At 37.2% G+C, this 57,671-nt stretch carries 50 protein-coding genes (2 of these 50 running past the window's edge); 25 read left to right on the top strand and 25 right to left on the bottom strand.

What is annotated here, in order from left to right; translation table 11 throughout:
* The 3 genes from P176_RS0108755 to P176_RS0108745 form a co-directional block, all read left to right on the top strand.
* Positions 1-209, top strand: partial view of a DUF1761 domain-containing protein gene (locus P176_RS0108755; RefSeq protein WP_026754356.1) — the 3' portion only. 274 nt of this gene lie to the left of the window's left edge; the window shows 209 of its 483 coding nt (coding positions 275-483); its start codon lies off the left edge, out of view; its stop codon occupies positions 207-209.
* A gap of 74 nt (positions 210-283) precedes the next feature.
* The gene (locus P176_RS0108750; RefSeq protein WP_026754355.1) at positions 284-1,435 is read left to right on the top strand and encodes a GNAT family N-acetyltransferase; all 1,152 of its coding nucleotides are present in this window, start codon (positions 284-286) and stop codon (positions 1,433-1,435) included.
* 87 nt (positions 1,436-1,522) lie between these two features.
* Positions 1,523-1,738, top strand: coding sequence for a hypothetical protein (locus P176_RS0108745; protein ID WP_026754354.1), 216 nt, complete (start codon positions 1,523-1,525; stop codon positions 1,736-1,738).
* Positions 1,739-1,790: 52 nt separating this feature from the next.
* On the opposite strand, the gene P176_RS0108740 is transcribed toward P176_RS0108745, so the two are convergent.
* Together P176_RS0108740 and gltX are read right to left on the bottom strand one after the other, a co-directional pair.
* Positions 1,791-2,714, bottom strand: a complete 924-nt coding sequence (locus tag P176_RS0108740; protein WP_026754353.1) for an SPFH domain-containing protein — start codon at positions 2,712-2,714, stop codon at positions 1,791-1,793.
* 66 nt (positions 2,715-2,780) lie between these two features.
* Positions 2,781-4,313 carry a glutamate--tRNA ligase gene (gene gltX, locus P176_RS0108735; RefSeq protein WP_026754352.1) on the bottom strand — a complete coding sequence of 511 codons (1,533 nt, stop codon included), beginning with the start codon at positions 4,311-4,313 and terminating at the stop codon, positions 2,781-2,783.
* A gap of 24 nt (positions 4,314-4,337) precedes the next feature.
* Here gltX and P176_RS20380 point away from each other — a divergent pair, with 24 nt between their 5' ends.
* The 6 genes from P176_RS20380 to P176_RS0108705 all read left to right on the top strand — a co-directional run bounded on the left by P176_RS20380 (position 4,338) and on the right by P176_RS0108705 (position 12,084).
* Entirely contained in the window at positions 4,338-4,493 is a 156-nt protein-coding gene (locus P176_RS20380) for a hypothetical protein (protein WP_156033002.1), read from the top strand.
* A 69-nt stretch (positions 4,494-4,562) separates the two neighbouring features.
* Positions 4,563-8,057, top strand: a complete 3,495-nt coding sequence (locus P176_RS0108725; protein WP_026754351.1) for a DUF4175 family protein — start codon at positions 4,563-4,565, stop codon at positions 8,055-8,057.
* Entirely contained in the window at positions 8,050-8,460 is a 411-nt protein-coding gene (gene ybeY / locus P176_RS0108720; protein WP_026754350.1) for an rRNA maturation RNase YbeY, read from the top strand. Before P176_RS0108725 ends, ybeY begins: the two co-directional genes overlap by 8 nt.
* An 86-nt stretch (positions 8,461-8,546) precedes the next feature.
* Positions 8,547-10,418, top strand: coding sequence for a tRNA uridine-5-carboxymethylaminomethyl(34) synthesis enzyme MnmG (gene mnmG, locus P176_RS0108715; RefSeq protein ID WP_026754349.1), 1,872 nt, complete (start codon positions 8,547-8,549; stop codon positions 10,416-10,418).
* A 65-nt stretch (positions 10,419-10,483) separates the two neighbouring features.
* A complete protein-coding gene (locus tag P176_RS0108710; protein ID WP_026754348.1) occupies positions 10,484-11,356 on the top strand; it encodes a bifunctional 2-polyprenyl-6-hydroxyphenol methylase/3-demethylubiquinol 3-O-methyltransferase UbiG in 873 nt (290 codons plus the stop codon).
* Positions 11,357-11,562: 206 nt separating this feature from the next.
* A complete protein-coding gene (locus tag P176_RS0108705; RefSeq protein WP_026754347.1) occupies positions 11,563-12,084 on the top strand; it encodes an OmpH family outer membrane protein in 522 nt (173 codons plus the stop codon).
* A 53-nt stretch (positions 12,085-12,137) separates the two neighbouring features.
* Here the strand turns inward: P176_RS0108705 and P176_RS0108700 are convergent, their stop codons facing one another.
* Positions 12,138-13,289 carry a DNA polymerase III subunit delta' gene (locus tag P176_RS0108700; RefSeq protein ID WP_026754346.1) on the bottom strand — a complete coding sequence of 384 codons (1,152 nt, stop codon included), beginning with the start codon at positions 13,287-13,289 and terminating at the stop codon, positions 12,138-12,140.
* A 174-nt stretch (positions 13,290-13,463) separates the two neighbouring features.
* Between P176_RS0108700 and pgk the strand changes: the two genes are divergently transcribed.
* The 13 genes from pgk to P176_RS19990 all read left to right on the top strand — a co-directional run bounded on the left by pgk (position 13,464) and on the right by P176_RS19990 (position 28,710).
* The gene (gene pgk, locus P176_RS0108695) at positions 13,464-14,651 is read left to right on the top strand and encodes a phosphoglycerate kinase (RefSeq protein WP_026754345.1); all 1,188 of its coding nucleotides are present in this window, start codon (positions 13,464-13,466) and stop codon (positions 14,649-14,651) included.
* 134 nt (positions 14,652-14,785) lie between these two features.
* A complete protein-coding gene (locus tag P176_RS0108685) occupies positions 14,786-16,384 on the top strand; it encodes a lytic transglycosylase domain-containing protein (RefSeq protein WP_051605589.1) in 1,599 nt (532 codons plus the stop codon).
* Positions 16,385-16,396: 12 nt separating this feature from the next.
* Positions 16,397-17,371, top strand: a complete 975-nt coding sequence (locus P176_RS0108680; protein WP_026754343.1) for a DUF4837 family protein — start codon at positions 16,397-16,399, stop codon at positions 17,369-17,371.
* Positions 17,372-17,480: 109 nt separating this feature from the next.
* On the top strand, positions 17,481-18,551 hold the full coding sequence (locus tag P176_RS0108675; protein ID WP_026754342.1) for a rhodanese-related sulfurtransferase: 1,071 nt from the start codon (positions 17,481-17,483) through the stop codon (positions 18,549-18,551).
* Positions 18,552-18,832: 281 nt separating this feature from the next.
* On the top strand, positions 18,833-20,005 hold the full coding sequence (locus tag P176_RS0108670) for a regulatory iron-sulfur-containing complex subunit RicT (protein WP_026754341.1): 1,173 nt from the start codon (positions 18,833-18,835) through the stop codon (positions 20,003-20,005).
* Positions 19,992-20,492: a gliding motility lipoprotein GldH gene (locus tag P176_RS0108665; protein WP_026754340.1), complete on the top strand. Its 501-nt coding sequence runs from the start codon at positions 19,992-19,994 to the stop codon at positions 20,490-20,492. Before P176_RS0108670 ends, P176_RS0108665 begins: the two co-directional genes overlap by 14 nt.
* A gap of 2 nt (positions 20,493-20,494) precedes the next feature.
* Complete coding sequence (locus tag P176_RS0108660; RefSeq protein WP_026754339.1) at positions 20,495-22,852, top strand: penicillin-binding protein 1A; 2,358 nt, start codon at positions 20,495-20,497, stop codon at positions 22,850-22,852.
* Positions 22,853-23,062: 210 nt separating this feature from the next.
* The gene (locus P176_RS0108655) at positions 23,063-23,764 is read left to right on the top strand and encodes a CoA transferase subunit A (protein ID WP_026754338.1); all 702 of its coding nucleotides are present in this window, start codon (positions 23,063-23,065) and stop codon (positions 23,762-23,764) included.
* A 54-nt stretch (positions 23,765-23,818) separates the two neighbouring features.
* A complete protein-coding gene (locus P176_RS0108650; protein WP_026754337.1) occupies positions 23,819-24,472 on the top strand; it encodes a CoA transferase subunit B in 654 nt (217 codons plus the stop codon).
* A gap of 393 nt (positions 24,473-24,865) precedes the next feature.
* Positions 24,866-25,870: a recombinase RecA gene (recA, locus tag P176_RS0108645; protein ID WP_026754336.1), complete on the top strand. Its 1,005-nt coding sequence runs from the start codon at positions 24,866-24,868 to the stop codon at positions 25,868-25,870.
* 126 nt (positions 25,871-25,996) lie between these two features.
* Positions 25,997-26,413: a hypothetical protein gene (locus tag P176_RS0108640; protein ID WP_026754335.1), complete on the top strand. Its 417-nt coding sequence runs from the start codon at positions 25,997-25,999 to the stop codon at positions 26,411-26,413.
* Between the two features lie 33 nt (positions 26,414-26,446).
* Positions 26,447-26,989, top strand: a complete 543-nt coding sequence (locus P176_RS0108635) for an RNA polymerase sigma factor (protein ID WP_026754334.1) — start codon at positions 26,447-26,449, stop codon at positions 26,987-26,989.
* Entirely contained in the window at positions 26,989-28,710 is a 1,722-nt protein-coding gene (locus P176_RS19990) for a hypothetical protein (RefSeq protein WP_051605436.1), read from the top strand. Before P176_RS0108635 ends, P176_RS19990 begins: the two co-directional genes overlap by 1 nt.
* Positions 28,711-28,881: 171 nt before the next feature.
* On the opposite strand, the gene P176_RS0108625 is transcribed toward P176_RS19990, so the two are convergent.
* The gene (locus P176_RS0108625) at positions 28,882-29,628 is read right to left on the bottom strand and encodes a 1-acyl-sn-glycerol-3-phosphate acyltransferase (RefSeq protein WP_026754333.1); all 747 of its coding nucleotides are present in this window, start codon (positions 29,626-29,628) and stop codon (positions 28,882-28,884) included.
* A gap of 110 nt (positions 29,629-29,738) precedes the next feature.
* Between P176_RS0108625 and trpS the strand changes: the two genes are divergently transcribed.
* Positions 29,739-30,707 carry a tryptophan--tRNA ligase gene (trpS, locus tag P176_RS0108620; protein ID WP_026754332.1) on the top strand — a complete coding sequence of 323 codons (969 nt, stop codon included), beginning with the start codon at positions 29,739-29,741 and terminating at the stop codon, positions 30,705-30,707.
* An 84-nt stretch (positions 30,708-30,791) separates the two neighbouring features.
* On the opposite strand, the gene P176_RS0108615 is transcribed toward trpS, so the two are convergent.
* From P176_RS0108615 to dprA, 3 genes are all read right to left on the bottom strand, one after another.
* Positions 30,792-34,103, bottom strand: coding sequence for a hypothetical protein (locus P176_RS0108615; RefSeq protein WP_026754331.1), 3,312 nt, complete (start codon positions 34,101-34,103; stop codon positions 30,792-30,794).
* Positions 34,104-34,400: 297 nt separating this feature from the next.
* Positions 34,401-37,775 carry a T9SS type A sorting domain-containing protein gene (locus P176_RS0108605; RefSeq protein ID WP_037348845.1) on the bottom strand — a complete coding sequence of 1,125 codons (3,375 nt, stop codon included), beginning with the start codon at positions 37,773-37,775 and terminating at the stop codon, positions 34,401-34,403.
* A gap of 322 nt (positions 37,776-38,097) precedes the next feature.
* A complete protein-coding gene (dprA, locus tag P176_RS0108600) occupies positions 38,098-39,201 on the bottom strand; it encodes a DNA-processing protein DprA (RefSeq protein ID WP_026754329.1) in 1,104 nt (367 codons plus the stop codon).
* A 103-nt stretch (positions 39,202-39,304) separates the two neighbouring features.
* On the opposite strand from dprA, the gene P176_RS0108595 reads away from it, so the two are divergent.
* Both P176_RS0108595 and P176_RS0108590 read left to right on the top strand, forming a co-directional pair.
* Positions 39,305-40,243, top strand: a complete 939-nt coding sequence (locus P176_RS0108595; protein ID WP_026754328.1) for an SPOR domain-containing protein — start codon at positions 39,305-39,307, stop codon at positions 40,241-40,243.
* A gap of 147 nt (positions 40,244-40,390) precedes the next feature.
* Positions 40,391-40,900, top strand: coding sequence for an acyl-CoA thioesterase (locus P176_RS0108590; protein ID WP_026754327.1), 510 nt, complete (start codon positions 40,391-40,393; stop codon positions 40,898-40,900).
* 42 nt (positions 40,901-40,942) lie between these two features.
* Here P176_RS0108590 and P176_RS0108585 read toward each other — a convergent pair whose 3' ends face one another.
* The 18 genes from P176_RS0108585 to P176_RS0108500 form a co-directional block, all read right to left on the bottom strand.
* A complete protein-coding gene (locus tag P176_RS0108585) occupies positions 40,943-42,166 on the bottom strand; it encodes a murein hydrolase activator EnvC (protein ID WP_231481221.1) in 1,224 nt (407 codons plus the stop codon).
* Complete coding sequence (locus P176_RS0108580) at positions 42,153-42,935, bottom strand: DUF4292 domain-containing protein (protein WP_026754325.1); 783 nt, start codon at positions 42,933-42,935, stop codon at positions 42,153-42,155. The genes P176_RS0108585 and P176_RS0108580 overlap by 14 nt, the downstream gene beginning before the upstream one ends.
* Before the next feature lie 4 nt (positions 42,936-42,939).
* Positions 42,940-44,301, bottom strand: coding sequence for a lipopolysaccharide assembly protein LapB (locus P176_RS0108575; RefSeq protein WP_026754324.1), 1,362 nt, complete (start codon positions 44,299-44,301; stop codon positions 42,940-42,942).
* 63 nt (positions 44,302-44,364) lie between these two features.
* A complete protein-coding gene (locus tag P176_RS0108570) occupies positions 44,365-45,384 on the bottom strand; it encodes a sugar phosphate nucleotidyltransferase (protein ID WP_026754323.1) in 1,020 nt (339 codons plus the stop codon).
* A gap of 113 nt (positions 45,385-45,497) precedes the next feature.
* Entirely contained in the window at positions 45,498-45,932 is a 435-nt protein-coding gene (gene dut, locus P176_RS0108565; RefSeq protein ID WP_026754322.1) for a dUTP diphosphatase, read from the bottom strand.
* A gap of 26 nt (positions 45,933-45,958) precedes the next feature.
* Complete coding sequence (locus P176_RS0108560) at positions 45,959-47,419, bottom strand: oligosaccharide flippase family protein (RefSeq protein ID WP_026754321.1); 1,461 nt, start codon at positions 47,417-47,419, stop codon at positions 45,959-45,961.
* A gap of 56 nt (positions 47,420-47,475) precedes the next feature.
* Positions 47,476-48,054, bottom strand: a complete 579-nt coding sequence (locus P176_RS0108555) for a hypothetical protein (RefSeq protein ID WP_026754320.1) — start codon at positions 48,052-48,054, stop codon at positions 47,476-47,478.
* A gap of 133 nt (positions 48,055-48,187) precedes the next feature.
* Entirely contained in the window at positions 48,188-48,709 is a 522-nt protein-coding gene (locus P176_RS0108550; RefSeq protein WP_026754319.1) for a hypothetical protein, read from the bottom strand.
* Between the two features lie 503 nt (positions 48,710-49,212).
* On the bottom strand, positions 49,213-50,073 hold the full coding sequence (gene atpG, locus P176_RS0108545; protein WP_026754318.1) for an ATP synthase F1 subunit gamma: 861 nt from the start codon (positions 50,071-50,073) through the stop codon (positions 49,213-49,215).
* 87 nt (positions 50,074-50,160) lie between these two features.
* Entirely contained in the window at positions 50,161-51,741 is a 1,581-nt protein-coding gene (atpA, locus tag P176_RS0108540) for a F0F1 ATP synthase subunit alpha (protein WP_026754317.1), read from the bottom strand.
* 46 nt (positions 51,742-51,787) lie between these two features.
* Positions 51,788-52,324, bottom strand: coding sequence for an ATP synthase F1 subunit delta (gene atpH / locus P176_RS0108535; RefSeq protein ID WP_026754316.1), 537 nt, complete (start codon positions 52,322-52,324; stop codon positions 51,788-51,790).
* Between the two features lie 33 nt (positions 52,325-52,357).
* Complete coding sequence (locus P176_RS0108530; protein ID WP_026754315.1) at positions 52,358-52,858, bottom strand: F0F1 ATP synthase subunit B; 501 nt, start codon at positions 52,856-52,858, stop codon at positions 52,358-52,360.
* A gap of 91 nt (positions 52,859-52,949) precedes the next feature.
* Positions 52,950-53,141: an ATP synthase F0 subunit C gene (gene atpE / locus P176_RS0108525; protein ID WP_026754314.1), complete on the bottom strand. Its 192-nt coding sequence runs from the start codon at positions 53,139-53,141 to the stop codon at positions 52,950-52,952.
* 36 nt (positions 53,142-53,177) lie between these two features.
* Positions 53,178-54,377 carry a F0F1 ATP synthase subunit A gene (atpB, locus tag P176_RS19165; RefSeq protein ID WP_081820694.1) on the bottom strand — a complete coding sequence of 400 codons (1,200 nt, stop codon included), beginning with the start codon at positions 54,375-54,377 and terminating at the stop codon, positions 53,178-53,180.
* An 80-nt stretch (positions 54,378-54,457) separates the two neighbouring features.
* Positions 54,458-54,859: a DUF6168 family protein gene (locus P176_RS0108515; protein WP_231481219.1), complete on the bottom strand. Its 402-nt coding sequence runs from the start codon at positions 54,857-54,859 to the stop codon at positions 54,458-54,460.
* Positions 54,852-55,109 carry an AtpZ/AtpI family protein gene (locus P176_RS0108510; protein WP_231481217.1) on the bottom strand — a complete coding sequence of 86 codons (258 nt, stop codon included), beginning with the start codon at positions 55,107-55,109 and terminating at the stop codon, positions 54,852-54,854. Before P176_RS0108510 ends, P176_RS0108515 begins: the two co-directional genes overlap by 8 nt.
* Positions 55,063-55,485, bottom strand: coding sequence for a polymer-forming cytoskeletal protein (locus P176_RS0108505; RefSeq protein ID WP_026754311.1), 423 nt, complete (start codon positions 55,483-55,485; stop codon positions 55,063-55,065). Before P176_RS0108505 ends, P176_RS0108510 begins: the two co-directional genes overlap by 47 nt.
* Before the next feature lie 11 nt (positions 55,486-55,496).
* Positions 55,497-57,671 carry the 3' portion of a tetratricopeptide repeat protein gene (locus P176_RS0108500; protein WP_026754310.1) on the bottom strand. It continues 381 nt past the right edge of the window, so 2,175 of the gene's 2,556 nt are visible here — the last part of the coding sequence; its start codon lies beyond the right edge, outside the window — the gene reads right to left on this strand; it ends in the stop codon at positions 55,497-55,499.

Genomic DNA, 57,671 nt, shown 5'->3' with positions numbered 1-57,671 from the left:
AAGCTTTTATGGAGGATTATGGTACAGCTTTTAGAACGTTTAAACACGGTGCTTTTCACGGTGTATTGTCTGCTCTATTTATGTTTTTTCCGGTGATTGCAATTACGGCTTTATTTGAAAGAAGAAGCTGGAAATATATTTTCATAAATACAGGTTTTTGGACGATTTGTCTTACCATTATGGGCGCCATTGTTTGTGGTTGGGTTTAATTGAAAACTCTTAAAGGCTTGATATATCGGTTTTGTATTTCGATTTTAATAATAATCCATGTGCTTTTATCTAATTGATACATTATAAATTATACAATTCTGTAAATCAGTTACCCTCAGCTTGGGATGAACTGCCCATTGCCGATTTGTTTTTGAAAACGCCATTTCTAAAGGCATTAGAACAGTCTAGCCCAAACAATATCAACTCCTATTTTGTAGGAGTTTTTTCTTCGGAAACTTTAGTTGGAATTGCCATTTTGCAAAGTGTAGAACTCGTTAGTGACGATATTTTTCGTAAAACATCCGACTCACGTATCAAACAAATAGGGAAGCAGTTGGTCTCTAATTTTTTAAAAGGAAATGCTATTGTTGTTGGTAACCTCATGCATACGGGGCAACATGGTCTTTTTTTTACTTCGGAAATTGAACAAGACCAGTTTTTAGAAATTGTTCTAAAGGCAGTTTCGGAGGTATCAGACCTAATTCAACAAAATTTCGGAAAGAAAGTAAGAATTATAGCTTTTAAAGACTTTTTTGAGACAGATACCATTCATTTAAGCGAGCCATTTTTCCGAAGACATCAATTTTTCAAAGCAAGGGTGCAGCCCAATATGATTTTGAACAAACGAGACTCATGGACCACTATGGCTAATTATGTCTCGGCATTTAATAAAAAGTATAGACGGAGGTACCGTACCGCCATCAAAAAGAAAGAACCTATTAGTTCTAGGGAATTGAGTTTAGAGGATTTAACGTTGTATAACGATCAATTGTATCAACTGTATGAAAACGTTTCTGATAATGCAGGAGTCAACTCCTTTAAGCTTCATAAAGATCATTTTTATCAATTGAAATCTCATTTAGGAGATCATTTTAAAGTGTTTGGTTATTTTTTAGATCAGGTTCTAGTAGGGGTTTACAGCTTGATCTATAATAACGACTGCTTAGAGACTTATTTTTTAGGATATGAACCCGAGTTGCAGCACCAGCACCAAATGTATTTAAACATGCTGTTTGATATGGCAGGATATGGCATCTCACAAAATTTCGAAAGTGTGATTTTTGCAAGAACCGCTATGGAAATAAAAAGTTCTATAGGCGCAAAACCTAATGAGATGAGTATTTATTTAAAACATACCAATACGTTGATTGCAAATAAAATTTTGCAATTAGTCGTCAAGTTTATGAATCCCGTAAAAGATTGGGAAGAGCGACATCCCTTTTGAAATTGTGAAAAAACCGTTAAAAATAAGCTTAGGTTTTGATTAGGTCTACAATATGCCTAACTTTTAAATTATTTTAAATTAATAACGATGGATACCAAAACACAACAAATACTTACAGAAATTTCAACAGTAACAAGGGATATTGAAGAAAACTATCCCGAGCTTCAAAAATATTTGGATGAAACTCGCAGTACCTTGCCCGAAGGTGGTAATACAGAGGCCAAGTTAGATCAAAAGGAACTCCAAGACTATCTTGATGGTTTAAAGGAAATGATTTCAAAATATAAAGAAGAGCATCAATAAAAAAAGCCTCCCAACTACTAACAATTGGGAGGCTTTTTTTATCAAAACAAATTTATTCCTCTTTATTACGAGCATTCTTCATGGCCTCTCCAATTTGATTACTAGCGGTAAAGCTTGCCACCATATCATTGAGCATTTGGCTGCCCGCTTGTGGAGAATTTGGCAATAAGATCAAGTTACTATTGGTCTCTTCTCCCAAAGATTGTAGCGTGTCATAATGTTGGGTGACTACAATAAGCGCAGAGGCTTCTTGAGAGTTAATACCAACACGGTTCAAAACCTCTACAGACTCTTCTAATCCTCTAGCAATCTCACGTCTTTGATCGGCAATACCTTGACCTTGTAAACGTTTGCTTTCTGCTTCTGCTTTTGCCTTTTCAACAATTAAAATACGTTGCGCATCTCCTTCATACTGTGCCGCCGTTTTTTCACGATCTGCAGCATTAATTCGGTTCATGGCCGCTTTTACTTGAGCGTCAGGATCAATATCTGTCACCAATGTTTTAATGATATCGAAGCCATATTCTAACATGGCATCATTCAGCTCGGCTTTAACGGCTAAGGCGATATCATCTTTTTTGACAAATACATCATCCAATTTCATTTTAGGAACTTCGGCTCTAACCACATCAAATACATAAGAGGTAATTTGATCATGTGGATAATCTAATTGGTAAAAGGCATCGTACACTTTGGCCCGAATTACACGATATTGAACAGAAACTTTTAAACGAACAAAGACATCATCCAAGGTTTTGGTCTCAATAATAACGTCCAACTGTTGAATTTTCAAACTGAGTTTCCCTGCAATTCTATCGACTAACGGAATTTTAAATTTTAGCCCGGATTGCCTTATACTATGAAATTTTCCGAAGCGTTCAATAATAGCTGCCGTCTGTTGCTTGACAATAAAAAATGAGGAAACCAGAATGATAACCGCAAAAATTAGAATTGGAACAAGAATGAAATTACCCATAATTTAAAATGTGGTTTTGTTACCTTAACAAGTTAAGCATAATTTTTACCGTATCAACCTTTACCTTTAGATCGTCTCAATAAATGTTTCAATGCGTTGGATGGTTTCTTTTTTTCCAATCATAAACATAATATCAAAAACATCTGGTCCTTTAAGATCACCAACTAAGGCTAATCGCAATGGCATCATCACTTTTCCGAAGCCAATCTCTTTAGAAGTAATCCATCCTTTAATTGCTGTTTTTAAGTGATCTACAGAATAGTCTTCAAGCCCATTAACTTCAGCTTTAACCGCATTTAGAAGTTCGGCGGTATCTTCTTTAACAGATTTTTTCAAAGCTTTCTCATCGTAAGTTGTTGGAGCAACAAAAAAGAAAGCACTTAGTTCCCAAAAATCTCCTACAAAAGTGGCGCGTTCTTTAATGAGCGATATCACCATTTCAATGTAATTGATATCGATGTTCTGGACATGTTCATTAACAATCGGCTGAAATGATGTTGCTAAATTAGTATCATTTTGTTCTTGCATGTAGTGGTGATTAAACCATTTGGTCTTATCAGGATCAAAACGAGCACCGGCTTTATGGATACGGTCTATTTCAAAGACATTGGTCAAAGTTTCTAGGTCGAAGATTTCTTGTTCAGTACCAGGATTCCAACCTAAGAAAGCTAAGAAGTTAATCACGGCTTCGGGAAAATATCCTTCTTCCTTATAGCCCATAGAAATAGCTTCGGTTTGAGGGTCTTTCCATTGCAACGGGAATACAGGAAAACCCATCTTGTCACCGTCACGCTTACTTAATTTGCCTTTTCCTGTTGGCTTTAAAATAAGCGGTAAATGAGCAAATTGAGGGACATCCCAACCAAAGGCATCATACAATTGATAGTGTAATGCCAAAGAAGGCAACCATTCTTCTCCACGAATAACGTGAGAAATCTGCATCAAATGGTCATCTACAATATTTGCCAAATGGTAGGTTGGCATGCCGTCACTTTTAAATAAAACTTTATCATCCAAGATGTTGGTGTCTATTTCTATGTCGCCACGAATCATATCTTTTAGATGAAGCGTTTCATCTTGAGGAGACTTAAATCGGATAACGTAATCATCGCCAGCTTCGATTTTAGCATCTACTTCGTCCTTAGAGAGGGAAATGGAATTGTTAAGTTTTTCTCTGTTGTGCCAATTATAAATAAAAGTTTTGCCTTTAGATTCATGATCTTTTCTGTGAGCATCTAAGGTTTCTGCGCTATCAAATGCATAATAGGCATGTCCTTTTTCGATAAGTTCATCGGCATAGGCTCTATAAAGGTGTTTGCGTTCACTTTGTCTATAAGGGCCATAATTGCCTTTGGCTTCAGTATTTTTAATTGGAGTGATGCCCTCATCAAAATGAATACCACACCAATTTAAGGCCTCAACAATATAGGCTTCGGAACCTTCTACGTATCGAATTTGATCGGTATCCTCAATTCTTAATATGAAGGTTCCGTTGTGTTTTTTGGCGAATAAATAGTTGTATAGGGCGGTTCGAACGCCTCCAATATGCAGTGGTCCAGTTGGGCTAGGTGCAAAACGCACTCTTACAGGTTTGGTCATGGTGTTTCTTTAAAATTTCGATTAATGCTTTACGCAAATACGTGTATACTCAAATATGACAACAAAGGTATGGGTTTAGAGAATGAACTTCAAGAGCCCATCAAAGTTATTGCACGAAGTAATTTGCTATTATTAGAGACCGATAAAGGCTTTTATGACCCGTTATACCTCTTAAATTAACAGAAACTTACCAGATTTAGTCAATTGAAGAACAAAATAAAATTGTAGTTTAGTGAGTTACTTTAGTATATGGCTTCAAATTTTAAAAACATACAGCATAAATTAGAACAGTTCATCAAACGCTATTACGTTAATGAGCTTCTAAAAGGAATCATCTTATTTTTCGCTATTGGATTTTTGTATTTGATGGCCACTTTATTTATTGAATATGTTTTATGGCTTAATCCAACGGCAAGGGCCATATTGTTTTGGGTATTTATTAGCGTCGAAATTGGACTGTTTGTTAAATTTATAGCGCTACCCTTAACCAAGCTTTTTAAATTACAAAAAGGGATTGATTACGAGGATGCTTCGAAAATCATTGGCCAACATTTCCCTGAGGTGAGTGATAAGTTGCTTAATGTATTGCAATTGAAGCAAAATACGCACCAATCAGAACTCCTCCTTGCAAGTATTGAACAGAAGTCAGAAGAACTAACGCCAATCCCCTTTAATTTTGCAATCAACTTTAAAAAGAATGCCAAGTATTTAAAATATGCCGCAATCCCAATTGTTATTTTATTATTATCCTATGCAACCGGTAAGATCAACTGGTTTAGTGAAAGCTATGAACGTGTTGTAAATTATAAGACAGCTTATGAGCCACCGGCCCCTTTTCAGTTTTTTGTTATTAACGATAATTTACAGGCCATTGAAAATACCGATTTCAAACTCTTAGTATCCACTGCAGGGGAGATTACACCAGAAAACGCTCAAATTGTCTATAATGACCAAACGTATTTTTTGCAGCAAACAGCCCCTGGTCAATTTGAATATACCTTTACGCAACCCAAGGAGGCTATCACATTTCAGTTAAATGCTAATAATGTAAATTCTCGATTGTATGATTTAAACGTTATTCAAACGCCTACAATTGTAAACTTTGAAATGCTTCTCGATTATCCTGCTTATACCAACAAATCAAATGAGCTTTTAAAAAGCTCTGGTAACGCTACTATTCCCGAAGGGACCAACGTCACTTGGAGGGTAAAGGCTAAATCAACAGATGCCGTAAGCTTGTATGCTAAGGACACCTTAAGTTTTGAGTCTAAACCTAATGGACAGTTCGAAACCACTAAGCGAATTTTTGAGAATACCGATTACGCTATTACAACAACAAATGCCCAATTAAAAGATTATGAGAATCTAGCTTTTTCTCTTAACGTGATTAAAGATAATTACCCCGAGTTGGAGGTAAAAATGGAAAAAGATAGTTTAGATAATCAAACTTTATATTTCTATGGACAAGTAAGTGATGATTACGGATTGCAAAAATTGCAAATGGTATATTATCCTAGCAAGTCTCCTCAAGATAAATCATTCGAGGTCCTGACGGTTTCAAAGTCTAATTTTGACGAATTTGTTAGTGCTTTTCCAAACAATTTAAACCTATCAGAAGGGGTTGATTATGAACTTTACTTTCAGGTGTTCGATAATGATGCCATCCATAATTTCAAAAGTACGAAGAGCGCGGTTTTTAATTATCGAAAACTCACAAAGGATGAAGAAGAGCAAAAACAACTTAAAGAGCAAAATGAGACCATAGAAGATATTAGTAAGACGTTTGATAAAATGCAAGAGCAAGACAAAGAGCTCAAAGAATTATCTAAAACCCAAAAGGAAAAAGAGGAGCTTAATTTTAACGATAAAAAAAAGTTTGAAAACTTTATCCAAAGGCAAAAGGAGCAAGAGCAGCTTATGAAGAATTTCAATAAGAAGCTCAAGGATAATTTAGAACAATTTCAAGAGGACAACAAAGAGAAAGATCCGTTCAAGGAAGAACTAAAAAAGCGCTTAGATGAGAATGAAGAGCAGCTTAAAAAAGATGAAAAGTTACTTGAGGAACTAAAGAAGCTACAGGATAAAATTCAGAAAGAAGAACTGAACGAGAAATTAGAAGAACTGGCGAAGCAGAATAAAAATAAAGAGCGCAGCTTAAAGCAGTTATTGGAATTGAGCAAAAGATATTACGTTGCCAAGAAGGCAGAAAAGCTAATGAAGGATTTGGATAAATTGGCTGAAGAGCAAGAACAACTTTCCGAAGAAACAAAAGAGAAAAATACCAAGGAAGCACAAGAGGATCTGAACAAGAAATTTGAGGATTTTCAAAAAGAAATGGATGCCCTCCAAAAGGAAAACGAGGCATTGAAAAAACCTATGAGCCTTCCAGAGGATGAACCTACAGAAGAAGCCATAAGACAAGATCAAGAAGAAGCCACTGAAGCTTTGGAAGAACAAGAAGCTAAAGATGAAGAGGGGGGAGAGGAGCAGGAACCTCAAGAAAAGCAAGACCCACAAGGTCAAGAAAAGCAAGAGCCTATGGAAGGTTCTCCTCAGCAGAAGGCACAAAAGAAGCAGAAGCAGGCTGCAAAAAAAATGAAGCAGATGGCACAGAGTATGAGTGGCATGATGGCAATGGGATCAGGTGACCAACTTCAAGAGGATGCAACGGTCTTGAGACAGATTCTCGATAATTTGGTATTGTTTTCGTTTGATCAGGAAGCACTAATGAATCAGTTTAAAACGATGCAGATTGATAATAACGAGTATGGTAAGTATTTAAGAAAACAGAGTAATTTAAGGGAGCATTTTGAACATATAGACGATAGTTTATTTGCCCTATCACTAAGACAACCTAAAATCTCGGAGCAAGTGAATAAGAAGATTGTGGATGTCTTTTATAATATAGATAAATCTTTAGAACAATTATCTGAAAATCAAATATATCAAGGCGTTTCATCTCAGCAATATACGGTGACCTCTACAAACGAATTGGCTGATTTTTTAAGTGATATTTTAGATAATATGAATGCTCAAATGAATCCTTCTATGGGGATGGGTAAGGGGAAAGGTAAGGGAGAACAGTTGCCTGATATTATCATGAGTCAAGGAGAGTTGAATAAGAAGATGGAAGATGGAATGAAGAAAGGTGGGGAAAAAGGAGAAAAAACTAGTCCAAGCAAAAAAGGTGAAGGCGAGGGCGAAGGACAAGATGGAAAGGAAGGCGAAAAAGGTCAATCTAAGGATGGTAAACGAGGAGAGTCTGGTGAAGGCGGCAAGGAAGGAAATAAGGATGGCGACGGAAAAGGAGAGAGTGAACAAATGAACGGTGAGCTTTATGAAATTTACCAACAGCAGCAACAGTTAAGACAAGCTTTAGAGATCCAGCTCAAGGATAAATTTAGTAAAGAGGGTAATAAGGAACTTGCGGAAAAGTTGGTTAAAGATATGGAAGAAGTGGAACTGGATTTAATCAATAAAGGATTCACTAACCAAACACTCCAAAAGATGATGGAGTTGCAGCATCAATTGCTCAAATTAGAGAACGCGACTTTTATGCAAGGGGAGGATAGCAAACGTAAATCTGAAACCAATGATAAGCGCTTTGAGAATACGTCAAACGATAAATTGCCAGATGCTAAAACCTATTTCAATACTACGGAAATTTTAAATAGACAAGCGCTACCTTTGCAACAAACCTACAAGAAGAAGGTTCAAGAATATTTCAAGAAAAGCGATGATTAGTTTTAATACAGAAACGGCATTTGAGCTTCAAGATGAGGCTTTGTTTACAGATTGGATTTCACAAGCGTTAGAAGACGAGGAGAAAAGTGAAGGGGAGATCAATTACATTTTTTGTGATGATGAGTACCTTTATGAGATGAATGTGAAATATCTAAATCACGACACTTATACCGATGTTATTAGTTTTGATTATTCTATCGGAAATGAGATTCATGGCGATATATATATTAGTATCGATCGCGTTGTAGAAAACGCCAAGGAATTTAATTCTGAATTTATAAATGAATTACAGCGGGTCATGATCCACGGCATTTTACATTTTTGTGGTTACAAAGACAAGTCAGAAGACGAAGCAAAACTAATGCGTCACAAAGAAGATTTCTACTTAGCAAAGCTCAATTAGGATTTAAGAATTACCCTTATATTTGCAAATTATTTTAAACGATACTTGGTTCAGTTGATACTGTTCCACGTGGAACAATATAGATTATGTTTAACGAACGTTATGATGTTATAGTTGTGGGAGCCGGTCATGCTGGTAGTGAGGCTGCGGCCGCTGCTGCAAACATGGGTAGTAAAACACTATTGATTACAATGAACCTTCAAAACATCGCTCAGATGTCTTGTAATCCTGCTATGGGCGGTATTGCGAAGGGGCAAATCGTAAGAGAGATTGATGCGCTTGGAGGATACAGCGGTATAGTTAGTGACTCTTCTGCCATACAATTTAAAATGCTTAATAAATCAAAGGGTCCAGCGATGTGGAGTCCAAGAGTTCAAAGCGATCGCATGCGGTTTGCCGAAGACTGGAGGTTAATGTTGGAAAGAACCGATAATCTTGATTTTTATCAAGAGATGGTTTCTGGTTTATTGATTGAGAATCATAAGATCGTTGGAGTTAAAACATCTCTTGGTATTAAAGTAAAGGCTAAAACAGTAGTGCTTACTAACGGTACTTTTCTAAATGGTCTTATCCATATTGGTGATAAAAACTTTGGAGGAGGAAGAGCAGGAGAAAGAGCGGCAACTGGTATTACAGAAGAGCTTATTGAATTGGGTTTTGAGTCAGGTAGGATGAAGACGGGTACACCTCCAAGAGTAGATGGAAGGTCGTTGGATTATTCTAAAATGACTGAACAACCTGGTGATGATCACCCTGAAAAGTTTTCTTACTTAGAGCGCATAAAACCATTACAGCATCAAAGATCTTGTCACATGACTTACACCAGTCCTGAGGTGCACGATCTATTGAGAGAGGGTTTTGATAGGAGCCCTATGTTTAACGGAAGTATAAAAAGTACTGGTCCTAGATATTGTCCTTCTATAGAAGATAAAATCAACAGATTCGCAGAGCGTGATAGACATCAACTTTTTGTCGAGCCAGAGGGCTGGAATACGGTTGAGGTTTATGTTAACGGATTCTCAACATCCTTACCCGAAGATGTGCAATACAAAGCATTAAAATCGGTTGCTGGATTTGAAAAGGTTAAGTTTTTTAGACCTGGTTATGCCATCGAATACGATTATTTTCCACCAACCCAATTAAAGCATACTTTAGAAACCAAACTTGTGGAGGGCTTATTTTTCGCTGGTCAAATTAATGGTACCACTGGATATGAAGAAGCAGCTTCGCAAGGGTTAATGGCAGGCATCAATGCGGCATTAAAAGTTCAAGAAAGAGAAGCGTTTATTCTAAAAAGAAATGAAGCTTATATTGGAGTTCTCGTCGATGATTTGATCACCAAGGGCACTGAAGAACCGTATCGCATGTTTACCTCTAGGGCAGAATATAGAACCTTGTTGAGACAGGATAATGCCGATTTTAGATTAACACCTAAAGGGTTTCAGCTTGGGTTAGCGAGTCAAGTTCGTTTAGATAGGATGGAAGAGAAGTTGTCACAATCTGAAAATTTTGTTGAATTCTTTAAGGATACTAGTGTAAAACCTGAAGAGATCAATCCTATTTTAGAGTCTAAAGATTCTTCCGCCGTGAGTCAATCTGATAAAATGTTCAAGATTTTTTCTCGTCCAAATATCACTACAGAAGATATGCGTAAAGTTGCATCTGTAGAAGATTATATCCAATCGCATAACTTGGATAATGAAGTCATCGAGCAAGCAGAGATCCAGATCAAGTATTCAGGTTATATCAAAAAGGAAAAAAACAACGCCGACAAATTGAATCGTCTGGAGGATGTTAAGATTCCAAAGAATTTCGATTACACGAAATTGAAGTCTATGAGTTCTGAGGGCATCCAAAAACTAAGTAAAATTCAACCAGTGACCATATCTCAGGCATCTAGAATTAGCGGAGTTTCGCCAAGTGATGTTTCTGTGCTTTTAGTATATCTGGGTCGATAACACTTCAATTTTTATTATAACTGCAGAATGTTTCACGTGGAACATCTTTAATTTATTTCATAGTCGTGTCTACAAAAGCAAATTATACAAACTATTTAAAAGTAAAAGATCATTCCGTTTCAGGAGAGTCTTTTGACTTGGTACAGCATAGTGAACAGGATTTATTAGAAACCCGGCCGCAACCATCCGAAGAAAAATTATCTCAATATTATAACAGTGACGATTATATTTCCCACACAGATACCAAGCGTAATTGGTTTGAAAAACTATATCATCTTGTTCGATCGGTGGCCTTAAAAAGGAAATTAAATTTAATTTCAGCATTTGCTTCCGAAGAAAAAAAGCTTTTGGATTTTGGATGTGGTACAGGAGATTTTTTAAAAGTAGCTCAAGAGCATGGTTGGGATGTTTCAGGGATTGAACCCAGCTCAAAAGCAAGAGCCATTGCCAACCAAAAAACAAATGAAACTGTATTTGATAAGGATCAACTTTTTCAATTTAAAAAAGGACAATTTGATGTGATTACGCTTTGGCATGTTTTAGAACACTTGCCAAATCTAGAATTACATCTCAATACTTTTGAAGCACTTCTCAAACCAAATGGAACATTAATCATAGCCGTTCCAAATTATAAAAGTTATGATGCGTTACATTATAAAGAGTTTTGGGCAGCCTATGATGTGCCTCGACATTTATGGCATTTTTCTCAAGAGGGAATGTCTCGTATATTGAAGTTAGCTAAGATGGAAGTAGTAGATGTGAAGCCGATGGTTTTTGACGCCTTTTACGTGAGTCTACTTTCTGAAAAATATAAATCGAATTCTATGAAGCCATTCAGTGCATTTTGGACAGGTTGGCGATCAAACATCAAAGCCAGGCAATCTGGAGAGTATTCATCACTTATTTATGTGATTGAAAGATCTAAAACGACAATTTAGGCGATTTCAAGAGGTTTTTTGCTATAAGATAGCTCTTGGTAGCGCATTGGTCGTGAAATGAGTGCAGTGCTTCTTATTTAAAGCGAATTTCAATAGTTTTAAATAATAATATTTTTACTTCTCATAATTTAAATCTATGGTTGGTTTTTTTCTAGATTTCAATAACACTTTTATACATTTGCAAAAAATTAATCAATAAGAAACAAATGAAAAAATTAATAGGTCTATTATCAATGACACTCGTATTGGCCTCTTGCCAAGAACAACAAAAAATTGCTTTTGTAGATAACGGAGAGGTGATTAACGCTTATCAAGAAAAAATAGATATTGAAGCAAAATACGATGTTAAGGATAAAGCATTTCAAAAACGTACAGATAGTATAGGAAGAGCTTTTCAAACAGAAGCGCAAGGATTTCAAGCAAAAGCTGAAAGCATGTCTCAACAAGAACAACAAGAACAGTATCAAGCTTTGGGTCAAAAACAGCAAATGTTGCAACAACAATTTCAAATGGAGCAGCAGCAATTAACTAAAGAATTTAATGTGGAGATTGACTCTGTATTAAGCCACGTTAAAACGTTTGTTGCAGATTACGGTAAGAAAAATGGCTATACTTTTATTTTAGGCAAAAATGAAGCGGGTAGCGTGATGTTTGGTGATGACGATAAGGATATCTCTAAAGAAATCATAGAAGCCCTTAACGCCGATTATAAAAAAGAAGAGGAGTAAAACCAATTCTTTTAATTCAAGCTTAAATGTATATCATGAAATGGCCGACTTATTTAGTCGGCTTTTTTATGCAATAATCGTGTGAGTTTGATAGATAAGTCGGTTAGAACGATTTTCGAATTGCCATTACGTTCTATATGATAAATCGCATTTTGAAGTTCTTCGGAAATTTCCATAATATTATTCCCGTGAATAAAAGGCGCAAACTTTTCAAGCTTAAATGAAGATTTTGGTTCCATAAAGACTAGTTCATCGGCTTTATAATTAAGTAATAAAGCTTGTCTGAAAAAATCGATGCAGAAATTGAGAAACTGCTTTTGAGTTTCTCTTCCGGTTTTAGCTAAGGTTTCGCTCCAAGACATGAGATCATGAATGGCACTTTTGTTTCCTTTTGCTTTAAATGCGGCTCTAATCCAAAATATAAACCACTCTTCAAACTGTGTGTCTTCAGAATCGCTGTATACCAAATCACAGGCCTTATTGTAATTGCCATTAGATTGATGCGAAATTTTAATGGCATCTGTCTCTGAGAGTTGATAGTTTCTAATTAGAGCTTCTTTTATAACGTCTTCGGCCAATGGCGGAAAGTGTAATACTTGGCATCTAGACCGTATCGTGTTGATAATCTGCTCTTCATCTTCGGTAACTAAAATAAATATGGTCTTATTTGGTGGCTCTTCAATGAGCTTTAAAAGCTTATTTGCGGCAGCGGTATTCATTTTCTCTGCCATCCAGATCAGCATCACTTTATAACCGCCCTCGTAAGATTTTAAAGAAAGTGATTTTACTATTTCTTGGGCTTCGTCTACACCAATTTGGCCTTGTTTATTATCTATCCCTAGTAGTCGATACCAATCAAATAGGTTGCCGTAGGGCTGTTTGGTCAGTAATTCGCGCCACTCGGTCAAGAAATGGCTAGAGACCGGATGTTTTTTTATTTTATCTGTGGTTGCAACCGGAAAGGCAAAATGTAAATCTGGATGAGAGAAGTTTTTAAATTTCAAGTTACATGCAGCAACACCATTATCATTTTCAGCATTGGTGTTTTGGCACAACAAGTATTGTGCATAAGCAATGGCCATGGGTAAGGTTCCTGAGCCTTCAGGACCAACAAATAATTGCGCGTGTGGCACCCTACCAAAATCGGCGCTTTTAGTAAGGTGGTTCTTAATGTGGCTTTGACCTAATATTTCAGAAAACAGCATAGCGCAAACCTACATATTTTTTTCGATTTTTTGTAAAATTGCTCAGTTTGCACCCTGCTCAGATTTTTGGATGTAGAAATCTACTTTAACCACAACTCTATTTTATTATTCAAGGCATTTAAATTGGCTGTATAATTAGTTACATTTGTGATGCAATCAACAAAACTGTTATAAATGAAAACGCTCAACGACTTCGATTTTAATAATAAAAAAGCACTTATTCGTGTAGATTTTAATGTTCCTCTTAATGACAAATTTGAGGTCACTGATGATACAAGAATTCGATCTGCAAAACCAACCATCATTAAAATTCTTGAAGATGGTGGGAGTTGTATTTTAATGTCACATTTGGGCCGCCCAAAAGGAGTTCAAGATGAGTTTTCTTTACGTCATATAATTGACAAAGTAGAAGATATTATGGGGGTTGAAGTCAAGTTTGTAGAAGATTGTGTAGGCGAGAAGGCCGAAGCAGCAGTTGCAAACCTAAAGCATGGTGAAATTTTACTTTTGGAAAACCTGCGTTTTCATGACGAAGAAACTGCTGGAGATAGAAAGTTTGCAGAATCCTTATCGAAACTTGGTGATATTTACGTGAATGATGCCTTTGGTACTGCACATAGAGCTCATGCTTCTACAACAATTGTTGCTGAATTTTTCCCTAATAATAAATGCTTCGGAAATTTGCTCGCTCAAGAAATCGAGAGCATTAAGAAAGTGATGCAAACGGGTGAAAAGCCTGTTTTAGCTGTCTTAGGTGGCGCTAAAGTGTCATCAAAAATTACGATTATAGAAAATATATTGGATAAAGTAGATCATCTCATCATTGGAGGTGGTATGACCTATACGTTTATTAAGGCGCAAGGTGGTAAGGTTGGAGATTCTATCTGTGAGGATGATAAAATGGAATTGGCTCTAGAGATTCTAAAAGAAGCAAAAAATAAAAACGTAAAAATCCATTTACCGGTAGATGTTGTTGCAGCAGATGATTTTGCTAATGATGCCAACACCCAAGTTGTTGACGTTGACAAAATCCCTGATGGATGGCAAGGGCTTGACGCAGGCCCTAAATCTAAAGAACTTTTTCACGACGTCGTTTTACAATGTAAAACGATTTTATGGAATGGTCCCTTAGGTGTTTTTGAAATGGAAAACTTTGCCAAAGGTACCATCGCTCTTGGCGAATCTATTGCCGAGGCTACTAAAAATGGCGCATTTTCACTTGTAGGCGGAGGAGACTCTGTTTCGGCAGTAAAACAATTTGGCTTTGAGAACAAAGTAAGCTATGTGAGTACAGGTGGAGGTGCCATGTTGGAGAGCCTTGAAGGCAAGACCCTGCCTGGTATTGCTGCTATTTTAGATTAATATTTGGCTTTAAATAGTACATTGCGTACCTTTTAAAGAGATCTGCCACCTTCATACGGGTTGGCAGGACTTTCATTTTACTAAAACATACGATTTTCGATGATCTATCGTTGATAGATAAATTCATGCTGCAAATGAACCACAAACTGATACTTATAACTTTTGGAACCTTATTATATGGTTTGACTAGTATTGCCCAGGATTCTATTCCAAAGCAAAAGGAAATTAAACTAATCACTGAGGCCGAATTTATAAAAGGAGAAACCTATGTTATAGATACCATTATTGAAGGGAAATCTTACTTTAAAAAGGATTTAGGGATTAAGGCAGAACTAGATTCTACGGCCCTAAAAGCTTTAGAAGATCATAAATTGGCATCTGAAATTGATCAAAAATGGCTTGAAGAGTTATATAGCAACACACTTTTTGATAGTATTTATGAGTCTGTAACAGAACTACAGTATGATGAAGTGGATTATCCAGAACTTTCCACAGATACGTTAAAGGCAAGACTTGCTGAGCTCAATTCTAAGACGCCATTTAATATTTCATATAACCCGTCTTTAGAAAGCGTTATTAAATCTTATTTAAAAAACCGTAGAGAGTCACTCTCTAGGTTGATGAGTCTTAGTGACTATTACTTTCCACTGTTTGAAGAGTCTTTAGACATTCATGACATTCCATTAGAGGTTAAGTATTTGGCTATTGTAGAGTCTGCATTAAAACCAAGAGCCAAATCGAGAGTAGGCGCCACAGGATTATGGCAATTTATGTTTGGTACAGGTAAAGAATATGGCCTTAATGTAAGCAGTTATGTTGATGAGCGTAGTGACCCTATCAAGTCTACAGAAGCAGCAAGTAAATATTTGGCTAGGCTTTATGGTATTTTCGGGGATTGGGATTTGGCCTTAGCGGCATACAATTCAGGACCAGGAAACGTAAGTAAAGCCATTAGACGCTCTGGAGGTTATGAAAATTATTGGAACATCAGACCTTATCTTCCACGTGAAACCGCTGGGTATTTGCCGGCATTCTTGGCAACCATGTACATTTTTGAGTATGCTGATGAGCATGGCTTTAAAAAAGAACGTCCTAATTACCATTACGTAGAAACAGATACCATACACGTGAAGAAAATGATCACTTTAGATCAGGTTTCAGAATTGTTGGAAGTGCCAATTGAAGAACTTCAATTTTTAAATCCGTCGTATAAATTAGATATCATTCCATTTATCAAAGGAGAAAACTATACCTTAAGATTACCGAGACATGCTGTTGGTAAGTTTGTAAACAATGAAGATTTGATTTACGAGTTTGCCACTAAGGAATTTGATGAGCGAGAAAAACCATTACCACAATTTTTTGATAGCAATAGTAAAGTGACGTATCGGGTACGATCTGGTGACTTTTTAGGAAAAGTTGCAAGAAAATACGGCGTTCGTGTAAGCCAGATCAAACAATGGAACGGCTTGCGAAGTAACAATTTGAGAATAGGTCAGCGGTTGACGGTTTATCCTAGAAAGCCAGTAACAAGCAACCCTCCCGTAGGGACCGTAACACCTAAGAAAGCAGTCAATGCCGAGGGCAAATCAACTTACAAAGTACAATCTGGAGATTCGTTATGGAGTATATCTCAAAAATTTCCTGGAGTTTCTGTTCAAAATATTAAAGATTGGAACGGTATTAGTGGTAATAGCTTGAAAATAGGAACCACACTTATTGTTTCTAAATAAATAGTATCAAAAATGAAAAATGCAGCTTTTCTTGTTTTAGCCTTCATCAGTTTATTTCTATCCTGCCAGGATAAAGATGCCAAACGAATTATTCCTAAATCCGTTGGAAACATTAATGATTTAGTCGTTGTTGCAGACAATTTGCTTTGGGAAAATAAGGTAGGTGATAGTATTAGAAAAATATTGGCCTCACCAGTAGAGGGCTTAGCAAATGAAGAGCCGCAATTTGCCATGAGTCAAATGCCACCAGAAGTATTTACAGGTTTCACTAAAAAAAACAGAACTGTTCTTAAAATTGAAAAAGGGAAGGCAGCCAACACACAGATTGCTCAAGATCAATTCGCAAGACCCCAAACCTTAGTGGTTGTTTCAGGAATGACCAATGCAGAAATCATTGATCAAATTCAGAAAAATGCCGAAAAAATAAAAGATGCTTTCAACAAAGAGGAAATAAAGGAGCGTCAACGTCGTACAAAAAAATCATTATTTAATGATAAAGAATTAAATGAGAATCTTGGTTTATCTATAGAGATTCCAACAGCCTATCGTATGGCCAAGGCCGATGGAAAATTCTTCTGGATTAGGCGTGATATTAAAAGAGGAAACGTTGATATGATGATTTACGAAGTCCCACTTTCGGCCATTAGAAAAGGTGATAGCACTGTTATGGATGTTGTAAGATTACGTGACTCTGTTGGTAAAATTCATATCGAAGGTCCTGTTGAGGGTTCTTATATGGCTACGGAAGATGCTTTTACACCATTTATTTCTGAAACAATTTTAGACAATAAACCCACCTTTGAAACTAGAGGCCTTTGGGATGTTAAAAATGCATTTATGTCTGGTCCATTTATCAACTATGCTATTGAAGATAAGGTCAACGATCGGTATATCATCGTTGAAGGTTACGTGTTTGCTCCATCGGTGGCAAAACGAGAGTATGTTTTTGAGTTAGAATCCATTATCAATTCATTAAGTATAAAGTAATAGGTTTCCCTCATAGGGCACAACTGCTTGAAAATAGGAGATACCGCGCTCCATACTTAAATTTTACTACCTTTGCGGCTCATTTTTTAACCTTAAAACCGCGTATAGCATGCAACTGTACAATAACTTAAGCGCTAAAGAAAGAGCAGAACTCATCGAACAAGCAGGCAAAGAACGCCTTACGATCTCTTTCTATACCTATGCCAAAATTGGTAATACTGAAATTTTTAGAAACCATTTATTCTTAGCTTGGGACGCTATAGACGTGCTTGGCAGAATTTATGTGGCCAAAGAAGGCATTAATGCCCAACTGTCTGTTCCTGCAGATAACTTCGATGGTTTTAAAGCCCACTTAGATACCATTTCTTTTTTAGAAGGCGTGCGGCTCAATATTGGTTTAGAGCATGATAATTTTTCGTTCTTAAAGTTGAAAGTTAAAATTAGAAGCAAGATTGTTGCAGATGGCCTTAATGATGATGCTTTTGATGTGACCAATAAAGGCGTTCACGTTAATGCTGAAAAGTTTAACGCCCTTATTGAAGATCCCAATACGGTTTTGGTAGATATGCGCAACCATTATGAAAGCGAAATAGGACATTTTAAGAACGCAGTGACTCCAGATGTTGATACCTTTAGAGAATCACTACCTATTATTGAAGAAGAGCTTAAAGATCATAAGGAAGACAAGAATTTGGTGATGTATTGTACAGGCGGAATTCGTTGTGAAAAGGCCAGTGCTTATTACAAACATAAAGGGTTTAAAAATGTGTTCCAGCTAGAAGGCGGGATTATCAACTATGTGCGTCAAGTAGAAAAAGACCAGCTTGAGAACAAGTTTATCGGTAAGAATTTTGTTTTTGATGAGCGTCGTTCTGAACGAATTTCCGAAGATGTTATTGCAAAATGCCATCAATGTGGCAAACCTGCAGATACACATGTCAACTGTGCGAACTCAGCTTGTCACCTACTGTTTATACAGTGTGAAGACTGTAGGGCAGAAATGGAAAGTTGCTGTTCTACGGCTTGTATGGAAATCAATAACATGACTGCAGAAGAGCAAAAGGAATTGCGCAAAGGCCAAGGCAATAGCAATGATATTTTCAAAAAAGGACGTGCAGAGCATTTGCCTTATAAAAAGGATCTCCGAAATATTTTTGATGTGCTCAAAACCAAAAGTTAAGGCCAATAATCGAAACATCAATGATCTCAAATTATAGCGATTTTAAGTTCCATGTAAATACTTTGCTCAAGTAGCCCGCTGAAAAAGCGAAGGTTATTTAGTTCTATGTTTTCCTTTAATTCCTTGGGAAGGAAGCGCGGCCTTGCCTGTTTCAAATAAAAAGGAAACAGGCGAAATGGATATATAGGACTTAATAAATAATCTTATCTTTACATTTGACAAAACCTATTATTAATCTTCGTTTGATAACATATGCGTTATCGAATTTTATATAAAATTTCATGAGTTGTAACAGTTGCTCAACTGGTAAGGACGGCCAACCTAAAGGATGTAAAAACAATGGTACCTGCGGTACAGATAGCTGTAATAAGCTAACGGTTTTTGATTGGTTGGCAAACATGTCTCTACCACAAGGAGAAGAGCCTTTTATAGGCGTGGAGGTTCGTTTCAAAAACGGCAGAAAGCAATATTATAAAAATGAGGAAGCTCTCACGCTAAGTATTGGAGACATTGTGGCTACCCAAGCAAAATCTGGACATGATATTGGTATGGTAACACTTACTGGAGAACTGGTAAGAATACAGATGAAGCGTAAGAAAGTGAATTTGGACGACGCTGAAAATGTCTTGAAAATTTACCGTAAAGCATCCCAACGAGATATTGATATTTGGTCTGAGGCGAGAGATAAAGAAGAGCCTATGAAGGTTAAGGCTAGGCAGTTTGCCATAGATCTTAAACTTAAAATGAAAATTTCTGATATTGAATATCAGGGAGATGCAAGTAAGGCTACATTTTATTATACTGCTGAAGAGCGTGTAGATTTTAGAGAGCTGATTAAATTATTTGCTAGAGAATTTAGAACTAGAATTGAAATGAAACAAGTTGGTTTTCGTCAAGAAGCCGCAAGACTTGGAGGCATTGGTTCTTGTGGAAGGGAATTATGTTGTTCTACTTGGCTAACAGATTTTAGATCGGTAAGTACTTCTGCAGCGCGATATCAGCAATTATCTTTAAACCCATTGAAGTTAGCAGGACAATGCGGTAAGCTAAAATGCTGTCTTAATTATGAGTTAGATGCTTATTTAGATGCGCTTAAAGCATTTCCAAAAACAGACACAAAATTGTTTACCGAAAAAGGAAAGGCTGTTTGTCAAAAAACAGATATTTTCAAAGGTCATCTCTGGTACGCTTATGAAGGGGAATGGATGAACTGGCATGTGTTAACTACAGATCAAGCGAACGAAATCATTGAGAAGAACAAAAAAAGAGAACCTGTTGCCAGCCTTGAGGAATACGCTGCAGAGCTCATTGAGGATACTAAAACCACCTTTGAGAACGTTGTAGGGCAAGATAGTTTAACACGTTTTGATGGTCCAAAACACAAAAAGAAACGTAAAAACACTAGAAACAAGAAGAAACGTTCTAACAAACCTCAAAGTAATGCGAAAAAGTAGTTCACTTTTTTTAGTCTCTTTTTTAATGGCCTTAGTGTCTTGTGATGATAATCGGGTGTTTGATGAATATAAATCGGTTTCAGGAGCTTGGGATAAAGAAGATGTGATGCGCTTTAAAGTAACAGCACCAGATACAACTAACACCTATAACCTTTTTGTAAATCTTAGAAACAACGACAACTACAAATACAGTAATCTCTATCTTATTGTAGAACTGGATTACCCAAATGGAAAAACCGTAAAAGATACGCTTAGTTACAAAATGGCCAATCCAGACGGCACTTTTCTGGGTACAGGATTTACAGACGTTAAAGAAAACAAACTTTGGTACAAAGGCTATGATAGGCCTTTTACATTTGAAGAATCTGGAGAGTATGTTGTAAACATAGAGCAGGCTATGAGAAAAAACGGGTCTATTAAAGGTATTGAGCAATTAGAGGGTATTACAGACGTTGGGTTTCGCATAGAGTACAACTTAACCGATTAATTATGGCAAAAAAAACAGTTACTAAAAAAACGACAAAAAAAGGAAAGTCTTCAGATTTTTCAAAATACATCAGAAGATTTTGGATGCTTTTTGTTGCGGGAATTTTTGCCTTCTTTTTCATGTTCTTATTGGCGTCTTGGGGCCTTTTGGGCGAAATGCCAGATCACACCATTCTTGAAAACCCAAAGACGTTTTTAGCAACAGAAGTGATTTCTTCTGACGGAAAAACGCTAGGGAAATTTTACTTGGATGATAATAGAACTCCAGTGGATTATGAGGAGCTCCCCAAGGAGTTAATTGATGCATTGGTTGCTACAGAAGATATTAGATATTACGATCACTCAGGAATTGATTTTAGAGGAACTCTAAGAGCCGTTGTGAGATTAGGCGGCGGCGGCGGTGCGAGTACCATTTCTCAGCAATTGGCAAAACAATTGTTTACCAAGCAGGTCTCTTCCAATAAGTTTCAAAGGGTATTTCAAAAAGTTAGAGAATGGGTCATTGCCATTCGTTTAGAGCGACAATATACCAAGGAAGAAATCATCGCCATGTATTTCAATATCTATGATTTTGGAAACAATGCCGATGGGATTAGAAGTGCTGCGCGTATCTATTTTGGAAAAGAGCCTATGGAGCTCGATCTCAAAGAATCTGCGATGCTGGTCGGGATGTTCAAGAATTCATCACTCTATAACCCAAGATCACATAGAAATCCAGAAGGCACTAAAAACCGAAGAAATGTGGTTTTAGCACAAATGGAAAAGTACGAGTACATTTCCGAAGCAAAAAAAGATTCACTTCAGAAAACCGAATTAGACCTTAAGTATTCTCCAGAATCTCACAGAGAAGGGACTGCAACCTATTTTAGAGCTTATTTAGATGGCTTTATGAAAAAGTGGATCAATGAGAATCCAAAACCGACTGGTGAAAGGTATAACTTATATAATGACGGACTCAAAATCTACACCACCATAGATTCTAGAATGCAGACGTATGCAGAAGCAGCCGTAGAACGTCATATGCCAAGATTACAAGCTGAGTTTGACAATCAAAATACACCAGACCGTAACAAAACGGCACCTTTTTTAGAGTTGAGTACTTCAGAAATTGATGACCTTTTAAATCGTGGAATGGAGCGTTCTGAGCGTTGGAGGGTGATGAAATTGGAAGGTAAAAGCAATAAAGAGATTAGAGATTCTTTCCAAAAACCAACGCAAATGACTGTATTTGCATGGATTGATGGTAAAGCGAGTGAGATTGATACCGTTATGAAACCAATTGACTCCATGCGTTACTACAAATCCTTTTTGCAACCGGGCATGATGTCTATGGATCCAAAAACAGGACATGTTAAAGCTTGGGTTGGTGGCATGAATTATAGACATTTTCAATATGACCACGTCAAACAAGGGAAACGTCAAGTAGGTTCTACATTTAAGCCGTTTGTGTATGCTACGGCAATAGACCAGTTACACTTATCCCCCTGCGATACCTTACCTAAGCAGCAAATCACCATTGAAGCCGGTAAGTTTGGAAATCCACTGCCATGGACGGCGAAAAACTCCGACGGCGATTACGAAGGCTTTGTGACGCTTAAAAAGGCACTGGCATATTCTGTTAATACCGTTACTGCCCGTTTAATGGATAAAGTTGGTCCGCAGCCGGTGGTAGATATGGCCAAGAATTTAGGGATTGAATCTAATATTCCGGCGGTACCTGCAATTGCTTTGGGAACACCAGACATTAGTGTATATGAAATGGTTGCAGCTTATGGCACCTTTGCAAACAAAGGCGTCTATAATAAACCAGTGATGGTGACGCGTATTGAAGATAAAAATGGGACCGTATTATATCAGTTTGTTCCAGAAAGCAGAGATGTGTTAAGTGAAGAAGTGGCTTATACCACCGTGAAACTATTGGAAGGTGTTGTAGAAAGCGGTTCTGGTGCTAGACTCACTAGAACTTGGGGAGCAGATCAAGGCGTTTATAAAGAGATCATTACCGGATACCCTTACGAACTTAAATACCCAATTGCAGGAAAAACAGGAACCACCCAAAATCAAAGTGATGGCTGGTTTATGGGTATGGTACCCGATTTAGTAACTGGCGTTTGGGTAGGAGCCGAAGATCGTGCCGCACATTTTAGAAGTATTACTTATGGCCAAGGTGCCTCTATGGCATTACCAATTTGGGGCTTATATATGAAGTCTGTATATGGCGATGAAACATTAGACATTTCCAAAGAAGATTTCGAAAAGCCAGAAGACTTATCCATTATTGTAGACTGTAATAAGATGGAAAGTAGTGAAGGCGACGCCTCTGATACTTCAGATGAATTGGATGGCGTATTGGACTTTTAATTATAACTCAGCAGAAAAAAAGGAAAGCCATTCATGATTGAATGGCTTTCCTTTTTTTGAGCTGAAGTCATTTCAAAAGATTATGATTGTTAAATTTTCAAAACAAAAAGCACCTTAATCTAATCCACCACTATTTCCTTTTTGGTTCTAGTTAATCTTTCAAGTACTCCATTTATTTTGTAATTTTAAAATCCAAAATTATATTTAAAAATGATCAATAAAACAGTAGCTAACGTTTCCGAAGCCTTAGAGGGCGTTACCGATAATATGACGCTGATGTTGGGCGGATTTGGATTATCTGGAATCCCTGAGAATGCCATTTCTAAATTGGTAGAACTTAATGTGAAAGGCCTAACTTGTATTTCAAACAACGCCGGCGTAGACGATTTTGGTTTAGGGCTCTTACTTCGTAAAAAGCAGATTAAAAAAATGGTCTCGTCTTATGTTGGCGAAAATGATGAGTTTGAACGGCAAATGTTGTCTGGAGAATTGGATGTAGAACTTATTCCGCAGGGCACATTAGCAGAACGTTGTAGAGCAGCTCAGGCTGGTTTCCCAGCATTTTATACACCTGCTGGATTTGGAACAGAGGTTGCCGAAGGCAAGGAAAGTAGAGCGTTTGATGGTAAGATGTACATTTTAGAACACGCCTTTAAAGCAGATTTTGCCTTTATAAAAGCTTGGAAAGGGGATGCCGCAGGAAATCTTATTTTTAAGGGAACGGCACGAAATTTTAACCCAAATATGTGTGGTGCTGCAAAAATCACGGTAGTTGAGGTTGAAGAGTTATTACCCGTAGGAAGTTTAGACCCTAATCAAATTCATATTCCAGGAATTTTTGTTCAGCGTATTTTCGAAGGTAAAGCTTATGAAAAACGTATCGAACAAAGAACGGTTAGGCAAAAAGCTTAAGTAGAGGAACGACTTTCAAAAGAATAAAATTAGATCAACTCATAAGTATACAAGATGTTAGATAAAAACGGAATCGCAAAACGTATCGCACAAGAAGTTCAAGATGGTTATTATGTTAACCTTGGTATCGGAATTCCAACTTTAGTGGCCAATTATGTTCGTGATGATATAGAAGTAGAGTTTCAAAGTGAAAATGGAGTCTTGGGCATGGGTCCCTTTCCTTTTGATGGCGAAGAAGATGCCGATGTGATCAATGCAGGAAAACAAACCATCACCACTTTGCCTGGAGCAAGCTTTTTTGATTCAGCAATGAGTTTTTCCATGATTAGAGGACAGCATGTGGATTTAACCATTTTAGGAGCGATGGAAGTAGCTGAAAATGGCGATATCGCCAACTGGAAAATTCCTGGAAAAATGGTAAAAGGTATGGGAGGCGCTATGGATTTAGTTGCCAGTGCCGAAAACATTATCGTGGCTATGATGCACACCAATAGAGCTGGGCAATCAAAACTACTTAAACAATGTTCATTGCCGCTCACTGGAGTAGGCTGCGTTAAAAAAGTGGTTACTAACTTAGCCGTTATGGAGATTACAAAGCAAGGGTTTAAGCTCTTAGAGCGTGCCCCGGGAGTTTCTGTAGAAGAGATCAAAGAAGCTACCTCAGGTCATTTAATTATAGAAGGCGACATAAAGGAAATGCAAGTGTAATGAAACACATTATAGGATATAAGCAAAAAGCCCCTTAGATATTCTAAAGGGCTTTTTTGAGGACTAACTCGTTATTAATATTTTTAATATTAAATCTTAAAAATATCATACGAGTTAACCTCCATCGGCTTTACAATTGCTATTTAAACATATAGCAACGGAAACGCCTAATACTGTATTAAAAATAAGTTTACTAAAAAATTTCATCCTTATAAAAGAATTAATTTTAATGGGATAGGTCTATTCTAGACCCCTTTTCATAGCAAGATTTCCCAATCTTATTAGATAGATGTAAAAACTTCAAAAAGGTTGCGTCGTTCATCTAAAAAAATTAAAAGATGTTGTATTTTAGCTTAGCTCCAGAAATGTAGAATTCGACAAAAAAAAACAAAAATGAGTAGTGAAAAAGACGCTAAATTAAAAGCACTAAAATTAACCTTAGATAAATTAGACAAAGCCTACGGCAAGGGAACAGTAATGAAAATGAGCGATCAAGCTGTGGTTGACGTTGATGCCATTTCCTCAGGATCTCTTGGTCTAGACATCGCCTTGGGCGTTGGTGGTTACCCAAGAGGACGGGTCATTGAAATTTACGGTCCAGAATCCTCGGGGAAAACCACATTAACCTTACATGCTATTGCAGAGGCTCAAAAGGCTGGAGGAATTGCTGCGTTTATTGATGCAGAGCATGCCTTTGACCGAACTTATGCTGGAAAGTTAGGTGTAGATATTGATAATTTAATTATTTCCCAGCCAGATAATGGGGAGCAAGCACTCGAGATTACGGATAATTTAATTCGTTCTGGTGCTATTGATATTGTGGTTATAGATTCCGTTGCCGCGTTAACACCAAAAAGTGAGATCGAAGGTGAAATGGGAGATTCTAAAATGGGGCTTCATGCAAGATTAATGTCTCAAGCTTTAAGAAAACTAACGGGTTCTATTAGTAAGACCAATTGTACAGTGATTTTTATCAACCAGTTGCGTGAAAAAATTGGGGTAATGTTTGGTAATCCTGAAACGACCACTGGTGGTAATGCCTTGAAATTTTATGCTTCAGTAAGATTAGACATTAGACGTTCTACCCAAATTAAAGAAACGGATGGTAATGTAGCAGGAAACAAAACACGTGTTAAAGTGGTGAAAAATAAAGTAGCACCGCCTTTTAAAATGTGTGAGTTTGACATTATGTATGGTGAAGGTATTTCTAAAGTTGGAGAAATTCTCGATGTCGCTGTAGAACAAGAAATCATTAAAAAGAGCGGGTCTTGGTTTAGTTACGGAGACACGAAATTAGGACAGGGAAGAGATGCCGTTAAGGCCCTGATAAAAGATAATCCTGAACTAATGGATGAACTTGAAGAAAAAGTAAGAGCGATCATTAAGTCTAAAGACTAATAAAAAGATCAAGTTTAAAAAAAAATCCCATTCTTTGGGATTTTTTTGTTTTTGGACGCAACCCTTTTATAAATAGTGCATCTATAGTAGTACACCGCAATAGCGGATAATAATTAAATTATGTTAATGAGAAAGATTTTAATTTTATGTGTTTTGACATTGTCTTTGGCTTCGTGTAGTTTAGACGACAATAATTACGTGGAATATGATACTGAATTTGTGCCTATTGAGAGCGTTACTATTCCAGAGGAATTTGTTTTTGGGTCTACCCATCAAATTTTTATGACCTATTTTAGGCCAACAAGCTGTCATAGTTTTTACGATTTCTTTTATGAAATTAATTACAACGAAAGAACCGTTGCAGTAGTAGATATATTTCCTATTGGTCAACAATGTGAGGTTTTAGAAGAAGAGGAGGTTGAGGTATCCTTTAATTTCCAGGTCAACAGTATGGAGCCCTATGTATTTCGTTTTTATCAAGGCGTAGATGAAACAGGAGATGATGTGTATTACATTGTAGAAGTTCCCGTAGTTGAAGAATAATAGAATTATTAATAAAATTAATACCGAGATCATGTGAGTTTAGATCAGCTCATAGAACAATGTAAAAAGAATGATACCCAAGCACAGAGCCAGATATATAAGCTATATGCGAGTAAACTGTTTTCCGTTTGCTTGAAGTACTCGCGCAACTATGCCGAAGCCGAAGATAACCTTCAGGATGCCTACATTACCATTTTTAAAAAAATAGATCATTTCAAAAATAAAGGTTCTTTTGAAGGTTGGCTAAAGCGGATTGCTGTAAATACCGCGTTACAGCGCTACCGAAGTCCTGGTGTTTTTGACATTGTCAATGAAGGGCAAATTGAAGATGTAAATGTTGAAGTTGACGATGAGGATATTAGTTTAGATTTTTTATTAGCTATTATTCAATCGTTACCAGATCGTTACAGATTGGTCTTTAACCTTTATGTTATGGATGATTATTCACATAAGGAAATCGCTAAAATGTTAGAGATCTCAATAGGGACATCTAAGTCTAACTTAGCAAGGGCACGACTGATTTTAAAAGAAAAGATTGAAACATATAAAGCGAAGACCAACTCGCAAAGTTTATAATGAGTGAAAAGAAAAACATAGACAAACTCTTTAAGGAGCAATTCAAGGATTTTGAAGTGACTCCTAATGACGATGTCTGGAACAAGATAGAGCAAGAACTTCATAAGGATAAGCGCAAACGTCGCGTGGTACCATTGTGGTGGAAATTTGCAGGAGTTGCAGCAGCTTTAGTTTTTATGTTAACGGTTGCCAATACAGTTTTTAATGGGGGTAGTACTGAAAACACTCCGATTGAGAATACGGTTGTAGGTGCTGAAAATGAATCTAAAACCGATGCTTCGGAGACCATCACTTCAAAAGAGGACTCTAGAATTTCCAGTCCTGAAAGCGATGTTAATGCAGAAGAGATATCAGTTTCAGAAGAGCGAAACACTGGTATTGCAGAAACGAATACAGCTTCGGAAACTAACGAAAGCTCCAGTACAGGTAATACAACATCAAAAGGATCTGGTATTAGCAATAAAGGAAATTCAGTGAAGGAAATGTCGAAGAACCCAAATACTGGATTAGCCAATTCCAATACTTCAGAAAAAAGCGAAGATAAACAAGAACTTACATCTCAGAAGTATAATTCAAAAAAGACGAATTTTAGTCAAGAGCAGAATGAAGAAGGTATGGCTGTTGCTCTTGATCGCAATTCAAAAGAAAAAATTAAAACGCAAACAACGGCTAGCAGTAACTTAAATGACGCTGTAGCCAATACAGATCATCTATCGAATCAAAAGCCTAACAAAGACTCTGAAAGTGCCCTGATAGATGCCTCCGAGTCTGATTCACTGATATCTGACCGTAAACGTGATACCGATGCAGCAGTAACAGACAGACTAGCTGCTGTGAACGAATCACAAATTGAGAAAGATTCAATCCAGGCCAATCAAGACCCTAATGCCATTGAAGAAGCTATTGCTTTGGCCAATGACAAAAAGACCATTGAAAAGGAGGAAGATGAGAAATTAAACAGGTGGAGCGTTTCCCCAAACGTAGCACCTGTTTATTTCAATTCTTTAGGTAAAAGAGGATCATCTTTAGACAATCAGTTTAACAATAACGTCAAAGAAGGTGATGTGAACATGAGTTATGGGGTAGCAGGGAGCTATGCCGTCAATAAAAAGTTGAAGATAAGAGCTGGTGTCAATAGAGTAGATTTAGGTTACAGAACCAACAATGTCATTGTGTTAGATGGTTCTAATTCTGGAATTTCTTCAGCATCTGTTTCTTCTAGTCCTTCTAACTACAGTGACGTTCAAATTCAGCAACTGCGCAATATTAGGTTAGAGGATGATTATGCCAATGATGCTTTTTTGAGTGCAAGCTCCAGAAGTTTTGCCTCAGCTCCAGGAATTTTATCTACTAAAGAACAAAGCGCTCTAGATCAAAATATTGGTTTTATTGAAGTGCCTTTAGAAATAGAATACAGTTTGATTAATAAAAAAATAGGAGTCAATGTCATTGGTGGATTTAGTACGCTCTTTTTGAGTAATAACGAAATTTATACGGTTCAAAACAATGGGAACTCCACATTGTTGGGTGAGGCTACTAATATTAATGACCTGAGCTATAGTGCTAATTTTGGATTAGGATTTAATTATAATATTTCCAAACAATTTCGATTTAACCTAGAGCCTACTTTTAAGTATCAAATCAATACGTTTAGCAATACATCCGGTGATTTTAAACCTTTCTTTATGGGCTTATACACGGGACTTAGTTTTAAATTTTAGTTTTTTAGTTGGTTAGATATTATTGTGATTTAAACACAATAATGAAGAAAAGCTGCTCTGTGCCAAGAGCAGCTTTTTTGATGTTTTAGTTAGCGTTACACACTCTTTGACAAGATTTCCAATACATCAGTAATCATTAAGATTGTGATACTATCTAAAAATCGTAAAAGATCACTGTTTAATATTTTTAAAACGCTTTAACTCATTTAAAATAAGGTCTCTTGTGGTTTTGTTTAGCGCTTTAGTGTCTTTACTTGTAAGTCCTTCCGTAGAAATAAAGGCCAACACCTTTGCACGCATTTTGCCTGGGCTACCACTAAAAAATGTAAATGAAAAGCGTTGTTTATTATCGGCAAAAACTATGGGAATAATTTCAATTTGATGATTAATGGCCAACCTAAAGGCGCCATCTTTAAAATTATCTAACAAAACGTGTTCATCTGTGACACCGCCTTCCGGAAAAATGCAAATACTCATCCCCTGATTGAGCCGTTTTTGAGCTCTTTTAAATACTGCTTGACGGCTCTTAGGATCACTTCGATCTACTAAAATACAGGTGCGTTTGTAGAAGAAACCGAATAATGGAATTTTTGCCAACTCTTGTTTACCAACAAACACAAACGGGTTTTTGACCGTAACTAACATCAACATGATATCTGCCATTGATGTGTGATTGGCTACAAACATATAGCTGTTCTTAGGTTTTGGAATTTGATCGCGCTCAATGCGCACTCTAAAGCCCATTCCCAATAAAATAAACCAAGCCCAAAGGCGTGCTATTTTAAAAAAAGTGGGGTACCACGACTCTTTGAGTATTGAAATGATTAAAATTGGCAACAATAGGATGATAGGTAAGGCCACTAAGACGTAAAACCAAATGCGATAGATCACCCAAAATAGATACTTAAAACCCTTCATTGGTGGTAAAAGTACAGAATACTTTTGAGCTATTTAATTAAAAAAAATACCTTTGCTGACGATATAGTTTTAATAGTATAAATAGATTTTCGCTGAGGCGGAAAAAGAACATGGCAAGAATATTAACAGGAATACAGAGTACGGGTACCCCACATTTGGGTAATATTTTAGGTGCGATTCTACCTGCAATTGAAATGGCAAATGATGAAAAGAACGATTCGTTTCTATTTATCGCCAATTTACATACCCTTACTCAAATTAAGGATGCAGAGACCCTAAGGGAAAACACCTATTCTACAGCAGCAACTTGGTTGGCCTTTGGGATAGATATTCATAAAACTGTATTTTACAGACAAAGTGATGTGCCTCAGGTTACGGAGTTATCTTGGTATCTCAGTTGTTTTTATCCATACCAGCGCTTAACGCTTGCACATGGTTTTAAAGACAAAGCAGGCCGATTAGACGATGTTAATGCGGGGCTATTTACTTACCCAATGCTTATGGCGGCAGATATTTTGTTATATGATGCCGAGATCATTCCCGTTGGTAAAGATCAATTGCAACACATTGAAATGACTCGAGACGTCGCATCACGCTTTCATGCAAAAATGGGAGATACGTTTGTCTTGCCAAAAGGACAAGTTCAAGAGGAAACCAAATTAATTCCAGGAACTGACGGTGAGAAAATGAGCAAAAGTAGGGGCAATTTCATCAATTTGTTTTTAGAGGATAAAAAACTTCGTAAACAGATCATGTCTATAGAAACAGACAGTACGCCTTTAGAGGCTCCTAAAGACTGGAGCGCCTGCAACTGTTTTGCGCTGTATCGTTTATTGGCTTCTGAAGCTGAAATTACGACCATGAAAGCAAATTATGAACAGGGCAATTATGGTTATGGTCATGCTAAACAAGCGCTTTTCGAGTTGATTGTTGAAAAATTTGCAGCGCAAAGAGAACGCTACAACTATTATATGTCTAACCGTCAAGAGATTGATGAGATACTAGCCATTGGCGCTGAGAAAGCAAAGAAGGTAGCAGATGATGTGTTGAAACGAGTACGCGAAAAAACAGGGTATTAAGCGGATTGTTTTATAAAAAAGAAGACCTCAAAGTTCCATTATTTGGCATACTTTGAGGTCTTTTTATGTTGCAGGAAACTGTGTTTAGTTCATCAGTTTCTTTTTAACTAAAGTTTTGTTTTCTAATTGGATTACTGCAAAATAGACGCTTCTTGAAAAGTTGAAAGCTGTTTCAAAATTCGGTTTTGATCGGTCTAAACTATAAGTAGCAATGGTCTTACCAGTTAAATCGTATAGTGTAATCGCCTTTATATTTTGTGTAGACTGTACCTTTAATACATTGTCTTTTACAAAAGCAAAGGTTTCAGTTGTTGCTAAGTCTATAGCAGAAAGCGTATCGTTGCTATTGGTGTATCTTAAGATGAAACGATCGTTGGTGTTTCCAACAGTACCTGTAAACGTATAAGGGGATTGTCTCAAATTATGGATGGTATTTTGATACGTATCTTCAATATAAATGGCTTGTTCTCCTTCTACAAAGATATTACCTTCTAGGTTGTCAATTGCAATTTCGAAGATTCCAGCTTCATCAATGTTGACACCAAGAGGAATCACATCACTATTTACAAATGGTAAAGGACGACCTTGAATAATCATTTGTTCTTCAGAAATTAAAGAATAGATACTAAATTCTTCACCATTAGTACGTGAATCATAAAGACGATCTTTACCGTAAGTAGCCCCATCAGCATAGCCTAAAAGAGTGCTTGAAGATTGGTTATTGGCTTTTACTAAACTTAACCAGATCAATTGCTTTTCTAAGTTAGTATCTGCGGTAGTTTCGGCACTTCTATAAAAATCGGTATTGTCATAAGCATTTTCACTAGCATCATAGCGCATCGCGTTGTTGAACGTTACATTTCCTGTAGATTCCGCTTGAACAAAAAAGGCTTGTCCTGCAGCAATGTTACCACTAAATGACGGGTCTGGAGTACTACCTAAACCATTGCTTGTGATGTATTGATCGCCGTAGTTGTATGCAAAATCCTGATAATAAGGATTGCTTGTAGGATTAGGAGTTGTGCTTATTGCAGCGCTGTGGGTCCAGATACGTACGTTACCATCTATATTGGTGTTGGCGTTTAAGAATTTCTCAACATTTAGAGCTGATGGATAAGGGTTTCCTATTAAATTCCAGTTTGTTTCTTCAGAAGACACCGCTGATACTGAGGTGATCGATTTAGTGATTACCCCATTATTAGGTTTCCCAACAAATTGTGCTGTAAAAGTTGCAGCACTGTTAACGCGCTTGATATATCCGTCACCAGCTGTCATGATGCTATTAGATGCAGAGACCCAATTACCTTGAGATCCATTAGCGTTTGATGCATCGGTATCCCATTGGTAAGTTGCGTTACCAGGAATATTAGAGACGTTAAACCCTTGTACAGGTGATGACCAGTACACGTAATCATTGTTATGTAGGTTGCTGGCTTCACGTTTCATTTTAATGAGGCCACTATTTTGATTGGCTGAAACGGCCTTAGTTTGAATTAAACTTGCATTGTCTTCTAAGGTAAAAATACCTGCTGGAACTTCTGGTTGAAAGTTGTCTTCAATATCTGTGAAGGCAGGAATAAGATCCTCTACAATGAGTTCATCGTAAAGTTTAAGGGTTGAACCAGCAGCAATAGTCACTTCACGACCCGCAGAAACTTTACAATCACATGCTTCTAAATTAGTATTAGGAGCTGAGGTATAATCAGCAGCAAAATTTAAGCTTCGATCAGCATCGTCAACAGTAAGTTCTGCAGCCGTATATGCTGGTGGCAAAGAAAAAGATGTTCCATTCCAGGTTACAGGTGTGCCACCTTCGGCAAGTGTTACTGGAAGAAAAACGGTACCATATTCATTGTAAATCTTTACTTTATAAGTACCTAAATCAGATGGTGTGATACCGCTACCGGCATTAACATTAAAATTAGCACCAACCACGCTAGGCTCAAGTGTACCTTCTTCTCCTGAAATTGGCGTATTATAAGTGAACCATTCATAATTTAAGGCTTCTTTTTCTAGTTCCTCAGGCGTTACTGCTGTGCTTCCACCATCTATATTAGCTTTGGCATTAAAGGTTACGGAAGACGTATTTGGAAATTTACATACAAATCTTGAGACTGGGTTTTGTTCGATAAGTGGTGATTTAATATCAAAAGCACTCTTATTATAAGCTAAAAAAGCAATATCTGCTCTACCACCAGCAACCATATTAATATTATTGATCAAATCAATATTTGAGGCATCAATACCAAAATGTTCAAGTTTTAGAGCAACCATTCTTAATGGCCTTGTTTCATTATTAGAAAATGATCTTGCTTGTGGTGTTGCTACATCGTAGTTGACGTTATTGTTAAAGCGGTATAAATCTAATCTCCATTCTGCTAATAAACCTGGACCGTTTCCTTCGTCTTGCATGTATAAACGCACAGGAGTACCAACGACGTTTCCTAAGTCATCTGCATAATAATACACATCATAAGAACCTGGTTGTGCTATTTGTGTAATTAATAAATCTGGTGCATCATCTTCAACAGATGGATCTGTAATATCTAGAGCACCTACTTGACCATTACCACTAAAAAAACGAATATCTGCAGTAATATTGAAATTTGCAATTCCTGTACCCAAGTCTAAACCATTGACCCCATCTACAATCACGTCAAATACAGTAAGCCCTAATATGTTTGGTGAAGTAACAGCAGTTCCTTCATTAAGTTCGTTATCTACCAAATCTGCCATAGCTAGATAATTCGCGCTATGGGTCTTTCCTGTAACGCCGTTGGTAGAATATGCTTTAAAAGTTTGTGGGATAAATTCAAGGTTAGGAACGTTATCAACTTCTGTACCTAAATTAGAAATTAACCAGGCATCGTTTACACCTGTAGAATATACAATACCTCCATACTTAAAGCCTAGTAAATCATGACTAGTATTTGGGCGATCAGAATGATCATTTTTCCAATCGTTAGATCTCCAAAAGCCATTATAGGTCGTGTATATTTCGTCAATTCTAGTAATGGTGTTATCGTTGTTAGAGTTGTCGGTTCTTTGGTTAGAATAGCCTACATAATCAATAGCAATGCCAGTATCAACGTTACCAATATGTAAACTACCAGATCTGTTACTGGTGCTATTGTAATTGACAGTAACCGTCATTTCGGTAGAGCTTATAAAGGTTTTACCGTCAACACCAATGTCGTTACCTTTAATGCTAAAGGATGTTCCAGAGGTAAAACCAGTTCCAATAATGGTGATTTTTGTATCACTAGTTACTCTGGTAGGAAATACGTTAGTTACAGTTTGTGCGCTAAAAATAGCAGGAATAGATAGTATCAACACTAAGACACTTAGTTTAAGCGTGTTGAGTACTCTTAAATTAAAAGTAATTGTAGATTTCATAAGTAGGATTTTTACAAGGTCTTTTATTGGTTTTACAGTAAGAGGGGGCTACTGTAAAGCAATCAATTTTGTTTATAAATAGATGAGGGAAGCCCAAAGGTCTACACAAACCAATTACAAGAAAAAAATAGTCGATGAAATGTATAATAAATACGATGAAATGTATAAAAATACATTTTTTAAAGATGAATGACACTGTTATAATCAACTAAAAACCATCCGTTTGATAAGGATATCACGGATGGTTTCGAGGATTTTTGGTTAACTATGGAAAGCGTTTGAGAACAACTTTCCTGTTTAGTTCATCAATTTCTTTTTAACGAGTGTACCGTTCTCTAAAGTAATTACAGCGAGATAGACACTTCTTGAGAAGTTAAAGTCTGACTCAAATCGATCTCTAGAGTGATTACTATTAAACTCGGCAATGGTCTTACCAGTTAGGTCATATACAGTAATATCCTTAATATTTTGAGACGACTGAACGTGTAACACATTATTCTTAATAAACGCAAAGGTTTCAGAAGTTGCCACATCAATTGCTGACAGGGTGTCTTCACTACCTGTATATCGTAATAAGAAACGGTTATCTATTGTGCCCTCTTCGGCAGTAAAAGAATAAGGTGATTCTCTTAGATCGTGAATAACACCAAGAAAAGTATCTTCAAGATAGATATCTTGATCTGCCGTAAACAAAGAACCTTGTAAATGATCTATACCAATATTATAAATGCCATTTTGATCAATATTAACCCCTAGTGGTACCACATCACTGTCTACAAAAGGCACAGGACGCCCTTGGATGACCATTTTACTATCTTCTATCATAGAATAGATACTAAAGCTTTCGCCATTAGTAGTGGCATCATATAAGTTGTCTTTAGCTAGAGTAGCACCATTTACATAGCCAATTAAAATACTAGAGGCAGTTTGATTTTCATTGACAAGCGTTAACCAAATTTTTTGGTTTTCATTGTCAGCATCTACTGGTGAATCTGCTGCCGATCTAAAAAACTGATCGTTATCAAAACCATTAGTATCATCATCAGCCGGATCTCCAGTGGTATTTGAGGCATCATCGTAGCGCATAGCATTTGTAAAAGTTACATTACTATTATTTTGAGCTTTAACAAAAAAGGCCTGTCCCGACGCAATATTACCGTTAAATCCTAAATCAATACTAGAACCTGTCAAGTTATAAGATAAATAATCATTGCCGTCATAGTTATATCCAAAATTATTTTCATAATAAGGATCACTATTAGCAGCAGAAAGAGCCGTGCCATGCGTCCACAAATGAACAGCGCCCTCAATGTAAGTATTATCCACATTAGGATCCCCAACTGTAGATGTATTTGCGAGTAAAAATTTTGAAGCACTTATGGCAGAGGGATATGGGTTACCAATAAGGTTCCAATTTTTATCATCTGCATCTTGAGTTCCACTGGTTGTTGTCTGCATAGCAATACTGATTGTTCCATTTCTTGGGACGCCATTAAATTCTGTTGTTATAGCGGATGTAGCGTTTGGAACACGTTTGATGTAACCTTTACCCGCTGTCATTATCATATTACTTGCGGATTGCCAATTACCTGATGTGCCATTTGTGTTTATAACCAACGGATCCCATGCTAGTGCATTACTACCTGGTATATTATCAATGTTAAAATTGGATACTGGTGAAGACCAATACACATAATCATCTTCATTAACACTAACATCACGAATCATCTTGATACTTCCACTATTTGGAACAGATGGAACTAAACGTGTTTGTACCAAACTCGCGTTGTTTTCAAGTGTAAAGGTTCCTGCAGGAACTGCAGAAATGCCTTCTTCTGTATTTTCAGCAATCGCTGGTTGTATGGTCAATTCATCATATAATAAAATTTTAGAACCAGAGGGAATTGTAACATTGCTACCAGCACTAACGACACAATCGCAACCTTTAAGGTTTCCAGGCAAATTGTAAGATGTTGAAAATACTAAACCTCTTTCTTCTTCTGCTACAGCTCCAAATGGTGATTGCCACGAGGATCCATTCCAAAACGTAGGAGTACCACCTTCAGAAAGCGTAACAGGAAGTATAATTGCTCCATTACTATTTTCAATTTTCACTTTATACGTAGCTAGTTTAGCAGATGTGACACTGTTTACAGTATAAGAAGAGGTCGCTGTGCCTCCAGGAGCAGGTAAATTGTATTTTAACCACTCATAAGTCAACTCCTCACCAGATGCAGGAGCTGCAATACCACCATTACCATCGTCAACACCAGCAGTTACATTAAAGGTGACATTAGATGTACCATCCACCTTACAAACAAATTTTGACAATAAGGGATCAGCTACTGGAGATTTGATATCAAAGGTGGCTGCATTATATGCTAAAAAAGCCATATCTGCGGTTCCTCCAGCGTTCATATTCACATTATTAATTTCTCCAATATATGTGGTTGGATCTAATGGGTCTCCCCCAATTTCAAAATCCTCAAGTTTAAAGGCGAGCATGCGTATTGGGCGATGCTCATTATCGTTACTGGTAAATCCTCTTTTATTTGGATTAGTGGATACAAATGGCTGATTGCCAGGAAAGCTAAATAAATCTAGTTGCCACTCTGCTAAGCGCGTATCGGAATCATTGTTGATAGTGATTTTAATTGGCTTGCCTACTACATTTCCTAATTCGTCGGCGTAATAATAAATATCTGTGCCGCCCGCCTGAGCTATTTGTGTAATTAGCAAATCTGGTAAGTTATCTCCAATAATACCGGGTTCGCCATTTCCACTAAAAAATCGAACACTCACATCATTGTTAAAATTAGAAATCCCAGTGCCCAACTCCAGACCATTTTGTCCATCTACAATGACATCAAATATGGTAATTCCCGCAATTTCAGTTAAAGTAGAAAGATTATTATTTGTTGGGTTTTCATCAGAGCCAGTTACACCATCAACTAAATCACCTGTTAGAATGTAATGATTACTATTTGTTCTACCTTGTACGCCATTAGTAGAGTAGGCTTTGTACCTTGTATCATAAAATTCTCCTGGATCGTCAGTTTCATTGGCTGGCAACTGTGCCCGAAAATCTGTTTCAGATAAAATTCCAGTAGAAAAAATGGGACCACCATTCATTTTAAAGCCTAAAAGCTCATGTTTGCTATTTGGCCAAGTACTATTATTTGTAGGGGAAGATTGCCAATCATTGGATCTCCAAAAGTTATTCCCATCACCGTTTTGATCCCAGTTGGTATAAATTTCTTCTATAAAATAATCTCTACCGCTTGTCAAGCTTTTTGCCAAGGGTTGAATGTAATCAATAGTTTGATTAAGACCGGTATCATAAGTGTAAGATGGAGCAGAAGGTCTATTTATGGTCAATGTACCGCTTGTAGAAGCTTGTGTTCTATTCACTTCTACGGTCATTTGAAACTCATTGACATAAGTTCTATTAGTGACACTTATTCCAGCACCAGTAATACTTATGTATGCTTGATCACCAGGAATAAAATCATAGCCAGAAATCGTAATTACACTCTGGGTAGTCACTCGAGTTGGAAAAATATCTGTTACCGTTTGTGCCATTGATGAAAATGAAAAGCACATCATCAACATCAAAACGCCAAATCTTAACGGATTAATTAATCTTAATTTTAAAGTATTTTTTGATTTCATAATTACGAAATTTAAATAGTCAGTTTCTTGGTTTTACAACATATTATAGCGTTGTAAAACATCATGTATTCAATTATAAAAAAGCGGAAAAACAATTAAAGATGCATAGAAATCAGGCATCGAGAAAAAAAATTAGCTGTTCAGCATAAAATACCGCTAAAACACCGTTTTTAGGGCGCTAAGACGCTTGATTAGAAGAGATTTACCTTGATTTAGTGGATCGTGAAAACTCACTTTTCCGGAGAAAATTATAACAAGGTGCATGGCTGAAATTAATGCTCTATTGAAAGACATAATTATGAACCTAAACAATCAAAAAAACTTATATTAATTCAAAGAGCTTCCCGGGAAGCGGTCTGATCACGCCTTTTAATTCCATATTTAGAAGCATGCCGGCCACTTTAAAAATAGGCAACTGGCATTCTATGGCAATCACGTCTAAAAAGACTTTGCCATGATCTTTAAGATACTTGTAAATGAGTTTTTCGTCGGCCGTTAACTCTACAAACAGTTGTTGTTGTATGTCAGGTTTTTCGGCTTTGTTCAAATTCCAATTGAGCATATAAGGCACGTCCAACGGCGTCGATAACACATGGGCTTGCTGCATTTTGATGAGGTTGTTGCAACCCGTGCTTTGACTATCGGTAACCCTACCGGGTACAGCAAAAACCTCTCGGTCATAAGAATTGGCAATATCGGCAGTCACTAAACTGCCTCCTTTTTCAGCAGATTCTATCACTATCGTGGCCTCGCTCATGCCTGCGATAATCCGGTTTCGTTTCAAAAAGTTATTTCGATCAAAAGTATCGGTAGACCAAAAGTCGGTTAGAAATCCGCCGTTTTTCTCAACATCTACCATATACTTTTTATGCACTTTGGGGTAGATTTGATTGAGCCCATGCGCCAGGCAGCCTATGGTTTGCAAATTGTGTTTAATGGCCGCTTTGTGCGCGGTAATGTCTGTGCCGTAAGCAAAACCAGAAACAATAATAGGATCAAAGGGAGCGAGTTCTTCAATCAATTTCTCACAGAAAGCAACGCCGTAGGTCGTTATTTTTCTTGTGCCCACAATACTGATGATATGCTTTTGTTTTAAATCAATGTTGCCCACTTGAAATAAAAGTAAAGGGCTATCAATGCAATGTTTAAGGCGTTCGGGATACTCGGGATCTGTAAAATAAAGCGGTTTGATGGCATTTTCTTTTATAAAAACCAACTCCTCTTCCGCATTTTTAATAGGTTTGGAGTCAAACAGGCCACTAATGAGGATGGCGCCAATACCGTCAATCTTCAAGAGATTGCCTTTTGTTTCTTTCAATACAGCCTCTGCAGATCCACAATGGTTGATCAACTTTTTGGCCGTAACATCTCCTATTTTAGGAATATGTTGCAAGGCCAAGGCATAGATTAATTCTTGATCGGTCATGTGATGTGCTGATTTTAAGACAACAAGAAACAAAATTTTACGCTGTTAATAAATACTTGATGCCGACTATTATTGGCATACAAAAATTTTTACCTTTGTTTTTATGCAATTAGAGACCTACATCGCAGACTTACTCTACAGATATGACTGTGTCATTCTACCAGAACTGGGCGCTTTTTTGACAAAAAGAGTTTCTGCCCAAATACATGAAACTACACATTCGTTTTACCCTCCAAAAAAACTAGTGTCTTTTAACGAGCAGTTGCAGCATAATGATGGGCTTCTAGCGAGTTACATTTCCGAGGTAGAGAAAATACCTTACGATGTTGCGGTTGAAAAAATTGCCAAGAAAGTAAAAACAATCAAGTCTTATTTGACCCAAGGCGAAACGATTGCTTTACACCATATTGGTGATTTAAAGTTGAACGTTGAGGGACATATCGGTTTTGAACCGTCTCATCACGTTAATTATTTGACCGATGCTTTTGGCTTATCTCAATTTACCACTAATGCTGTTTCAAGAGAGATCCATAAGAAAAATGTTGCCATCATTGAGGAAAGAGCCCCAATTGCGATCATTCCAGAACGACGTAAAAATAGACCGTATCTTAAATACGCTGCTCTTGCGCTTTTAGCCTTAACCGTTGGCGGATTGGGAGGGTCTCAACTATATCTCAACCATATTGATACGCAAAACCAGTTGGCCCAAGAAGCCGCTAATCAACAATTGGATGCGAAGGTGCAGCAAGCTACTTTCGTGATCGAAAATCCTTTGCCTGCAGCCACACTTCAAGTAGAAAAACAAGGCGGAAATTATCATATTGTAGCAGGCGCTTTTAGAGTAGAGGCTAACTCTGATAAAAAAGTGAAGCAACTAAGGGCTAAAGGGTTTAAGGCCCGCAAAATTGGCGTTAACCGCTATGGTCTTCATGAGGTGGTGTATTCCAGCTATTCAGACCGTATAGAGGCTTTAAATGCTTTAAGAGACATTAAAAAGTCGCATAACCGTGATGCTTGGTTGTTGGTAAAGACTTTAGATTAACAGTTGCTTCGGAAATTTTCTAACTTCTATTTTATTCTAACGAAATCTTAATTAGGGCTCACGGGTCTAAATAAGGCTTATCTTTGCATCCTTAAATTAAGCACCCCATTTACTAATGGGGTTTTAGAAACCGAAACAATTATACCTATGTCACCAAGAACTGCTTTTCAGTCAAAGACCATCATGACCGATTTGGTGTTGCCTAGTGAAACCAACCCTATCAATAATCTATTTGGCGGTGAGTTGTTGGCACGCATGGATCGTGCTGCAAGTATCGCCGCAAGACGTCACAGTAGGCGTATTGTAGTTACCGCATCTGTAAACCATGTGGCTTTTAACAGGTCTGTACCTTTAGGTAGCGTGGTCACTATTGAAGCTAAAGTATCACGTGCATTTACGAGCTCTATGGAAGTGTACATGGATGTTTGGATAGAAGACCGTGAATCTGGAGAATGTGTCAAAGCCAATGAAGCTATTTATACTTTTGTTGCGGTGGATGACACAGGACGCCCTGTGAAGGTGCCAGATCTTATTGCAGAAACCGATTTGGAAAAAGAACGCTACGAAGCCGCTCTACGCCGTAAACAATTAAGTTTGGTTTTAGCAGGTAAAATGAAGCCTTCTGACGCGACGGAACTTAAGGCACTGTTTGATTAAACAAAGGTTGATTTCAGGTTTGCTATCCTTTGATTCTGGAACTTACATTTTGTAAATCCAATACGCCGGATTTTGGGTTTGATCTTCTTTGTGAAGACTAAAAAACAAGATGGAGTCGCCATTGGTATCGGTAAAGACTTCACCAATATCTTGTTTGGTGGCTATTTTATCTCCTTTTTTGACATACACCTTCGCTAAGTTTTTATAAGCAGTAATGTAATTACCATGTTGGATCAATACGGTGGGGTTAGAGTATTTTTTGCCCATAACGGCTAAGACTTCCCCTTCAAAGACAGCACGTACTTGTGCGCCTTTTTCCGTAGCAATTCTCACACCAGAACTGCTTATGGTAATGCTTCTATCAATAGGCGATGGTTGGGTGCCGTAACGTACTTTAACGACGCCCTTTTCTACTGGCCACGGTAGGTTGCCCTTGTTGGAGACAAAGTTTGCAGCTAGCGCCTTAGCTTCGGCAGTAAGTGCAAAGCCTTGAGATAGGCTAGAATTACCAGCTTTTTTATTAGAGGCAGCAATCGCTTCTTTAATTAATTTGTTGATCTCACGATCTAACCGATCAATTTCCTGCTGCGTCTGCTTAATTTTAGAGGTATAACTGCTCAGGTTCTTTCTAATGGATGCCATGAGTTTTTCTTGCTCGTCCAACTCTTTTTCCAGCTCTTTTTGAGCGGTTCTGTTTTCAGCAATCAATTGGTCTTTATCTTTTTTCTGCCGTACCAGATCGGTATTGAGTTCTTGAAGTTTTGCCGACTTGACTTTAATGAGTTCGCCTTGTTCTTTTTGATAGTTAGTGTACTGCTTAATGTATTGTAAACGCTTATAAGCTTGCTTAAAATTATCTGAAGACAGTAAGAACATGACTTTGCTTTGTTCAGATTTACTCTTGTAAGACTTCACCAGCATTGCGGCGTAGGTTTCCTTAAGCTCTTTGAGCTGGTCTCTAAGGCTTGAAATTTCGTTTTGATTGGCGTTAATTTCTCGAGTCAATAAATTGGCTTGGTCATTAGTAACTTTGATGAGGTTTCGCCTTACGCTTACTTTATAGTTAAGGTCTTCAACTGAAGATACAATGGACTTTTCCTTTTTCTTATCTGAAAAGAGCAGCGTATTCAATTGTTGGAGTTCCTGCTCAAATTTTTGACGCTTAGCCTCCAAGGCTTTCTGCTTATCGCTTTGGGCGTTTACAGTGATACTGCCTAATACAAAGCATAAAAAAAAGAGACGGTATAAAAGCTTACTTGGCATCATCAAGGGTGATTTCTTCAAATCCAGAAGGGATATTAAACGGGAAGCGCAGGTCTTCATTAATAGAAAGCGATTTGTATTCTAGTGCAATATTAAGCTCTTCATTTTCTTCTACAGCAATAATCTTTAAAGTTTGTGGTAAAACCTCATTTTCTATGGCCTGATAATTGGTATAGTCCATCTCTAAAAATCGCTTTTTGAGCGGTTGTGCCAGTTGTTGGGAATCCATTTTAAAATGCGAAGGGTTGAACAATAAAAACAGCTCCAATAGTGGATCTTCGGTTTTAGGTGTTAAAATATAGGAGGTCTCGTTGTTTGAAATCGTGTATTCGGCGTCTTTGAGATTAAATAGAGGCTCTCCTATCAATAGACTTTGTACTTGTTTAAAATTGAGCTCAATTCCCAATAGATCACTTAGGAGACTGTAATCGCCATCAAAATATTGATTGTTGATTTTATCATAAAACTGAACTCGGTCTGGAGTAATCATGGCTCTCGCCAGCCCCAAAGTTGCACTAATCCAAATGGTTTTATTGCGTTCCATTCTTAAAGTCACACTGTAACCTTGTTCTTTGCCGTCTTGTGTAATGTCAATTTTAACCTTTGCCTGAAGCGTTTTGAACTTTGCTTCTTGTCTAGCGCTCTCTTTAATGAGTTGCTTTGCCGTGAGCCTTTCATCAATAGTGCCATCACCATTAATGCGTCGCGATGTACCGCAAGAAACCAATACAACAGCTAGAACAAATAGGTAAGTTGCTTTTAATAATTTCATATACTTATTGTCCGTTTGATAATGCCTGTGCCTTTTTAGCAAACGCTTCAGACTTTTTAATATTATTAGATTGTTGGTAGGCATCACTCAACTGATTGTAAAAGTCGCTGAGCATTTTAACGTCATCCACTACATAATCTACGCCAATCTCTAAACTTGAAATGGCTTTTTTAGGTTGCATGAGTTTATTATGTGCAACGCCATTTGCCAAATATAAAAGGGGCTGTGCAGGAAATAAGTCGATAGCCTCCTTACTAAGTTGAACAGCCTTTTCATTTTGATTAAGATCAATCTCAAGTAGAATGACATCTTTAATGATGTTAAAGTTCTTAGGTTCTTGCTTAAGCGCCTCCTCATAATAGGTTAGTGCCTTTTCCTTATCTCCAGACTGTAAATGATACTGACCCAGTTCTAACAGGGTTTTTACACTTTTATCTTCACTGATAAGAGCAGTGATTTCAATTAAATCTGATTCGTATTGCGGATTTGCAGCTACAAATTTCACAAAATCGTTGAGCACTTTAGTTTTTGCTTCAGGTTTTATAACTGGGCTTACCAACACAACTTTCATAGAGTTGATGGCATTTTCAACATCATTATCCTGTAAATAGAACTTGTAAAGTGCCAAGTGTACCAATTGCGAATTTGGGTTGAGTTTTTGTAAGCGCTTGGCGGCATCAAAAGCTTTTTTGGTTTCTCCAGTTTCGCTATATCTAAAAATAAGCCTTAGGTAAGTGGCTTCATCTTCTGGATTGCTTTTAACACGTTCTTCTAAATTTTCTATGCGCTCTTCATTATTTCCTGTAAGCGTATAAATTTGATTCCGAAGATAATCCCGGTCTACATCATAGCCCATTTTGCTATCCATTTCATCAAGCAACTCTAAGGCATCGTCGTATTTCTCGAGGCGGATGTAGAGTGATGCTAAATCTTGTTTGTAATCTGGATGGTATTTGACCAGTTGTTTTACAGTTCGAAGTGCTTTATTCATGTCTTCTTGCTGTATGTAAACACCATAAAGTTCATCTAGAAACCATTCGTTTTCTGGGTCTTTAGACACGGCTTCTTTAAAGGCATCTTCTGCAGCACCAAAATTTTTGAGCTGCATATAATTTTTGCCCAGTTCGTAATATAGAACCGGTTTATCATCGTTGATGTCAATACACTTTAGTAGGGCATCAACCGATTTTTGATAATTTTCAATCCCTTTTTGTTTGAGGGCTTCAAAGAAATATTCTTGAAATTGGTCTTCAACATTACCTAGGTCATCATCAGGGCGTTTGTTAAAGTCCACTTGGGCAGAGGAGTGCTGAGGTAACAGAAGTGTTCCTATTAAAAATAGCCCAATGTAAAATTTAGTCTTCATAACCCTTCCTGTCTCAATGCCTTCCTGTCTTTGAGGCCATCACAGTGTTCTAGACAATTCATTCTATTCTAATACCGAATAGTCGCCAAGACTTACCGCTTTAAACTCGCCATCGTATCTCACGTGATTGCCAATCATAGCTTGATCTAAATTAGCGTTTTTTATAATGCTATGCGTTTGTATCAAACTATTTTTTACTTCGGAATTTTCTATCACGCAACCATCTCCTACGGAAACGTTAGGTCCTAGGGTTGTATTGTGCAACACTACATTTTCACCAATAAAACAGGGTTCTATAACGGTGGAATTGTTGTTTTGTAAAGACGCCGAAATCAATTGCTCTTCGCCATCGGCTTTTAAAAACCCAAGTATCTTGGCGTTGGTCTCTAAAGTGACGTTTTTGTTGCCACAATCCATCCATTCATCTACTGTTCCTGTTTTGAAAACACGACCATCTGCCATCATTCGCTTAATGCCATCGTTAATTTGGTACTCGCCGCCGTTCATGATGTTTTCATCTAAAACCTCTTGTAGCTTATCTTTTAAAACAGAAATGTCTTTAAAGTAGTAAATACCAATCACCGCTTGATTACTTACAAAATGGGTAGGTTTTTCAACCAACTCGGTAATGTGGTTTTTCTCGTTAAGTTTTACCACACCATAAGCCTCAGGATTTTTTACTTCTTTGGTCCAGATGACGCTATCGGCCTCTGCATCAAGATTAAAGGTAGCTCTTATTAATGTGTCTGCATACGCTACTACTGCTGGTCCAGTTAATGATGGTTCTGCGCACATGATGGCGTGCCCGGTACCAAGGGGTTGGTCTTGACGATAAATAGATGCTTTTGCGCCAAGTGATTTGGCTAAATGCTCTAAACTTTTAACAACGTCATCACCAAACCATGCTGGATCTCCTAAAACAAAAGCAATTTCCTCAATGGGTTGTTTTAAAACCTTAGCGATATCTTTTACCAGACGATGTACAATGGGTTGGCCAGCCACGGGAATTAACGGTTTTGGAACGGTTAAACTGTGAGGTCTTAATCTAGAGCCTCTACCGGCCATGGGTACTATTATTTTCATATTCCTTTTCCGTTTAAACGAAAATTTGATTTTAATTAAACTTTATCTTTTTGTGATAGAACAACAACATATCGGTTTTGAAACCGCTTAGTAAGGAGTATTCTATAAATTTTTTAAGTGGTTCCTGTGCTTCCAAAACCGCCTTCACCACGATCGGTATCAGACAGTGTTTCAACCTCAGACCACTCTGCACGCTCATGCTTAGCAATTACTAACTGTGCGATACGTTCTCCGTTTTGAATGGTAAAGTTCTCGTTAGAAAGATTAACAAGAATCACACCTATTTCACCTCTATAGTCTGCATCAATCGTGCCTGGAGCATTAAGTACGGTAATCCCTTTTTTAGCAGCCAAACCACTTCTCGGTCTTACTTGCGCCTCAAAGCCAATAGGGAGTTCTATAAATAATCCTGTGCCAACAATACTGCGTTCTAAAGGCTTTAAAATTCTAGATTCTGAAAGGTTAGCACGAAGGTCCATCCCCGCAGAAGCTATGGTTTCGTAGTTGGGGAGCTCGTGATTGGACTTATTGATGATTTTTATGTTCATTTAAATAACTAAAATGGTTAGACCGGTTATTTTTTCAATAGCAGTTGAATTTGCCTTTTTTCTGTAAAGGCAGCGATACCCAAAAATACAATTAACATCGAGATTCCAATAAAAATTTGTCCTCTAAAATAGTAGAACGACAGTACAGACAGTGTTATGGATATAAAGAGATACATCGAAATTTTCTTGAGATTATAGGGGATTGGGTAGTATTTTCTTCCGAAGAAAAAAGACAATAACATCATCACAGCATAGGCAATAAGTGTGGCAATTGCTGAAGCTTTATACCCGTAAGACCCAATAAACAAAATATTGATGGTAAGTGTAATGATGGCGCCTAAAACAGAAATATAAGCTCCAAATTTTGTGCGATCTGTTATTTTGTACCATACCGAAAGATTGTGATAAATCCCCAAACAGAAATTAGCAATCAAAATAATAGGAACAATCCACATGGCCTCCCAATAGGCTTCGCTTCTAATGATAAAGGGCTTAATAACATCTGCAAAAACAACGACTGCCAGTAGAATGACCGATCCAATCGCTACGAAAAACTCTAAAATACGGGCGTAGTTTTTTTGAGGATTCTCACTCTTAGAGTGGCTAAAGAAAAAGGGTTCAATACCAAGACGATATGCCGTAGCAAATAGCGTCATAAATAAAGCCAGCTTATAACAGGCAGAATACATGCCTATTTGTGTTTCTGCGACATCTGGTGGAAGTAATTTGTCAAGCAAAATACGGTCAAAGGTCTCATTGATGGAAAATGCGATGCCTGCAATTAAAACGGGCCAAGCATACCGCATCATGCGTTTCCAAAGCGCTGTATCAAACCTAAAGTTGATTTTGGTGTAAAAGGAAGCCATGAGCACTAAGGTCAAGGCGCTAGCAACAAGATTTGCTGTAAAAATATAACTGACCTCAAAATTAGGCCTGTAAATAGATTCAAAAACAGAGCTGGTTGCTGCTAAATCTTTAAGCGCTAATAAAAAGAATAGATTGAGCCCTAAGTTGATTGCCACGTTCAATATTTTTATAATGGCATATTTGATTGGTTTTTGAGTAGCCCTTAACCAGGCAAATGGCACGATGACCAAGGCGTCTAATAGTAAAATCCAAATGACGAGATTAATATATTTTACATCAATCTCGATAACATGAGATATCTGTTCTTGAAAAAGAAGCGCCAATATAAAAAACGCGAACGATGAGACGAGTAAGGAAATGGCCGATGTTGAAGTCACACGATCCCTGTCTTCTTCCTTATTGAAAAACCGAAAAAACGCAGTCTCCATACCATAGGCTAAGAGGACGTTAAATAAGACGAAGTATGAGAAAATGATATTGACCCTACCATACTCTGCAGGTGAAGATAAAACACCATCAGAGGTATAAAGCGGCACTAAAAAAAAGCCAAGCATTCTCGGTAGAACTGTTGCTAGACCATAGAAAAAGGTTTGCTTAAAAAGAGATTTGAGTGCACTCAATAGGTTCTATTTGAAGTGCTAAATTTACGGTTTTAAGCGAGACCAGCAAAGTTTGATTATTGCCGATTTGGAGGTGCACTTGGATAATTCAAAGATGGTTTTTGATGGATCCCTGATATCTTGTAATATCGTTGTTTTCCATGTTGTGAATAACTCACCACGCATTCGTCTTCTTTTAGGTCAAACGGGATGCCTTTTGATTTTACCGGGAGTTTGTTTTTAGCTTCTTCTTGCATATCACTACTAAGGATGAGGTCTTTTGCTTTATTAAAATCGGTAGAGAACCTGCCAATGAATACCGATGGATCCTGAGGCTTTGTCTCAAGTTTAGCGACGTTATCTCTAAAATAAATGCTATCCAGTTCAATAGTCCCTTTGGTTATAGGGATGAATACATTGAGTCCAGAGCCACCACCTTCAACTCCAGCCGTCCACTTTTGGAAATACACCTCCCCAAATTGAGCGGGTGCTTCTTTTTGTAATTTCTGCGCAGAAGAACAATTGATCATAGTGGTTGACAGAGCCAAGATGATTAGTTTAAGTATAAGAGGAAGTTGCTTCATGTTAACTTTGATATTGGTTTCTAAAGGTACAATTTCAAAAGTAATGCCATAAACAGGTAAGTTTAAAATCAATGAACAAATTGAATCGATTAGAGCCAATTGAAATAAGTGCTTTTTGAGATCATTGCATAAAAAACCTGATTTATAGATCAGGTTTTTTATAAGTTATGGTTAGTATTCGTTCTTAATAGAGATCGTTGTGAGTTTAATCATCACTATCCAATGTAGCTAATCCTCTTGAAGATGGATCGTCATAAATTGATGGCGGACCATTTTCATAGTAGGTTCCAGCACGTTCGTTTAATACTGCTATTTTTAAATATTTTGTTTGTCCATTTTCTAAGTAGCTGATGACGCACTCAGAATCTTTAAGATCAAAAGGATAATCTTTTGGCTTTTCTGGAGTTTTAAACGTGTAATGTGGAGATGGATTCTTTAAGGTAGCAACGTACTTGTCTTTTACCTTGTTGAGTTTGCCTTTTAGGTTTCTAAAGTACACATCTTGCATAACAATATCCTGGTTTTTATTAACGTTGGGTAAGAAAATGTTAAAACCAGTTCCACCAACTTTGATACCTGCGTACCATTCTTGGAAATAAACAGCGTCAAATTTAACGGATGATTGCGCTTGAAGGCTTAAACTGCCTTGAGCATGAGACATATTAAATGCACTCGAAAAAACAATGGTAAATACCGTGGCGCAAAACGCCTGTTTTAGTAGTTTCATAATAAAGTAGGTTAAAAATTTGGTACTCAAATATAACGAATAATATGAAACAGAAAAGTAATTTATAAAAAAATCGATTGATTTGTATATAAAAACTTACAATATTGTTGTTCGTTAACGAAAAAAAGCTAACGATGGTCGTTAGTTTCTGTTTTTATCGGGATTCGATAAAAACTGAGATGAATGTTTAGATCTAAGATTTCAAACTTTAAATACCGCTTTATTCAATTGCTTAATGCATACTGAATTTCTAGTAATTGACATTGCTAACGCTGCGTCTAATTGCATAGAATCACATCGTTTTTAAACAAAAAAAAGCTAACGATCATCGTTAGCTTTTTGTTTTTATCCGATTATAAAATCCTAGTGAATATTCAAATCTCTAATACTACTCCGTCTAATTACTTAAAGCATACGCTTTTTTAGTATTTGACTTCGCTAACGCTTCGTCTAATTACTTAAAGCATCTGCTTTTATAGTATTTGACTTCGTTAATACTCCGTCTAATTACTTAAAGCATCTGCTCCACCAACAATTTCTAAAATTTCATTGGTAATAGCAGCTTGACGAGCTTTGTTATAAGTCAATTTAAGTTGATCTCTCAGTTCTGTTGCATTATCTGTTGCCTTGTGCATTGCTGTCATTCGTGCACCATGTTCTGAAGCAAAACTATCTCTAATGGCTTTATACAACTGCGTCTTTAAGGACTTCGGAATTAACTCTTCAACAATTTCTAATTTAGAAGGCTCGAAAATGTAATCCGCAGTGGTATTAGTATCTCCTTCAATAGGAACAATAGGTAAGAATTGCTCTGTCATGACCTCTTGAGTCGCAGCATTTTTAAATTTATTGTAAACGATTTCGATTTTATCAAATTCGCCAGAGACGAATTTTTCCATTAGCATTTCAGCAATTTCAGAGACATGATCAAAAGTTAGATTGTCAAAAACCTCACTTTTGTTAGCAATCACTTTATTGGTTTTCTTAAAAGCATCATTGGCTTTTTTGCCTATAGCAATATAAGATACCTCTTGATTGGCGTAAGTGCTTGCTGCACGTCTTGAAACCGATTTGATGATGTTAGAATTAAAAGCACCACAAAGCCCTCTATTAGAGGTGATGGCAACCATCAACACCTTTTTTACGGGACGTTGCTCTGCAAATTTACTTCCTGCATCTGCATCCAATGTCGCACTTAGTCCTTGTAACAATTCAGTTAGCTTGTCTGCATAAGGGCGCATGGCGGTAATAGCATCTTGGGCCTTTTTTAACTTTGCAGCAGATACCATTTTCATGGCACTGGTAATCTGCATCGTTGAAGACACCGATGATATTCTATTACGTATTTCTTTTAAGTTTGCCATAATTAAAGTTGTGAGTTATAAGTTTCAACTTATGAGGTTGCGTATATTCAACATATACTTTAAAGCTTCACTCGAAACCTTGAACTTTTAAGCTCTATATTTTCCAGAAACGTCTTTTGCAACAGTAATTAAGGTATCTGTTACCTCGTCTGTTAATTTACCAGCTTTAAGCGTGGAAAGCGTTTCAGGATGTTTTGCTCTAAGAAGTTCAAGATAATTTCTTTCAAACTCTTTGACCTTCTCAACAGGAACATCTCTTAATAAGTTTTTAGATCCCGCATAAATAATAGCGACTTGATCTTCAACCTTAAATGGATCGTTTTGTGCTTGTTTTAGTATTTCTACGTTACGTCTACCTTTTTCAATTACATTTAAGGTAACTGCATCTAAATCTGATCCAAACTTAGCAAATGCCTCTAATTCTCGGAATTGCGCTTGGTCTAATTTTAATGTACCAGATACTTTTTTCATGGATTTAATCTGTGCGTTACCACCAACACGAGATACAGAAATACCTACGTTAATTGCTGGACGAACCCCAGAGTTAAATAAATCACCATCTAAGAAAATCTGACCATCTGTAATAGAAATCACGTTAGTTGGGATATAAGCAGAAACGTCACCAGCTTGTGTTTCAATAATTGGAAGCGCTGTTAAAGAGCCACCTCCTTTTACCATTGGCTTTAACACGTCAGGTAAATCGTTCATTTCTTTAGCAATAGCATCGTTGTTGATGATTTTTGCAGAACGCTCTAATAATCTAGAGTGTAGGTAGAAAACGTCACCTGGGTAAGCTTCACGACCTGGTGGACGACGTAATAGTAAAGATACCTCACGATAAGCTACAGCTTGTTTTGATAAATCATCAAATACAATAAGCGCTGGTCTACCAGTATCTCTAAAGTATTCTCCAATAGAAGCCCCTGTAAAAGGTGCATACACTTGCATAGCTGCAGGATCAGATGCATTAGCTGCTACGATGGTAGTGTAAGCTAAAGCGCCTTTTTCTTCTAATGTTTTAGCAATGTTTGCTACTGTTGAGGCTTTTTGACCTACAGCAACATATATACAATATACAGGATTACCTGCATCGTAAAATTCTTTTTGATTTAAAATGGCATCAATACAAACTGTAGTTTTTCCAGTTTGACGGTCACCAATAACCAACTCACGTTGACCTCTACCCACAGGAATCATTGCATCAATAGCTTTGATACCAGTTTGTAATGGCTCGGTTACAGGCTCACGGTAGATAACACCTGGTGCTTTACGCTCCAATGGCATTTCGTAAGTTTCTCCAGCAATAGCACCTTTACCGTCAATAGGGTTTCCTAAAGTATCAACGACACGTCCTACGATACCTTCACCAACGTTTACTGATGCGATACGTTCTGTACGTTTCACAGTAGAGCCTTCTCTAACGCCTACTGAAGTCCCTAAAAGTACAATACCAACATTGTCTTCTTCTAAGTTAAGTACAATACCTTCTAAACCGCCATCAAACTCAACTAACTCTCCATACTGAGCGTTAGATAAGCCGTAAGCACGTACAATACCATCACCAACGGTTAAGACGGTTCCAACTTCATCTAAAGTTGCGCCTGCTTCAAAACCTGATAGTTGTTGTTTTAAGATTGCTGATATTTCAGCTGGTTTTACTTCTGCCATGTTAATAATATATTTTTACCCGCAAGCTATGCTGCTGAGGGCAAGTTTAATTTAGTGTAAATTCTCTTTTTAATTTGTCTAATTTGTTAGCGATACTTGCGTCATATTGGGTATCACCAACTCTTAATATGAAACCACCAAGAATGCTTTCGTCTACAATACTGATAATTTCTGCGTCTTTTCCTGTTAACTCTTTCACTTTCGACAAAACTTTAGATTCAAGTGTCTTGTCTAAAGGCACAGCAGTAGTTACAGTTGCTACTTGAATGCCTCTTAACTCATCATACAATCTTGTGTAGTGTTTAGACACGTCACTCAAGATAGCGATTCTATTGTTGGCAATTAAGGTATCTATAAGATTTTTAGTAAGATCATGACTTGATTTGAAAACCTCTAGAATCACAGATTTTTTGACCGAAGATTGTACCACAGGACTCTCAAGTACTTGCTTTAAGTCTCTACTTTCTAAAATGGTTTTTGCCATCAAAACCATATCCTCGTTAACGGCTTCAGAAGCTTTTTTCTCTTCTGAAAGACTTAACAATGCTTTTGCGTAACGAATGGCTGCTCTTTCTCCTGACATAGAAATACCCACTTTCGTGAGGAACTTTAGTTATTAATTTAGCGTAGCTTCACCTAGCATTCTATCAACCAATTCCAATTGCTTGTCTTTGTTTGATAACTCTTGCTTCACAACTTTCTCTGCTATTTGTATAGAAAGTGCTGCAACGTGGCTTTTAAGTTCTGCCATAGCAGATTTCTTTTCGCTCTCTATTGCGGCTTGTGCCTGGGCAATCATTTTATTAGCTTGAGTCTGCGCTTCTTCTTTAGCGTCATCAATCATCTTCGTCTTCATCTCACGCGCTTCTTTGAGCATGTTTTCACGCTCTATTCTTGCTTCTTGCAACAACTTTTGGTTATCTGCTTGAAGGTTTTCCATTTCCTTTCTAGCATTTGCTGCTGCATCTAGAGCGCCTTGTATGCCTTCTTCTCTTTCAGATAAAGAATTCATAATAGGTTTCCATGCAAATTTTGCCATTAGGAAAATAAGCAACAAAAGCAAAACGGTCTGTACTAAAAACAGCCCTATCGAAAAGTCATTAAATAAATCTCCCATTGTCTCGGTTTTTTGACTAGTTTTTTAATTTTAAAATATGCTCTGCAACCAACCGTTGCAGAGCCATATTTTGTTTTAATTTCTGTTTGGATTAACCTTTTCCTAAGATTAAAGCTCCAAATGCAAGACCTTCTAAAAGTGCTGCAACGATAATCATCGCTGTTTGTATTTTACCGGTTGCTTCTGGTTGACGAGCAATACCTTCCATTGCTTTTCCTCCAATTTGACCAAGTCCAATACCTGCTCCAATTACGATTAATCCTGCTCCAATTAAATTGTACATAGTAAATAGATTTATTAAAAATTAAAAAAACTCAAATTAAATAAAATCACTTCTCACGTCCTCTGCATCTGCAACATCATGTCCAGTTCCATCATGTGCGTGATCATGATCGTGTTCTGCAACAGCCATACCTATAAAGAGTGCTGATAGCATTGTAAAGATATAAGCCTGTAGGAACGCCACTAAAATTTCAATTAGTAATATCAATACAGATAGTACAATAGATAGAAAGCTAGATCCTACAATACCCAAAGATTGTCTCATGATAAACATGATGGCAATCAAACTCATTACTACAATGTGACCCGCCGTAATATTTGCGAACAAACGTACTAATAATGAAAAGGGCTTGATTAAAAATGCTCCTGCCAATTCGATTACCGCTAAAACAGGACGAATCAATACAGGCACGCCTGGCATCCATAAGATGTGTTTCCAGTAGTCTGCATTTCCGCTAGCTGTGTAAATAATTAAAGTGAAGATAGCCAAGGCAGCAGTTACCGCTAATTGCCCTGTAACATTAAAACCAAAAGGCATTAGGCCTAAAAGGTTCAATAACCAGATAAAAAAGAAAACCGTTAAAAGGTAGCCTGTAAATTTTCTATAATGCTTATCACCAATATTTGGTCTTGCAATCTCGTCACGTACGTAGATGACTAAGGGCTCTAAAACACGTCCAAAACCCGTTGGAATTTTTTTAGTTTTATATTGTTTCGCTAAACCACGAAACCAAATAAAGAGCAGAATTCCTATTAATAGAATTCCAACAACACTTTTTGTAATTGAAAAATCTAAAACTTTATGGGCGTTAGTAGCGTGGTGATCTTCATCAAAACTTACTGTTGAGGCCCCTTGCTCTAGTTCATATATTTTGCTGTGTATTTTAGCAAAGCTCAAACCGTTTTTATCAACAATGACGTTACCATTATCATTATGATGAAATTCAGAAGACATAAAAGTTGTTAAACCATTACTCGTCCAAATAATCACGGGTAGCGGAAAACCAAAATGCTTACGCTCTCCTTCATCATTTGTATAAGAAAACAAATTAAAATCGTGAGCGTCCTTGATGTGATGTTGAATGTAATCTTCAACCTCGCTTTTAGAACTTACGGGACCTTCCTTATATTCAGTATATTCCACCCCTTCTTCATGCTCTTGAGCAATTAAAATAGGAGCACAACATAAGAGAAGCGCTAAAATCGAAAATTTAAATCCTTGTTGCAGTATTGCCATTAGTTATAAAGTCTAAAAATACTCTTTCTAAATTCCGTGCAAAAGTACGTAAATAATTAAAAAAACAAATGCTTTTTTTGTCAATAAATTTCCGCGGTCTTTTTCTTTAAAATCTTGCTAATCAAATAGACTTCCAAACTTAAAGAGATGAGTAACGGTAAGCCTAAAATTAAGCGTTCCAAGTTATTAACACTTTCTATTCCAAAAACAGTGTTTCTAAAAATGATATAAAAAAGAATTCCTTTTATTATGACTGTTGGCAAATACAGGTAGCCTAATTGAGGTTCAAGTTCAGGCTTGAGTGATATCAATTGAAGGGTGACGCATATGGTAAATGATATGATCACAAAAAATAGGTTTATATGCCATATTGAAAACCTTACGGTCGAAGTATCTTGACCCATACTTATATACTGCAGCGCGTAGGTTAGGATAAGGGCCAAACTAAAATATAAGAAGTATGTTATAACGGTTTTAATCACCCTCTTTAGAAACTTTGATCACTTGGGCTATAACCATATACATTGCAGCAAATACAGCAATCAAGGTCACCGTGGTTTCCCAATAATCGGCATTATATTTAGAATCTAGCCATTTGCCAAACAGGTTACCTAGCCAAATAGTGGCTCCCATCTGTATGGCCACGGAAGTAAATCGAATATACTTATTAGGCGCTTTGTCCTTTTTAGGCATTTGATTTGGTCGTGCTGGATGGTCCTGTTTTTTGGCCATTGTTTAATTCTTTTAGAGCACCTTTCATAGCACAGGTTGCGTTGAAAGTAGCACCAGGCTCTACAGCCAATTTACCAACTTCTGTCTCGCCCTCAACATGAGCAGAGGCTCTTAGTGACAGCGTGTCTGATAGAAAGATCTTACCTGAGAACTTTCCTTCGATATCCGCATTACTGCTTTTTAAAGTTCCGTTGACGGCTCCAGTTTTACCAATAACCACTTTGCCTGGTGTTTTGATGTTGCCTTCCACGGTACCTTCAATCCTGAAATCACCATCACTAACGATATCGCCAGTTATGGTTGTGCCTTGTGCAATGGTGTTTTGTTGTGAGCTGGAATCGCTTATTGTTTTTCCTGATTTTTTTTCTGAAAACATAGGGTGTCGGTTTATTGAGCCGCTAAGTACTCGTTAAGACTTTTGTGTCGTTGTATGATTTCGTAGTTTGGGGACGAAATAGAATAGAAATTACGATTAATTTTAACTTTTCTTTCTTCAAGAATTTCTGCAAATCCTGTAGCGCCTTGTACGCTTTTAAGACCGTGCACCACTACAAAGATAGTATCTTCATCATACACATCAATAGAAGTACTAAGATCAAAATAGGTTATTTTAGAAATGGCCTCATCCAGTTTTGTTTTAAAGTCAGCAATTTTTTCGTTTTCAGCAGCCTTAAATGGGTAGAGTACATTGAAGTGTTTTGCCTCATCATCACTAATAAAGGTTTTATTTGCAAATAATGGAAATGAGGTTTCAATAATTTGTTCTGCGATTTTTCCTTCTTCGGAATTTGGATAGGTAAGGGCCACATAATTCACTCCGGTCTTGTAGGCCTCAAATCCATACAGCCTTCCGTTGGCAGATGCCTTTAATATTTCAAACTTAGGCGCCATAGGGTCGCCTTCAAATTGTTTGATGTATGTTTCTGCCTTAGCGATCACCTCGGCATATTCTTGATCTAAAAACTGTTGATACAGGTTTGCATATAAGCTTTCAGGGCTGTTTTCGTCATTATTGAGATTGGATTCTGGATTAAGCAAAATTTCAGCATATCTTGATTCTGAATGATTGTTAATGATATCCATTTTCATGTTCTCGGCATTTTGATCTTCACCAAGTTCTATATACAATTTATAAAGATTGTACTTAGAAGGTAGAATCAACCGATCTTCAGGATTGTTTTTTAGAAGTGATTCTAATCGATTTTTAGCAAGCTCGTATTCTTTGAATTTATCTTTATAAATGCTTCCTAATTGGTAATAAGCAAAATTACGATCTTTGGCCAAGCTGTCTAAAACCGTTTGTTCTAACGGAATTTGGGAGATATAAAAATTAGGATCAAAACGCTCGTCTACTACCGCATCGGCCAAACTATCACCATCTTTAATAGCATTAAAGGTGTTGCTCTTTGAGCTAGATAATCTCCAATTATCCTTTAACTCACGATCGCCCCAAATTTTCACAAATTCATTTTTACCATAAGATACGGTCGTTTGGTTGTAAAAATAAAAGTCTTGCTTACCAGGTATCGCCCCAGCTGGAGCCCTTGAAGGTGCTTGACCTACTTTATTGGCGTTTGCCACGGTTTGTATTCCGGCGTTGCGACGTTTTTCTGCTTCTGCTTTTAAGGCTTCTGCTTCGGCAATGGCCTTAAGTTTTGTGGTGTACTCTGTAAAATAGGCGAGTTGGTCTGCTTCTGATAACCCTGCTAAATGAAGAATGCTGTCGTTTGCTTTGGCAATATCCTCATAATAGATCACATCATCCAAATTTTCACGTTTCCGCTTAATGATGCGATAGGGCTTAGAGTTGAGTTTCATGTTGGTCATGGTACTGTCGTAATAAGCACCTGCAACTTTGTATATGGCCTGGTCAAAATTCATGTTGCCAAGAGTAAGATAATCTCTGGACTTAAGTTCTTTGTCGCCTCTAGTGGCACGTAAAGACTTATTGTAATAAGCTACAGCCATAGAGTCTCGTTGATTTGATCTATGAAACTCTGCAATGCGATAATAGATCTTATCTAAAAACGGACGATTTTCTCGATCCTCTTCTAAATCTGTTAAATATTCTAGAAAGGCCAGCTTGTCTCCGTTGATAGAGTCAAAATTGGTGGCTTTGGCCAAATGCGCATTAATGTAATAGGATCTTGGGATTTTACGGTGCATGTTTATCACCTTATCAAAAGCGATATTGGCACTGTCAATTTTGCCAAAATCATTATAGAGTTGCCCAATGATATAATTGTAACGGGCTTTTTCTTTGTTTTTACTCGTGTACTCTGCAGCTACGGCCAATTGGGTAATGGCGCTATCTTTAGCTTTTGTGTTAATATAAGCTTGTGCTAAAATAGCCGTAGCATCTGCAAGGTCTTGGTCTTCTAGTTGTTCTTGTTCTAAAAGGCGTTTTAGATTTTTTATCGCTAAATCATCATTATCAAGTCTCACATTTGTTTTCTCTCTCCAGACCTTAGCGGTATTGATTTTATCACTTGCTGGATATTTGTAGAGGATGTAGTTGAAAGCCTCTAGTGCAGGAATAAAACGCTGATCAAAGTAACGTGC

The sequence above is a fragment of the Sediminibacter sp. Hel_I_10 genome (assembly GCF_000688335.1).
Taxonomy (GTDB): Bacteria; Bacteroidota; Bacteroidia; order Flavobacteriales; family Flavobacteriaceae; genus Psychroserpens.
Note: the sequence above shows the minus strand (reverse complement) of the source record. Positions and strands in the feature narration are given on the sequence as shown.

What these genes read in the sequence shown, in the direction of transcription:
- atpB (WP_081820694.1), bottom strand. Translation starts at nt 54,377, where the DNA reads ATGGCAATACTGCAACAAGGATTTAAATTTTCGATTTTAGCGCTTCTC.
- P176_RS0108700 (WP_026754346.1), bottom strand. Translation starts at nt 13,289, where the DNA reads ATGCTGTTTTCTGAAATATTAGGTCAAAGCCACATTAAGAACCACCTT.
- P176_RS0108580 (WP_026754325.1), bottom strand. Translation starts at nt 42,935, where the DNA reads ATGAAATTATTAAAAGCAACTTACCTATTTGTTCTAGCTGTTGTATTG.
- P176_RS0108505 (WP_026754311.1), bottom strand. Translation starts at nt 55,485, where the DNA reads ATGTTTTCAGAAAAAAAATCAGGAAAAACAATAAGCGATTCCAGCTCA.
- P176_RS0108680 (WP_026754343.1), top strand. Translation starts at nt 16,397, where the DNA reads ATGAAAAATGCAGCTTTTCTTGTTTTAGCCTTCATCAGTTTATTTCTA.
- P176_RS0108640 (WP_026754335.1), top strand. Translation starts at nt 25,997, where the DNA reads ATGAGAAAGATTTTAATTTTATGTGTTTTGACATTGTCTTTGGCTTCG.
- P176_RS0108650 (WP_026754337.1), top strand. Translation starts at nt 23,819, where the DNA reads ATGTTAGATAAAAACGGAATCGCAAAACGTATCGCACAAGAAGTTCAA.
- P176_RS0108510 (WP_231481217.1), bottom strand. Translation starts at nt 55,109, where the DNA reads ATGGCCAAAAAACAGGACCATCCAGCACGACCAAATCAAATGCCTAAA.
- P176_RS0108605 (WP_037348845.1), bottom strand. Translation starts at nt 37,775, where the DNA reads ATGAAATCAAAAAATACTTTAAAATTAAGATTAATTAATCCGTTAAGA.
- P176_RS20380 (WP_156033002.1), top strand. Translation starts at nt 4,338, where the DNA reads ATGCTTTACGCAAATACGTGTATACTCAAATATGACAACAAAGGTATG.
- P176_RS0108585 (WP_231481221.1), bottom strand. Translation starts at nt 42,166, where the DNA reads ATGATGCCAAGTAAGCTTTTATACCGTCTCTTTTTTTTATGCTTTGTA.
- P176_RS0108575 (WP_026754324.1), bottom strand. Translation starts at nt 44,301, where the DNA reads ATGAAGACTAAATTTTACATTGGGCTATTTTTAATAGGAACACTTCTG.
- P176_RS0108665 (WP_026754340.1), top strand. Translation starts at nt 19,992, where the DNA reads ATGCGAAAAAGTAGTTCACTTTTTTTAGTCTCTTTTTTAATGGCCTTA.
- trpS (WP_026754332.1), top strand. Translation starts at nt 29,739, where the DNA reads ATGGCAAGAATATTAACAGGAATACAGAGTACGGGTACCCCACATTTG.
- recA (WP_026754336.1), top strand. Translation starts at nt 24,866, where the DNA reads ATGAGTAGTGAAAAAGACGCTAAATTAAAAGCACTAAAATTAACCTTA.
- P176_RS0108595 (WP_026754328.1), top strand. Translation starts at nt 39,305, where the DNA reads ATGCAATTAGAGACCTACATCGCAGACTTACTCTACAGATATGACTGT.
- atpG (WP_026754318.1), bottom strand. Translation starts at nt 50,073, where the DNA reads ATGGCAAACTTAAAAGAAATACGTAATAGAATATCATCGGTGTCTTCA.
- atpE (WP_026754314.1), bottom strand. Translation starts at nt 53,141, where the DNA reads ATGTACAATTTAATTGGAGCAGGATTAATCGTAATTGGAGCAGGTATT.
- P176_RS0108705 (WP_026754347.1), top strand. Translation starts at nt 11,563, where the DNA reads ATGAAAAAATTAATAGGTCTATTATCAATGACACTCGTATTGGCCTCT.
- P176_RS19990 (WP_051605436.1), top strand. Translation starts at nt 26,989, where the DNA reads ATGAGTGAAAAGAAAAACATAGACAAACTCTTTAAGGAGCAATTCAAG.
- gltX (WP_026754352.1), bottom strand. Translation starts at nt 4,313, where the DNA reads ATGACCAAACCTGTAAGAGTGCGTTTTGCACCTAGCCCAACTGGACCA.
- P176_RS0108655 (WP_026754338.1), top strand. Translation starts at nt 23,063, where the DNA reads ATGATCAATAAAACAGTAGCTAACGTTTCCGAAGCCTTAGAGGGCGTT.
- P176_RS0108725 (WP_026754351.1), top strand. Translation starts at nt 4,563, where the DNA reads ATGGCTTCAAATTTTAAAAACATACAGCATAAATTAGAACAGTTCATC.
- P176_RS0108530 (WP_026754315.1), bottom strand. Translation starts at nt 52,858, where the DNA reads ATGGGAGATTTATTTAATGACTTTTCGATAGGGCTGTTTTTAGTACAG.
- atpH (WP_026754316.1), bottom strand. Translation starts at nt 52,324, where the DNA reads ATGTCAGGAGAAAGAGCAGCCATTCGTTACGCAAAAGCATTGTTAAGT.
- mnmG (WP_026754349.1), top strand. Translation starts at nt 8,547, where the DNA reads ATGTTTAACGAACGTTATGATGTTATAGTTGTGGGAGCCGGTCATGCT.
- P176_RS0108660 (WP_026754339.1), top strand. Translation starts at nt 20,495, where the DNA reads ATGGCAAAAAAAACAGTTACTAAAAAAACGACAAAAAAAGGAAAGTCT.
- P176_RS0108625 (WP_026754333.1), bottom strand. Translation starts at nt 29,628, where the DNA reads ATGAAGGGTTTTAAGTATCTATTTTGGGTGATCTATCGCATTTGGTTT.
- P176_RS0108685 (WP_051605589.1), top strand. Translation starts at nt 14,786, where the DNA reads ATGAACCACAAACTGATACTTATAACTTTTGGAACCTTATTATATGGT.
- ybeY (WP_026754350.1), top strand. Translation starts at nt 8,050, where the DNA reads ATGATTAGTTTTAATACAGAAACGGCATTTGAGCTTCAAGATGAGGCT.
- dprA (WP_026754329.1), bottom strand. Translation starts at nt 39,201, where the DNA reads ATGACCGATCAAGAATTAATCTATGCCTTGGCCTTGCAACATATTCCT.
- P176_RS0108675 (WP_026754342.1), top strand. Translation starts at nt 17,481, where the DNA reads ATGCAACTGTACAATAACTTAAGCGCTAAAGAAAGAGCAGAACTCATC.
- P176_RS0108670 (WP_026754341.1), top strand. Translation starts at nt 18,833, where the DNA reads ATGAGTTGTAACAGTTGCTCAACTGGTAAGGACGGCCAACCTAAAGGA.
- P176_RS0108745 (WP_026754354.1), top strand. Translation starts at nt 1,523, where the DNA reads ATGGATACCAAAACACAACAAATACTTACAGAAATTTCAACAGTAACA.
- pgk (WP_026754345.1), top strand. Translation starts at nt 13,464, where the DNA reads ATGAAAACGCTCAACGACTTCGATTTTAATAATAAAAAAGCACTTATT.
- atpA (WP_026754317.1), bottom strand. Translation starts at nt 51,741, where the DNA reads ATGGCAGAAGTAAAACCAGCTGAAATATCAGCAATCTTAAAACAACAA.
- P176_RS0108550 (WP_026754319.1), bottom strand. Translation starts at nt 48,709, where the DNA reads ATGAAACTACTAAAACAGGCGTTTTGCGCCACGGTATTTACCATTGTT.
- P176_RS0108740 (WP_026754353.1), bottom strand. Translation starts at nt 2,714, where the DNA reads ATGGGTAATTTCATTCTTGTTCCAATTCTAATTTTTGCGGTTATCATT.
- dut (WP_026754322.1), bottom strand. Translation starts at nt 45,932, where the DNA reads ATGAACATAAAAATCATCAATAAGTCCAATCACGAGCTCCCCAACTAC.
- P176_RS0108570 (WP_026754323.1), bottom strand. Translation starts at nt 45,384, where the DNA reads ATGAAAATAATAGTACCCATGGCCGGTAGAGGCTCTAGATTAAGACCT.
- P176_RS0108590 (WP_026754327.1), top strand. Translation starts at nt 40,391, where the DNA reads ATGTCACCAAGAACTGCTTTTCAGTCAAAGACCATCATGACCGATTTG.
- P176_RS0108615 (WP_026754331.1), bottom strand. Translation starts at nt 34,103, where the DNA reads ATGAAATCTACAATTACTTTTAATTTAAGAGTACTCAACACGCTTAAA.